Below are 56,600 nucleotides of genomic sequence, written 5' to 3' on the forward strand. Positions count from 1 at the left end.
GACCTGCAGCGCGGCCATCAGGAACGGCGCGGTGGCCGGGTCGACTTCGGCGAAGCGCAGCGCGAGGACCGCGTCGGCCTGCGCGTCGAGGTCGGCGGGCGGCATCAGGCGCAGCCGGTCGAGCAGCTTCGCCAGCGACGGGTTGACGAGCCCGGCGCTTTCGACGCGATCGAGCAGTTCATACAGCACGGCGCGCCACTGCGGGTCGCGCTGGCCGTCGAGCGCCGGCACGAGCGGCATCGAATGCTGCTGCGCGCGCGCGATCGCGTCGGCCGACGGCATCGGCAGGTTCAGCGCCTGCAGCGTCGCGTGCTGCGCGTCGGCGACGGTCGCCATCAGCCGCAGGTAGCCGCTGATCGGGTTCAGGTCGGCAAGCTTGCGCAACCGGGCGGCACGCGCGGCGAACGCGGTGCCGCGCTCCGGCAGGCGAAAGCGCGGAATGGCCGAATGATCGAGCGCCGAGATCTCGGTCGGCTCCAGAATGCGTTGTGTCACAAGAAATGTCTTCCAAAAAAACAAGCGCCGACGGATCGGCGCTTTTCAGGCGATTCCGGCGGTTGACGGAGCGGTACGCAGCAATCGGCGTACCGCTCCGCTCCGGTGCGTTACTTCACGCTTTCACGGAACCACTTCGGGTGATGCTTGCGGGCCCAGCCCAGCGTGACGGTGCCGCGCACCATCGCCCCGATCGAACCCTTCACCCACAACGCCGCGTAAATGTGCACGATGATGCTCGCGATCAGCACGAAAGCCGCCACGGCATGCACGACGGCCGCCGCGCGGATCACCCCGATCGGGAAGTAGAACGAGAAGTAGCGCCGCCAGATCACGATTCCCGACAGCAGGAGCAGCAGCAGGCACGCCACCAGCGTGAAGAATAGCAGCTTCTGTCCGGCGTTATAGCGCCCGACCGGCGGGAGCCTGTCTTCCTGGTTGGTCAGCACGTCGCCGATCTGCTTCAGCCATTGACGGTCGTCGGCGTCGAGCGCGTTGTGGTGCCAGAAGCGCACCACGAGGATCGCGAACGACACGAACATCACGAGACCGACGAACGGATGCAGGATCCGCGTCCACTGGCCACCGCCGAACAGCGCGGTGAGCCAGAACATCGACGGATGGAACAGCGCGAGCCCGGACAACGCGAGCAGCACGAACGTGATCGCGGTGATCCAGTGGTTCGTGCGCTCGTTCGGCGTGTAGCGGACGATCAGGTTGGGGTCGTCGTGCTTCATTTTCCGTTCTCCTTGATGCGTCGCGCCTCGTCGCGGGCGGCGGCTTCTTCCTCGTCGCTGACCTCGTTCGGACCGACCCGCGTGTAGTGGAAGAACCCGGCCAGCGCGGTCAGCGCGAGGCCCGCGACCGCGAGCGGTTTCGCGATGCCCTTCCACAGCTTCACCATCGGGCTGATCGACGGATTGTCGGGCAGCCCGTGGTACAGCGACGGTTGGTCGGCATGGTGCAGCACGTACATCACGTGCGTGCCGCCGACGCCCTGCGGATCGTACAACCCGGCGTTCTCGAAGCCGCGCTCCTTCAGGTCCTCGATCCGCTCGGCCGCGTGCTGCTTCATGTCCTCCTTGGTGCCGAACACGATCGCGCCCGTCGGGCAGGTCTTCACGCAGGCCGGTTCCTGGCCGACCGCGACGCGGTCGGAACAGAGCGTGCACTTGTACGCGCGATGATCCTTCTTCGAGATCCGCGGGACGTTGAACGGGCAGCCGGTCACGCAATAGCCGCAACCGATGCAGTTCTCCTCGTGGAAGTCGACGATCCCGTTGTTGTACTGCACGATCGCGCCGGGCGACGGGCACGCCTTCAGGCAGCCCGGATCCTCGCAGTGCATGCAGCCGTCCTTGCGGATCAGCCACTCGAGGTCGCCGGCCGGGTTCTCGTATTCGGAGAACCGCATCACCGTCCACGAGTGCTCGGTCAGGTCGGCCGGGTTGTCGTACACGCCGACGTTGGTGCCGACCTCGTCACGCAGGTCGTTCCACTCCATGCACGCCGTCTGGCATGCCTTGCAGCCGATGCACTTCGATACGTCGATCAGCTTCGCGACGCTCCCGGTCACCGGTTCGCGCGCCGTGGGCGGCGGCGTCGTGGTGGCCGAGACGCGCTTGATATCCAGCGATTGCAATGCCATCTCTTCCCCCTTACGCCTTTTCGACCTTCACCAGGAACGACTTGAATTCCGGTGTGTACGAGTTGCCGTCGCCAACGGACGGAGTCAGGGTATTGGCGAGATAGCCGGGCTTCGTCAGGCCCTTGAAGCCCCAGTGCAACGGGACGCCGACCGTCTGGACCTTCTTGCCCTCGATCGTCAGCGGCTTGATCCGCTTCGTGACGAGCGCGACCGCGACGATGTAACCGCGCTTGGACGACACCTTCACGCGATCGCCATGCGCGACGCCGACTTCCTTCGCGAGGTCTTCGCCGATCTCGACGAATTGCTCGGGCTGGATGATCGAGTTCAGCCGCGCATGCTTGGTCCAGTAGTGGAAATGCTCGGTCAGCCGGTACGTCGTCGCGACGTGCGGGAACTCCGACACCTTGCCGAACGACGCGCGGTCGTCCGGGAACACGCGGGCGGCCGGGTTGTTCAGCGCCTGCGGGTTGTCCGGGTGCAGCGGGTTCGCCGCAAGCGGCGTCTCGAACGGCTCGTAGTGCTCGGGGAACGGGCCTTCGTTCATCCCCGCGCGGGCGAAGAAGCGCGCGACGCCTTCCGGGTTCATGATGAACGGCCCCATCCCGTTCTCGGGCGGCTCGTCCACCTTGAAGTCCGGCACGTCGACGCCCTTCCACGCACTGCCGTTCCAGCCGACCAGCTTGCGGGTCGGGTCGAACGGCTTGCCGCTCACGTCGCACGATGCACGGTTGTACAGGATGCGCCGGTTGGCCGGCCACGCCCATGCCCAGTTCAGCGTCTGGCCGATGCCGGTCGGGTCGGAGTTGTCGCGCCGCCCCATCTGGTTGCCGGCCTGCGTCCATGCACCGCAGAAGATCCAGCAGCCGCTTGCGGTCGTGCCGTCGTCCTTCAGCTGTGCAAACGCGGCGAGCTGCTCGCCCTTCTTCACGAGCGTCTTCGTCGGATCCTTCGGGTCCGGCAGGTCGGCGAGCGCCTTCCCGTTGAACTCCATCGCGAGCTCTTCCGGCGTCGGGCTTTCCGGATTCGCATACGGCCAGGTCAGGTTCAGGATCGGGTCCGGATACTTGCCGCCGTCCGTCTGGTACATCTTGCGCATGCGCAGGAACAGCCCCGACATGATCTCGAGATCGCTCCTCGCCTCGCCCGGCGGCTCCGCGCCCTTCCAGTGCCATTGCAGCACGCGGCTCGAACTGACGAGCGAGCCGTTTTCCTCCGCGAAGCACGTGGTCGGCAGACGGAATACCTCGGTCTGGATCTTCGACGAATCGACGTCGTTGAAGTCGCCATGATGTTTCCAGAACTCGGACGTCTCGGTCGCGAGCGGATCCATGATCACGAGCCACTTCAGCTTCGCGAGGCCGGCTGCCGTCTTCACCTTCGACGGCGACGCCGCGAGCGGGTTGAAACCCTGGCAGATGTAGCCGTTCATCTTGCCGGCATTCATCAGCTCGATCACCTGCAGCAGGTCGTACTGCTTGTCCAGCTTCGGCAGGTAGTCGTAGCCCCAGTTGTTCTCGGCGGTGGCCGCATCGCCCCACCACGACTTCATGAAGCTGACGTGGAACGCCTTGTAGTTCTTCCAGTAGCTCAGCTGGTTCGGGCGCAGCGGCAGCTGCACGCGCTTCTTGATGTAGCCGTCGAAATCCTGCTCGGCCTGCATCGGCAGCGTCATGTAGCCCGGCAACAGGTTCGACATCAGCCCGAGGTCGGTCAACCCCTGGATGTTCGAGTGGCCGCGCAGCGCGTTCATCCCGCCGCCCGCGATGCCGATGTTGCCCAGCAGCAGCTGCACCATCGCGCCGGTGCGGATGATCTGCGCGCCGATCGAATGGTGGGTCCAGCCGAGCGCATACAGCACCGTGCCGGCGCGGCCGGGAACGGCCGTGGTCGCGAGCATCTCGCATACCTTCAGGAATTTCTCCTTCGGCGTGCCGCACGCCTGCTGGACCATGTCCGGCGTATAGCGCGCGTAGTGCTGCTTCAGCAGGTTGACCACGCAGCGCGGATGCTGCAGCGTCGGGTCGACCTTCACGAAGCCGTCGTCGCCGCGCTCGTAGTCCCAGCTCGATTTGTCCGGGTACGCGTGCTGCTCCGCGTCGTAGCCGGAATAGATGCCGTCGTTGAACGCGAAATCCTCGCGCACGATGAACGAGAAGTCCGTGTAGTGCTTCACGTACTCATGCTGGATCTTGTCGTTCGTCAGCAGATAGTTGATGACGCCGCCCAGGAAGACGATGTCGGTGCCGGTGCGGATTGGCGCGTAGTAGTCAGCCACCGAGGCCGTACGCGTGAAGCGCGGGTCGACGACGATCAGTCGCGCCTTGCGGTGCGCCTTCGCCTCCGTGACCCACTTGAAACCGCACGGATGGGCCTCGGCTGCATTGCCGCCCATCACGAGAATCACGTCCGCGTTCTTGATGTCGACCCAATGGTTCGTCATCGCTCCACGGCCAAACGTCGGGGCAAGACCTGCCACCGTCGGGCCATGTCAGACACGCGCCTGATTGTCGAATGCGAGCATCCCGAGGCTGCGGACCGCCTTGTGCGTCAGGTAGCCGACTTCGTTGCTGCCCGCCGACGCGGCCAGCATGCCGGTGGTCAGCCAGCGGTTGACCTTCGCGCCGTCTTCCGCCGTCTCGACGAAGTTCGCGTCGCGGTCGGCCTTCATCAGCTTCGCGATCCGGTCGAGCGCATCGCCCCACGAGATGCGCTCCCACTTGTCCGAGCCGGGCGCCCGGTATTCGGGATGCGTCAGGCGGCTCGGGCTGTGGATGAAGTCGATCAGGCTCGCGCCCTTCGGGCACAGCGTGCCGCGATTGACGGGATGGTCGGGATCGCCTTCGATATGGATGATGCTCGGCTGCGCGTTCTTCGCGCCGTCACCGAGGCTGTACATCAGGATGCCGCAACCCACTGAACAATATGGACAGGTGTTGCGCGTTTCGACTGTGCGCGCCAGCTTGTACTGTCGGACTTCGGCGAGCGCTTCCGTCGGAGAAAAGCCCATGAGGGCAAGACTCGATCCGGCAAGCGACGTGGCCGTCACCTTCAGGAACTGGCGCCGGGACATTTGTAGCATGATGGTCTCGGCGGTTTTGTGGGGTGGAGTGAAACTGTAAGGAATTATAGACAGTTCAAGCAACTATGATCGAATCGTCGGATCAATACTGATTTATCCGATCCACCGATGTCCTGCGGCGATGTCCCGCAGCCAGCGCACAACCGAACCGCCATGAAACGACAGATCACGTCCGAAGCCACGCGCCTCGCACAACAGCAAGCCAACTGGGCGCTCAACGCATTCAAGCGTTTCTCTTCCGACCGCTGCTCGGCGATGGCCGCGAGCATCGCGTTCTTCTCGGCGTTCTCGCTCGCGCCGACACTCGTGATGGTGATCGCCGTGGCCGGCTGGTTCTACGGCGACGACGCGGCGCGCGGCCAGGTGTTCGAGCAGGCACACCAGTTGATCGGCGACGATGCGGCGGCCAGCATCCAGACGATCGTGCAGAACGCGCATCGCGCGGGCGAGCGCGGCGGCATCGCGACGCTGATCTCGTTCGCGGCGCTCGCGCTCGGCGCATCGGCGACGTTCGCGTCGCTGAACACCGCGCTCAGCGTGATCTGGCCGAGCACGGAAAACCGCTGGTCGAGCATGCTCGGGCTCGTGCGCGTGCGGCTGGTTTCGTTCGGGCTCGTGCTCGGCGTCGCGTTCCTGCTGATCGTGTCGCTGGTGCTCGATACCGCGATCACGTTCGTCGGCACCTGGCTGCTCGGCAACTCGCCGTATGTGGTCGTCACCAACCTGCTGCAGTTCTTCGTCGGCATCGCGGTGCTCGCGGGCGCGTTCGCCGCGTTGATGAAGTTCCTGCCCGACGCGCGCGTCGCGTGGCACGACGCGATGATCGGCGGGATCGTGTCCGCGATCCTGTTTTCCGGCGGCAAGAAGCTGTTCGCGCTGTATCTCGCGCACGCCGGCACCGCAAGCGCGTTCGGCGCGGCCGGATCGTTCGCGGTCCTGCTGATGTGGCTGTACTTCTCGGCGGCCGTGCTGCTGCTCGGCGCGGAATTCGCGGCCGCNCCGCGCCGGAACGGTGCCGCCGTGCCGGCACCGACGGATCGCGCACGCAACCACTGAATTTCGTCGCGTTGCATCGCACGCGACCGCGCATTGCACGCGCCGCATCGTCGCCCTACGCGAGCGCGTTGCGTTTCGCAACCGCCCCGCCCGGCCCGCACCGCTCCGAAGTTTATGCGTTCTTTGCATCGTGTTCCGCCGCACCCTGCAACGCCAAACGTTTGCGCACCTCGATTCCCGTGCGTCAACCCGCGAAATCCGCGCCACTGTTGCCGGACACGCCAGCCATTGCAACAATCGCAGCGCAGCAATTGTCAACTATTTCAAAAAGAGGAACAGTCCTTGATGTGCTTGATATATATGGACTTTTTCATGCTGTTACCTTTTCGAGACACTTTATTTTTTAAGCTTTCTTGCATGGATGGCACTGAGCTATTCTCCAATCCGCAACAAATAACGAATGACGAATCATTTGCGTGGAGATAATCAACGATGAAGAAGCTCGCTCTCTCGACCCTTTCGCTCGCCCTGCTGGGCGCCGCCGGTGCTGCTCACGCTCAATCGAGCGTCACGCTGTACGGCGTGATCGATACGTCGATCGCGTTTGTCCATGGCAACCAAGGCAAGGCCATCAACTCGTGGCAAATGCTGTCGGGCAACCTGCAAGGCCCGCGCTGGGGCTTGAAGGGTACGGAAGACCTGGGTGGCGGCCTGAAGGCAATCTTCCAGTTGGAAAACGGTTTTGACGTCGGCACCGGCAAGCTGAACCAGGGCGGCCGCATGTTCGGTCGTCAGTCGTACGTCGGCCTCGACCACGCTCAGTACGGTACGCTGACGTTGGGTCGCCAGTACGATCCGTCCGTCGACATGGTCCAGGCCGTGACGGGCGACAACTACTTCGGCAGCATCATGGCCACGCCGGGTGACGTCGACAACAACGACAACAGCATCCGCGTCAACAACGCTGTCAAGTATGTGTCGCCGGTGTTCGCAGGCTTCCAGGTCGAAGGCATGTACGCGCTGGGCGGCGTGGCGGGCCATCCGGGCCAAGGCCAGACGTGGAGTGCCGGTGCGGCCTACAACAACGGCCCGATCGGCGTCGCAGCCAGCTTCCTGCGCGTGCAGAACGGCAACGATCGCACGATCGCATCGGACGGCACGGGCGGCTGGACGAGCCCGACGGCGACCGGCCTCGACGTGTCGAACAACCCGATCGTCGGCGCATACGCAACGGCGAAGGCAATCAACATCGCGCAAGTCGCTGGCCAGTACGCAATCGGCCCGGTGACGTTCGGCCTCGGCTACAGCAACGCGCAATACAAGGCGGACAGCCTGTCGGCATTCGGCGAAACCGAGAAGTTCAACACCGGCCGCGCATTCGTGAACTACCAGGCCACGCCGGCACTGCTGCTGGGCCTCGGCTATGCCTACACGAAGGCGAGCGGCGACACGGACGCGAAGTATCACCAGGTTTCGCTGGGCGCGGACTACTCGCTGTCGAAGCGCACGGACGTCTACCTGATCGGTGGCTACCAGCACGCAAGCGGCACGCAACGCGTCAACGGCACGACGACGCAAACGGCGGAAGCTTCGATCGGCTCGTACGGCTACGGCGGCACGAAGTCGCAAGAGCTGGTCGCTCTCGGCCTGCGCCACAAGTTCTAAGAAGTACGTTTCCGGTGTGCATGGCGTCTCTGACGCCATGTCGCCGAACTGCAAAACCAGTCATCGGTTTCGGCCATGGCTGGTTTTTTTTCGTCCGTTGCCGGCAACGCCCGGGTACGCAACCGGCCCGGGACGGTTCCCGAGCCCGCCTGGCGCGCGCAGGAAGCCGCTTGAAGGCATCCCGGACACCTGTCCCTGTCCCGCACTCCAACCTGCATCGGGCAGGCGCAGGAAGCCCTGGCTGGCGCCCTGCGGCTCCCGCCACACGCAACTCGAGCGCGCGCCGCGCAGGCCGCACATCGCCCGCGTCGCGACGGACACACGCCGTTCTCGTCGTCGATCCCGCGGCACCGGAGACCCCGACACCTCGACACACCTCGACACGCAGTATCCATGCTTCGACGTGTCGATTTCGACGCCCGTCATCCGTCGTCTATCGATAGCGGCATCCAGATTGCTCCCTCCCTCACCCCTGACCGACAGGAGACGCTCCATGACGATTCAGAAGATCACGCCGTTCCTCTGGTACGCGACGGAGGCCGAAGAAGCCGCGGCCTTCTATGCGGGCATTTTCCCGGACTCGCGGATCGTCCGCGTCACGGCGGTGGCCGGCACCGGCGGCACCCGGATGGTTGAATTCGAGCTGTTCGGGCAGCCGTTCATCGCGATGAGCCATCCGCGCACCGAGACGTTCAACCATGCGATCTCATTGATGATCCGTTGCGGCAACCAGGCGGAACTCGACCGCTACTGGCGCGCGCTGCTCGACAACGGCGGCACGGCCGATGGTTGCGGCTGGCTGCGGGACCGCTTCGGCGTCTCGTGGCAGATCGTGCCCGACGCGCTGATTCCGATGATGGCCGACCGCGACGAGGCCAAGGCCGCGCGAGTGGCCGCAGCCATGATGCAGATGACGAAGTTCGACGTCGCCACGCTGGAGGCCGCATACGCAGGCACGGCGGGCTGACGAGGCCGCGGACGGGCACATCCGTCACCGGGCATCGGCAGGTTCGTGGCACTCATGGGGCATGCGCGGCGCGCGCATGACGTGCATGGTCGCGATGCTCGGCAGCCCTCCTCGACGCGATTGTGTCGTGCCGCGACGCAATCGCGGACGGCGATGGTTCGCACGCCGCTACGCCGACATCATCGCGCCGACGATCCGTCGCGCGTAACGCACGAACGCGGCGCCCCCAAGTGAGTGCGCCCTGCCTGGCGCACCCAATAAAAATCCCCGCACGCTTTCGCGTACGGGGATCGTCGGACATCGCAACGGCCGCCGACATGCATTCGGCAGCTGTTGCGCGGCATTACGCAGCCGCGTCCTTCAGCTTCTTCAGCGCACGTGCCTTCACGCGCACGCTGGCCGGCTTTGCCGGGAACCAACGCTCTTCGCCCGTGAACGGATCCTTGCCGAAGCGCTTCTTCTTCGCCGGCACGACTTGCGCCGTGATCTTCAGCAGACCCGGCAGCGTGAACTCGCCTGCGCCCTTCTTGTGAACCGAGCCCAGCACGACGTTCTCGAGTGCGGCGAGCACTGCCTTGACTGCCTTCACTTCGACAGCTGCGCGCTCAGCGATGTGCGTTGCGAGCGATGCCTTCGTGAACTTGTCCTTCAGCGGCGTCGGAGCGGCCGGTGCTGCCTTCGCGACAGCCTTCTTGGCCACTACTTTCTTCGCGGGCGCAGCCTTTTTTGCAGCCACTTTCTTGGTGACCGGTGCGGCGGCCTTCTTGGCCACCTTTTTTGCGGAAGTCGCCATGTTTCTCCTACCAGGTGTGGTCGTTGGATACACGAAGCGTGCAACGCGCGCGCTTCAACGCCGGATTCTACAAGCGCCTCGGCGCTTCGTGCAGTACTTTTATGCGTTTTCGCGGGGTTTCCCGCAGGTTTTGTTGCGCGCGACCGACTTCGGCGACGCTCGAGCATCGAAAAACGCCTTTACGTATGCGTCCAAACGCGTCCGATCGCGAATTACGTTCGATATTTGCGCACCTATACTGACCTCGCTCAGTGCCCCGGATGCCTTCATGCGCGAAGTCAGATACGTCAAAGGACTCGACGGCCTGCGAGCCATCGCCGTCATCCTCGTTTTCCTGTCCCACAAGGGCCACGTCCTCGCTGTCGACGTGGGCAAGCTTGGTGTGTGGACGTTTTTCTTCATCAGCGGATTCCTGATCGTCGGCGAGCTGCATCGCAACCGTCAGGCGATCGAGCGCGGCACGATGACGCGCCGCCATGCGCTCGCGCTGTTCCTCGCGAAGCGCGCGCTGCGGATCTTTCCCGTCTACTACCTGCTGCTCGCCGCGCTCGCGATCGCACACGCGCTGTTCTACCAGCGCGGTGTCAATCTCGGGCTCGCGTGGCATGCCACGTTCCTGTCGAATTACTGGATCGGCGTCGTCAAGGACGGCTGGCCGGGCTCCACGTCGCACTTCTGGAGCCTCGCGGTCGAGCAGCAGTTCTATCTGATCGCGCCGCTCACGCTGCTCGCGGTGCCGGCCGCGCGCCACGTCGCGCTCGGCATCGCGGCCGTCGCGCTGTGCGCGCTCGCGCATCTCGCGCTCTATGCGGTCGATGCATCGCCGGTGCTGATCTACGCGTTTTCCCCGTGGAATTTCGCACTGATCGCGCTGGGCGGCGTCGGCGCGATGGCACTCGCCGATCGCGGCCCGGCCGTCGTCCGCCGCATTCCGCCTGGCTGGCTCGGCGCCGCCGGCGTGGTGTTCTTCCTCGTGCTGCCGGCGTTCACGAGGATGCCGGACCTCGTCTCGGGGCTCGTGGATCTCGGGCTGTCCGCATCGCTCGGCGCGCTGATGCTGTGGATCGTTACCGAGCCCGATCACCCGGCCGTGGCGCTGCTCGACTGGGCGCCGCTCGTCTATCTCGGCACGATCAGCTACGGCTTCTATCTGTTCCACAACCTGATTCCGGCACGTTTCGGCGAGGTGCCCGCGCTGTTCGCGCACGTGCCGATGCCCGGCTTCGTCCGGGAAGCGCTGCCCGAAGTGCTGCAGTTCGCGCTCGCCGTTCTGCTGGCGCACCTGTCGTGGCGCTACCTGGAAAAGCGCCTGCTCGACTTCAAGAAGCCGATCGCCGAGAGACTGGCCCGGTACTTCGTCGCGCGAACAAGCACTTCGCCGCGCTGAGCGCGGCACCACCACCGACGCGCCACGCAACCGGAAACGATCGGAAAGCAGGCGACGGTGCCGACGGCGCCCGACGCCAGGACCGTGCGGCCAGCGACCCGCGCGTCCATCTGGAACACGCGTGGCACCGCGGCGCGTCGCCGGCGTCCATTGCGGGCCGGCACGCCGACCCGGCATCGACGACTATCGCACTGCGCGGCCGTCGCCCGCACGCAAAAAAGCCCCGGCGCACGAAGCAGCCGGGGCCAACGGAACAACCACCACCTGAAACACCTGAAACACCTGAAACAACGGAGCAGCGTGGCTGCTTATGCGACAGCAGCCAGCGCGGGCAAGCAGGTACGCAGATACGCCTCGAATTCGCGGCTCACTTCCGGATGCTGGAGCGCGAGCTCGACGGTCGCCTTGAGGTAGCCGATCTTGCTGCCGCAATCGAAACGCGTGCCGAAGTAGCGATACGCCAGCACCTGTTCGTTCGCGAGCAGCGACTGGACGGCGTCGGTGAGCTGCAGTTCGCCGCCCGCGCCCGGCTTGAGCCGGCGCAGATGATCGAAGATCGTCGGCATGAACACGTAGCGGCCGACCACGCCGAGGTTCGACGGCGCGTCTTCCGGCGCCGGCTTCTCGATGATGCCCGACAGCTTGATGATGTCCTCTTCCCACTCGCGGCCTTCGACGACGCCGTACGAGCGGGTGTCCTCGCGCGGAATCGTCTCGACCCCGATCACCGAGCTGTGATAGTGGTCGAACACGTCGACGAGCTGCTTGAGCACCGGCTGTTCGCCGTGCAGCAGGTCGTCGGCGAGAATCACCGCGAACGGCTCGCCGTGCACGAGCTTTTCCGCGCACAGCACGGCGTGACCGAGGCCGAGCGCTTCCGGCTGGCGCACGTAGAAGCAGTTCACGTGGCTCGGCTTGATGCCGCGCACGAGCTCGAGCAGCTTTTCCTTGCCGCGCGCCTCGAGTTCGGCCTCGATCTCGTACGACTTGTCGAAGTGATCCTCGATCGCGCGCTTGCTGCGCCCGGTCACGAAGATCATCTCGGTGATACCGGCGTTGATCGCTTCCTCGACCGCGTACTGGATCAGTGGCTTGTCGACGACGGGCAGCATTTCCTTCGGGCTCGCCTTCGTTGCCGGGAGGAACCGCGTGCCGAGACCGGCGACGGGGAACACGGCCTTGGTGACTTTCAACATGTTCGCATCCTGATTGCGTTGACTGCGCCGCGTCGCCCTGCGACCCGGCGCGATTGTTTTCCGAACGGCATATCGAGAATCGACGGTACGGCCAATTCCACTCCGCTCATTATCGACATGGACCGATTGCCCATTTTTCCGGAAAAGAGATAATCCGCGGATCCGGTCGATATTGCCGAACCGATTGCCGAAGCAGAAACAAATTACCGATTTTCCGGATACAAATTCTTACGATTCGAATTCCTCGATATACGGGACGCCGCCCCGTTCGAGACCCGGGCGAATCGGCTCGTTCTTCAGCGCCTCGCGGTACGCCGACAGCACGGCCATGACCAGCAGTACTGCCGCGCTCGCGATCCAATGCATGTCCATCTTGCCGCTCCTTGCATCAATCAACTGGAGCTTCAAACTATCAGAAAAAAATCGGCAAATAATTGCAGCGCCCGCGGAACCGCTTTCAGACCGATATAAAACCACTATCTGAAATATCATTATTCCTCGGCGAGATTTTTTTATTCATTCGCTCGAATTCTTGCGCATTACGATTGGACCATCCCCTTCATCCGTCGCAAGGAATCGAATCGCATGCAAGCTTTCAGCGGATCGCCTTTGACCGCGCCGCCCGTCGCCGACCACAAGGAACACGTGATCGACGCGATGCGCGGGTTCGCGGCCCTGCTCGTCGCCTATTTCCACTGCCGCCAGGTCGTCTGGGTCGGCATGCAGAGCTTCCATCACGCTTACGGTCATACGCTGAGCCCGGGCGTGATCGCCGGCTACCTGACCTTCCCGTTCGCGTGGGGGTCCGCCGGCGTGCCGATCTTCTTCGTCATCAGCGGCTACTGCATCCACCGCAACGCGGCGCTCAAGCTCGCGGCCAACCCCGCGTACCGGCTCGACGCGCCGAACTTCTGGGCGCGCCGCTTCGCGCGCATCTATCCGGTGCTGCTCGCCGCGCTGCTGTTTACGCTCGCGATGGACGCGGTCAGCCTGCAGATCGCGCCGGTCAGCCACAAGATCCGCGATGTCGGCATCACCGCGTTCCTCGTGAACCTGTTCTCGCTGCAGGGTGTCGCCGGCTACACGTACGGATCGAATGGCGCGCTGTGGACGCTGTCGCTCGAAGTGCAGTTCTATGCGATCTATCCGCTGCTGTTCGCGCTGCGCCGGCGCATCGGGATGCCGGCGATCGTGGCGGCCGTCGCGCTCGTGAACGTCGCGTCGGCATGGCTGCTCGAACGGCACGACCTGCAGTTCTTCACGTCGTACTGGCTGTCCTGGGCGGTCGGCGCGTGGATCGCCGACGTGCGCGCGCAACCGGCGCGCGGTGCGGCCGCCGTGCCGTCGCGCGCGTGGTACCTCGCGGCGGCCGTGTTGCTCGCCGCGGGCTGCGGCGCGTTCCATTTCGGCCAGTACGGCGCGTTCCAGCTGTGGGCGGCCGGCTTCGCGTGCTTCCTGTACCGCGCGCTCGCGTGCCCGCCGCGCCCGACGCCGCTCCTGCGCGTGCTCGGCTGGTTCGGCGACTTCAGCTACTCGCTGTATCTCGTCCACCTGCCGCTGTTCGTCTGCCTCGGTTCGGTGCTGTTCCATTCCGAGCTGCAACTGTCGATCTGGCCGTCGCTTGCGTTCATGGCCGCCGCGATTCCGGTCGGCTACGTGTTCTACCGGCTGTTCGAACGCCCCGCGATGATGTGGTCGGCCAGCCTGAAGCCCGCGCGCACTGCCCGAATGGTCTCGTCGGCACCCGAACAGGCTGCCTGAGCCCGAACGCGAACGCGCGGCTCCGGCGCGTCCCCCCGGCCCCGTGCGAGTCAGGTTGCACGGGGCTTTTTTACGCGCGGGATGGCCGCACGGGTTTCGGGGCGGAGCGAACGCGGCGCTCCGATGCGTGTCCGCCGTGCGTAGCGGGTGCATGGGCGGCTGCGCTACCGTCACCGCGATCCAACCCTCGGGATGTCGCGAACGACCGCACCGTGCGCCTGCTGGCGTCCGCGTGGCGATCCCGAGCGGCGGGGCCGCGCCCGCCGCAACGAAAAAGGCCGCTCCGATCAACGTCGGAGCGGCCTTTGTTGCCTTGACCGAGTCTTGACTGAACGGCATTACCGCAAAAAGCCGGTTTCCCGCCGGATCACGAGGCCCGCTTCGCGGGCTGCCGCCTACCGCTTCTGCGCCTTCGCGGCCTTCGCCGTATCCGCGAGAATCTTCTCGACCCGTTCCACATAGGTTTCGGTGCCGAACCGGCGCACCGCGGTCGCGCGCCCGCTCGCGACGAGCCGCTCGCGCAGCGCACCGTCGTGCTGCAACCTGCCCAGCGCATCGGCCAGCGCGGCCGCGTTGCCCGGCTCGCACAGCAGCCCGTTTTCGCCGTCCTCGATAATCTCGACGACGCCGCCCGCGCGCGCCGCGACCACCGGCCGCCGCGCGAGCATGCCCTCGACGATCACGCGCCCGAACGGCTCGGGCGTGATCGACGTATGCGCGACCACGTCGACCGCCTTCATGCACGCGGCCACGTCGCGCTGGAACCCGAGGAAATGCACGCGGTCGCCCATCCCGTGACGGGCGACGGTCTCGTGCAGCTGCGCCGCGTATTCGTCCTCGCCGAACAGCGGTGCGCCGACCAGGACCACATGCATGCCGGGATGGCGTGCCGCGGCCTCCAGCAGCAGATGCTGGCCCTTCCAGTGCGCGAGGCGGCTGAACGAGCCGACCAGCCACGCGTGCTCGGGCAGCCCGAAGCGCGCGCGCAGCGCGGCCTGGCTGGCGTTCTCCAGCGCATCGAACGGCTCGGCCGAAATACCGTTGAACACGACGTCGACGTGCTGCGGCGTGAAGCCCGTCAGCGCGCGGAATGCCTGCGCGGACGCATCCGAGTTCGCGATCACGCGCGTGACGCCGAAGCGCGCGCAGTACTTGATCGCCATCAGTTGCTTGCTGCCGAAATGGTCGCCGCTGACGATGTCGCGCAGGTGCCAGACCACCGGCTTGCGCGCGAGCCGCCCGGCCAGCGCCGCGACCACCATCGCGCGCTGCGTGTTCGCGTAGATCACCTCGGCGCGGCGCGCGCGCCGTGCGACGTTCCGCACGAGCGCGACAAGCTGCTTCAACGCACCGGCCGACACGCCGCCCTGCTTGCGCACGCCAGCCAGCGCGCCCTGGTCGAGCACGTCGACGCGCGCGCCGATCTCGTCGAGCGCCGCGCGGAACGGGCCGTCGTCGAACAGCAGCACATCGGCGTTCGTCCGCATGTGCTTCATGATCTCCAGCAGCGACAGCTCCGCGCCGCCGAGCACGCCGCTCTGATCCAGCACGAGCGTCGCCGGGCCGCGCGCGGCCGGCATCGGCGCGACGGCCGTGCCGCGCTGCGCGGTCGCGCCGGGCAGCGCCGCTTCCACATAGTCGAGAAAACGCCGCCGGAACGTGTCGGCGGAGAAGCGCTCCGCATTCGCGCGGCACGCATGCGGCGTGAAGCGCTGCGGCGCGCGCTCGAAATCGTCGACCGCCGCGACGATGGCCTGCGGCGTCTGTTCGTCGAAGAACAGCCCGGTCGGATTCGCGTGCGAGCGCGGCTCGAGCACGGTTTCGAGCGCACCGCCCTTCCCGTATGCGATCACCGGCGTGCCGCACGCCTGCGCCTCGACCACCGAAATCCCGAAATCCTCCTCGGCCGCGAACACGAACGCCTTCGCGCGCCGCATCCGGTCGTGCAGCACCGCGAACGGCTGGTAGCCCATGACCTCGACGTTCGGGCCGGCCTTCGCGCGGATCTTCTGCATCTCGGGTCCGTCGCCGATCACGACGAGCTTGCGCGCGGGCGTGCGCGAGAACGCTTCGACGATCAGGTCGATCTTCTTGTACGGCACCATCCGCGACGCGGTCAGGTAGAAATCGTCCTTCACCTCGTTCAGCGAAAAGCCATCGACGTCGACCGGCGGGAAGATCACCGCCGCGTCGCGGTGATACACCTTGCGGATGCGCCGCGCGATGAACGCGGAGTTCGCGACGAAGCCGTCGACCGCATTCGCGGTGCGGGTGTCCCAGTTGCGGATGTAATGCAGGATCATCCGCGCGAGCAGCGATTTCGGCCCGTGCGTGAGGTTCGACTGTTCCAGATACTGGTGCTGCAGGTCCCACGCATAGCGGATCGGCGAATGCACGTAGCTGATGTGCATCTGGTCCGGCCCCGTCAGCACGCCCTTCGCAACCGCGTGGCTGCTGGAGATCACGAGGTCGTAGTCCGACACGTCGAGCTGCTCGATCGCGAGCGGCATCAGCGGCAGGTAGCTGCGGTACTTGGTGCGCGCGAACGGCAGTTTCTGGATGAAGGAGGTCGTCACCGGCTTGCCGCGCACGAACGCGCGATCGTCGAGGAAATCGACGAGGCTGAACAGGTCCGCGTCGGGAAAGCACGCGACGATCTGTTCGAGCACGCGCTCGGCACCCGCGTACGTGACGAGCCAGTCGTGGACGATCGCCACGCGCAGCGGGCGGGACGCATGGCGCGCGCCCGCCTGCCCGGCCGGTTCGGTGCGGCGCAGCGCGGCGGCGTCGCCGACGTCGGCCACGGCGGCATCGGCCGTGGCGAGGTTCAGGATGGCGTGTTCCGCCAGATCGCGATTCATGTCATTTTCCTCGCATTGAGACGGACGAACAGGTCGCGCACGAGCGCGCGCAGGCCCGGCGTCATCGTGAGCGACCACGCAAGGTTCAGCACCAGCACGATCGCGCAGATGCCGATCGACTCGCCGAGCCCCGACCACGCTTGCGCGAGAAACAGGCTCGCGAGCAGGAAGGCGAGATGCGCGAGCATGTCGAGCACGATCGCGCGCATCCGGATCGCCGACAGGTACAGCAGCACGCCGTAGTCGACCAGCGCGCGCGTCGCGACGACCACCGCCGCGCCGATCAGCCCGAAGTGATGAATGCCGAACCACAGGCCGCCGACGAAGAACGGCATCTCGATGAGCCCGGCGAATGCGGCGCGGGCCGGGTTGACCTGCGACTGGATCAGGATCCGCGTGACGCTCGCCTGGCCGACGAGCCACACGCTGATCACCAGCACGCGGCCGACCGGCGCCGAATGCGCGGCGAGATCGGGGCCGACCCACAGCGTGAGGAACGGCGCGAGCGCGAAGATCGCGACGATGCCGACCGGCGTGAACACGCCGTTCAGGAATTCGAGCGACTGGCGCGCGAGCGTGTCGGCGTGATCGCGGCCAACCGCCGACAGGCGCGGGAACAGCGTGCGCACCAGCGCGTTCGGCAGCATGTTCAGGCGCGTGACGAGGTTCTGCGGCACCGTGTAGTAAGTGACGAACTTCGCGCCCATGCCGGCGCCGAGCATCACGCGATCGAGCGTGTCGGCGACCATGCTGGCCGTGCTCGCGATCAGCATCCAGCCGCCGAAGTTGAACAGCCCCTTCGCGGTGCCCCACTGCGGCGGGTCGATGCGCCGGATCGCGAGCACCTTGATGCTCGCGTGACCGAGCATCACCGCCGCGATCAGCCGCGCGACGACCGCCGCGGCGAGCACCGTCTGCAGGTTCGGCGCGATCCACCACGCGGCGCCGAGCGGCAGCAACTGGAACAGGAACGTGCCGATCGTCTGGTTCGTGTTGAACACGCCGAACCGCTCGGCGCCGTTGATCGCGCCGGCGAACACCCACGACACGTTCGCGAGCGGAATCGCGAGCGCGAGCCATGGCAGCGCGAGATACACCTCGTGCTGCATCGCCGCCGACACCTTCGTGAAATACGCGGTGTAGACGAACGCGCCGAAATAGATCAGCAGGCCGCCGGCGATGCCGGTGCCCAGGTTCAGCCAGAACGCGCTCCAGAACACCCGCGCGCTTTCGTCCGCGTTGCCGCTCGCGAGCGCCTTCGAGATGTGGTTCTGCGCGGCCATGCTCATCCCGAGATCGAGGATCCCGAAATAGCCGATCAGCGTCCACACGAGACTGACGACGCCATAGCGTTCGACGCCGAGCGCGTGGATATAGGCGGGCACCGTCACCAGCGACACGAAGGTCGGCAGGATCAGCCCGATGAAGTTGATCGAAACGTTCTTGAGTATGCCTTTGTCCATGCTTTTGCCCATGGGCCTGTTACGGTTTCCAGCGGTACATCAGCACCTTGCCGCGCGCGTCTTCCTCGACGAACACCAGGTATTCGCCGTTCTCGCGCCGGAACGCACTGATGCCGAACGGCACGTCGACCCAGCCCGACGCCTTGCCGACCTCGGCGCCCGGGCTCATCACGCCGACTTCCTTGCCGGTTTCCTTGTCGTACACGTGGATCTTGCCGACCGGTTCCACCGTGAAGAGGTAGCGGCCTTCGACCGTGATGCCGATCAGGTCGAAAATCGGCTTCGCGTCGAGCTGCCACGGCAGCGCGACCGTGTAGCGCACCACCGGCGAGCCGCTCGACCACTTGTCGAAACGCACCAGCACGCGGCCGACTTCCTTGTTGATGCCCGACTGCGGCGGCGCGTCGGCCGTGTAGCCGGTCACGTACATCGTGTCCGTCTGCGGTTCGTAGATCGCGCGGCGCAGTTGCGTGAACGGCTGCGGCATCGGATAGGTCGTGACCTTGTCGTACGAGTAGATCGGGTTGCCGGCCTTGTCGACGCCGCCATAGCTGAAGCGATGGATCCCGCGCACGTCGCTCGTGCGCCAGATGTCGCCCTTCGTGTCGACCCACCAGCCCCAGCCGCCCGCCTTGGCCTTGCCAGTCGTGTTGATCGTGAATTCGTCCGCGTCGAGCCGCCCGTTGCCGTTCGTGTCGCGCCAGATCCAGTCGCCGCCCGGCGGCTTGTTCGGCACCTTGTCGACCGGCCGCGCGCGGCCCGCGATCAGGCCGGACGGAATCGCGACCTCGCCGTCGCGCTTCGCGTCGAAGCGATAGATCTTCAGGTGATCGGCGTACATGTCCGTCAGGTACAGGAACGTGCGGCCGTCGACGCGCCGCGCGAACGGCATGCCCGGATACTGGTCCGTGTGGAACACGGGATCGTCCGGATACTTGAAGCGGTTCGACAGGAAGCCGGCGTATTTCCAGTCCTGGCCAGGCGGCTTCGACAGGTCGAGCTCGAAGCGCTTGTTGCCGGTGTACACGCTGTTCGGCCGCGCGGGATCGAGCCACGCGCCGTCGACGAACAAGAGCCCCTGCACCTGCCAGCGCAGCTTGCCGTCCGGCGTGTAGCTCTCGAGCACCGCGCCGAGCCCGGCGCCGATCGTGTCGTGACGCGGCCCGATGCCGTTCATCGCTACGTACACGTTGCCCGCGCGATCGACCCCGACGCCCGTCAGCCCATTGAAGCGCTGCGGCCCCGGGCGGCCCGGCACCGGGCCCGCGAAGATGCCGCCGCGCTCGCCCAGCGTGCCGGACGGCGCATAGCCCTTGCCGCCTTTCGAGAAGATCAGCACCTGCTGGCGCGGGCCGTTGTCCGCGACCAGCACGCGCCCTTTCGCGTCGACCGCCACGTCCACTGCCTCGGTGCCGTCGGGCAGCGCGGGCGCGTCGTCGAGCTTGCGGCCGTCCGCGCGCACGTGCACGAGGTGCGCGAGCCCGCTGACGGTATCGGTGAGCAGCCACAGCGTGCCGTCGCCGGCGAGCGCGATGCGGCCCGGCTCGTGCGCGCTCCAGGTGGCCTTCTTCTGCATCGTCTCGGCGTCGTAGACGTCCACCGCGTCATGCGACGGGTTCGTCGCGAACAGCGTCTTGTCGTCGGCCGCGAGGCCGCCCACTTCCGCCTTCGCCTCGCCCACTTCCGAGCGCGCCGGAGCCGGCACCTCGTTGACCATCATGAAGCTCGCGGCCATCCGCGCGCGGCCCGCATCGGCACGCCCGCCGGGCGCGACCTGCGGCGCCGCGCGGAACGGCGCCGGCTGCTTCATGTCGCCGATCGTGCGTCGCGAGATGCCGAACCACTGCTTGCCCTTGTCCGGCCAGATGCCGGGCGACTGCAGATGGCCGCGCTCGTTGCCGACGCCGATCGCGACGTACGCATATTTGCTGTTCACGGCGACCGCGTTGCCGCCGAGGTTGCCCCAGCCGTGCGTGCCGCCGGCGAAGCCGAGCATCTTCCCGTCCTGGTAGACGCTCGCCTCGGCGCCGCTCTCGTCCCACGGCGCGTTCGTATACACCTTGCCGTCGGGCGTCACCGCAATCGCGCGGATGTCGATCTGCGTCCAGCTGCCGTCGCCATAGCCGAACGTGTTGCCGATCCACGACGTGGTCGCGGGCAACACGGTTTCAGCCGATGCGGCGCTCGCGGACAGCGCCGCGCATACCGTCATGCCAACCAGAATCAGACGTCGCAATGCGCTCTCCAGACTTGATGCGGAAGCGACCGGCGCCCGCGGCGTACTGCCTGCCGTGGATGACCTGTCACTAAATGGGTTTCAAACGTCGCGATGCAGGTTACAAGCAAAAATAATCACAAGAAATTTGGAAATATTTGGGGATGTTTCTGCCTGAAATATCGAACCGGAACAGCGGGATTCACGCCCCGTAAAGCGGCAATATCGACCGCCTTTCACGCGGCGATCCGTAGAAAATGCCGCTCCGGCCCGCCCGTCGGGGCCCCCGTCCTGCCAACCTTTCATTCCATGATTGAAATCACCGGCATTCGAATGTTTTCAACCGGATAAATGACACGCGTTTTTTTGCCGATTTCTTTTCCCTAGAATCGATTTCGATTCCATATTTCGTTTAAACGCATGCATTACGTTCACGCATCGGATGCGCGGCGCGCCACGGCATCGGCCGCGCGTCGCGAAGGAGCGGCGCGATGACGGGCATCTCGCGCACCGCCGACCTCGCCCCGCCGCAACACGGCCGCATCGTGCAGCTCGACGGGCTGCGCGCGATCGCGGTCGGCGCCGTGTTCCTGCAACACGCGCTGAAGGCACCGCTGTGGATGGGTGTCGACCTGTTCTTCGTGCTGAGCGGCCTGCTGATCACGGGCATCCTGCTCGATCGCAAGGCGCGCGGGCAGTCGTACTTCAGCCACTTCTACGCGCGCCGCGTACGCCGGATCCTGCCGCCGTACGTGCTGCTGCTGGTCGTATCGACGCTGCTGTTCGGCGCGAGCTGGCTGCCGCACTGGCCGTGGTTCGCGTTTTTCTCGACCAACATCGGGCTGTCGCTCGGCAGCATCGGGCACGACAGCCTGAACGTGCTGTGGTCGCTCGCCGTCGAGGAGCAGTTCTACATCTTCTGGCCGTTCGTCGTGCTGTGGTGTTCGGAGCGCGCGCTGCTGTGGATCGCCGCCGCGCTGATCGTCGCCGCCCCCGTGCTGCGCGCGATCGCGACACCGTGGTTCGATTCGTTCTGGCCGATCTACTACCTGACGCCGTTCCGGATGGACCTGCTCGCCGCGGGCGCACTGCTCGCGATCGTGCTGCGCCGCGACCGGCGCGCGCTCGAGCCGTTCTATCCGCTCGCGATCGTCGGCGCGCTGGTGTCGCTCGCGATCCTCGGCTGGCTGCACCTGTCGTTCCCGCGGTTCCGCGCGGCGAACACGCCGATCTCGAATGCCGCGCTCTACAGCATCTCGCTGCTGCTGTGCACGTCGATCGTCGTGATCGCGCTGCGCGGACGCGGCCTCGTGCAGCGCGTGCTGACGAATCCGCTGCTCGTGTACGTGGGCACCGTCAGCTACACCGTCTACCTGATCCACCTGAGCGTGCTGTATGCGCTCTGGCCGCTGCATCTGAACCGCTTCGTCACGGCCGCGCTCGCGCTGGCGATCACGCTCGCGTACGCGACCGTGAGCTGGTACGGCTTCGAGCGGCGCCTGACCCGCGGCCCCGCGCGCCGCCCGGTGCCCGCCGCCGCGCGCACGACCGCCTGACTTTCCCAATTCATCGTTTCGACCAGGACATTGCCATGAGCCAAACTCGCAAGAAGGCCATCATCACGGGGATCACGGGGCAAGACGGCGCCTACCTGACCAAGCTGCTGCTCGACAAGGGCTACGAGGTCACGGGCACCTACCGCCGCACCAGCTCGGTGAACTTCTGGCGCATCGCCGAACTCGGCGTCGACACGCACCCGAACCTGTCGCTCGTCGAGCACGACCTGACGGATGCCGGCTCCAGCCTGCGGCTGCTCGAACGCACGCAACCCGACGAACTGTACAACCTGGCCGCGCAGAGCTTCGTCGGCGTATCGTTCGACCAGCCGGCGACGACCGCCGAAGTCACGGGCATCGGTCCGCTCAACCTGCTCGAGGCGATCCGCGTGGTGAGCCCGAAGACCCGTTTCTACCAGGCGTCGACGTCCGAGATGTTCGGCAAGGTGCAGGCGATCCCGCAAACGGAAACCACCGCGTTCTATCCGCGCAGCCCTTACGGCGTCGCGAAGCTGTACGCGCACTGGATGACCGTGAACTACCGCGAGTCCTACGGCCTGTTCGGCTGCAGCGGCATCCTGTTCAACCACGAGTCGCCGCTGCGCGGCCGCGAGTTCGTCACGCGCAAGATCACCGACACCGTCGCGAAGATCAAGCTCGGCAAGGCGACCAGGCTCGAGCTCGGCAACCTCGACGCGAAGCGGGACTGGGGCTTCGCGCTCGAATATGTCGAAGGGATGTGGCGGATGCTGCAGGTCGACGAGCCCGACACTTACGTGCTCGCGACCAACCGCACCGAGACCGTGCGCGACTTCGTGCAGATGGCGTTCGCCGCCGCCGGCTACCAGATCGAATGGACCGGCAAGGGCGAGCAGGAACGCGGCCTCGACGCGTCGAACGGCAACGTGCTGGTCGAAGTGAATCCGAAGTTCTATCGCCCCGCCGAGGTCGACCTGCTGATCGGCTGCGCGGACAAGGCGAAATCCAAGCTCGGCTGGGCGCCCGAGACGACCCTCGAGCAGCTTTGCCAGATGATGGTCGAAGCGGATCTGACGCGGAATCGTCACCATGACACGTACTGACGCCGGACGCCCGGCGCGTCGTGCGTTCGTCACGGGCCTGACGGGCTTCACGGGCCGCTATATGGCGCAGCGGCTCGAAGCGGCCGGCTACGACGTGTGGGGCACCGTGGCGCCCGGCGCGGCACGGCCCGACGATCCGGCGTTCACGAACTGCACGCTGCTGCCGGTCGACCTGCTCGACGCGAACGCGATGCGTGCGGCCGTCGCCGATGCGCGGCCCGATGCGGTCGTGCATCTCGCCGCGCGCGCACACGTCGCGCAGGACGAGCCGTCACAGACCTACGCGGTCAACATCGTCGGTACGCGCAACCTGCTGGCCGCGCTCGCGGGCCTCGACCGCCGCCCGTCAGCGGTGCTGCTCGCGAGCAGCGCGAACGTCTACGGCAATTCGACGGCCGGCGTGCTCGACGAAACCGTCCTGCCCGCGCCCGCGAACGACTACGCGGTCAGCAAGCTCGCGATGGAATACGCGGCGAAGCTGTGGGCCGACCGGTTGCCGATCGTGATCGCGCGGCCCTTCAACTACACGGGCGTCGGCCAGGACGATGCGTATCTGCTGCCGAAGCTCGTCTCGCACTATGCGCGCAACGCGCCGCGCATCTCGCTCGGCAATCTCGACGTGAGCCGCGACTTCTCCGACGTGCGTGACGTGACGGCCGCGTATCTGAAGCTGCTCGAAGCCGCGCCGGCCGGCGAAACGTTCAACGTCTGCGCGGAGCGCGCGTATTCGCTGAAGGAAGTGCTGGCGATGCTGTCGCGGATCGCCGGTTACGTGATCGACGTGACGATCGATCCGCGCTTCGTCCGGCACAACGAAGTAAAGCGCCTGAGCGGGTCGCGCGACAAGCTGCGGCGCGCGGTGGGCGAGTTGCCGGCGACGCCGCTCGACGACACGCTGCGCTGGATGATGGAAGCGCGACGCGACGTGCAAGCCGGGCAGGCCGGCTGATTCCGGCGACACGCGCGCGTTCGTCGCCCACCAAAGGAAACGGGCCGCTCGATGTCGAGCGGCCCGTCGTCATGTCGGCCGTGAAACCTGCCGCCGCGTTCAGCCCGCGAGGCCGCGCGCGAGATCGTTGCGCAGGTCGCCCGCGTTTTCCAGGCCGACCGCGAGGCGAATCAGCCCTTCGGTGATCCCTGCAGCCTCACGCGCTTCCGGCGTGATGCGCGCATGCGTCGTCGTCGCCGGATGCGTGATCGTCGTGCGCGTGTCGCCGAGGTTGCCGGTGATCGAGATCAGCTTCGTGCTGTCGATCACGCGCCATGCGTTCGCGCGCTGCTGCTCGGGCGTGTCGCCCTTCAGCTCGAACGACACGATCGCGCCGCCCGCCTTCTGCTGGCGCTTCGCCAGCTCGTGCTGCGGATGCGATTCGAGGCCCGGATAGAACACGCGCTTGACCGCCGGATGCGAATCGAGCCAGCGCGCGATTTCCAGCGCGTTCGCCGACTGCTTCTCGACGCGCAGCGACAGCGTCTCCATCCCCTTCAGCAGCACCCACGCGTTGAACGCCGACAGCGTCGGGCCCGCGCTGCGTACGAACGGGAACACCTTGCCCATGATGAACGCCTTCGAGCCGACCAGCGCGCCGCCGAGCACGCGGCCCTGCCCGTCGAGGAACTTCGTCGCCGAGTGCATCACGACGTCCGCGCCGAGCTTCAGCGGCTGCTGCAGCACCGGGCTGCAGAAACAGTTGTCGACGACGAACAGCGCGTTCGCGGCCTTCGCGATCTTGCCGATCGCCTCGATGTCGGCGAGTTCGGTCAGCGGGTTCGACGGCGTTTCGAGGAAGAACATCTTCGTCTCGGGCCGCACCGCTTCCTGCCATGCGTTCAGGTCGGTCGGATCGACGAAGGTCGTCGTGATGCCGAACTTGCTGAAGATCTGCGAGAACATCCCGAGCGTCGAGCCGAACAGGCTGCGCGAGCTGACGAGGTGATCGCCCGCCTGCAGCGCGGACATCACGACCGACATGATCGCGGCCATGCCCGACGCCGTCGCGATGCACGCCTCGCCGCCTTCGAGCGCGGCGAGACGATCCTGGAACATGGTGACGGTCGGGTTCGTGAAGCGCGAATAGGTGAAGTAGTCTTCCGAATTCGCAAAGCGTTCGGCGGCCTCGGCCGCGCTCGTGAAGCAGAAGCTCGACGTGAGGAACAGCGCTTCCGAGTGCTCGTTGAAGTCGCTGCGCAGCGTGCCCGCGCGCACGGCGAGCGTGTCGAAGTTGAGGGAGTCGTCCATGTTCCGTTTTCCGTATTCGAGGGCCGCGCGACGATCATGCATCGGGCGCGAGCCCGGTCACAAAGTCAGGCCAAAACAAAAAGCCCGCTATGCGTCGGCATCAGCGGGCTTCGGTGCGGTACGACAGCGATCGACTCGGGCCGGCTGCCGCCGGCCTTCGCTTTAGCTGTTTTGGGAAATCGCCCCGCGTCCGCAAGCTGAATCAAATCGACGCAAGGCCACATCCTATCACGCTTCATTCGAAGCGTGCGCCGGCATCACTCGACCGACAGCTGCAGGTTCATCTGCGACACCGCGGTGTCGCCGGCCGCGTCGCGATCGGCCTGCGATGCCGGTGCGAGACGTGCACGCTCGATCGCATCGAGGTACTCGGGCGTCACGGCGCCGGTGATGTAGTTGCCGTCGAAGCACGACGCCTCGAAGCGCTCGAGCTTCGGGTTGATGTCGCGCACCGCGCGGCGCAGGTCGTCGACGTCCTGATAGATCAGGTAGTCGGCGCCGATGATCTTCGCGACTTCCTCGTCGGTGCGGCCGTGTGCGACCAGCTCGCCGCGCGTCGGCATGTCGATGCCGTACACGTTCGGGAACTTCACGGGCGGCGCCGCCGACGCGAAGATCACCGACTTCGCGCCCGCATCGCGCGCCATCTGCACGATCTCGTGCGAGGTCGTGCCGCGCACGATCGAGTCGTCGACGATCAGCACGTGCTTGTCCTTGAACTCGATGCTCATCGCATTGAGCTTCTGGCGCACCGACTTCTTGCGCACGGCCTGGCCCGGCATGATGAAGGTGCGGCCGACGTAGCGGTTCTTGAAGAAGCCTTCGCGATATTCGACGCCGAGCTTCGCGGCGACCTGCATCGCGGCCGGGCGCGACGAATCGGGAATCGGCATCACGACGTCGATCGGCACGTTCGGCAGCTCGCGCTTGATCTTCTCGGCGAGGTAGTCGCCCATGCGCAGGCGCACGTTGTAGACCGGCACGCCATCGAGGCACGAGTCCGGACGCGCGAGATACACGTATTCGAACATGCACGGATTCAGCGTCGGGTTTTCCGCGCACTGCTGGCTGTGGAAGTTGCCGGCCTTGTCGATGAAGACCGCTTCACCCGGCTGCAGGTCGCGCACGAATTCGAAACCGATGCCTTCGACCGCCACCGACTCCGACGCGACCATCCATTCGGTGCCGTGTTCGGTCTCGAGCTTGCCGATGCAGAGCGGGCGGATGCCGAACGGATCGCGGAACGCGAGCAGGCCGTAACCGGCGATCAGCGACACGATCGCGTACGAGCCCTGCAGGCGGCGATGCACGCCGGCGACGGCCTTGAACACCGCGGCCGGATCGAGCTCGAGGCCCGTCGTCGACAGCTGCAGCTCGTGCGCGAACACGTTGAGCAGCACTTCGCTGTCGGAGTTGGTATTGATGTGCCGGCGATCGATCCGGAACATCTCGTCCTTCAGCTGTTCCCAGTTCGTCAGGTTGCCGTTGTGCGCGAGGATGATCCCGAACGGCGCGTTCACGTAGAACGGCTGCGCCTCGGCTTCGCTCGACGCCGAGCCGGCCGTCGGATAGCGGACCTGGCCGATGCCGAAGGTGCCGGGCAGGCTGCGCATGTTGCGCGTGCGGAACACGTCGCGCACCATGCCGTTCGCCTTGTACATGTGGAAATTGCTGCCGTCCGCCGTCGCGATGCCCGCCGCGTCCTGACCGCGATGCTGCAGCAGCAGCAGGCTGTCATAGATCAGCTGATTGACCGGGGATTGGGAGATAACACCTACGATGCCGCACATGGCATGTCCTTCAAGATGACAAAATCGGTTCCGTCCTGCCCGGCCGCGTCGTCACACGCGTACGTACTGGGCCATGCCGTCGGGCAGGAGCTGCTTCAGCTCATGCACGCCCTGTTCGGCGAAAGGACGCAATAGCGCATTGCGCCAGAATTCCTGTTTGGGCAATTCGGTCAGCCCGGCCGCCGCGACCAGCAGCACCACCAGCACGCAGCCGCGGACCAGCCCGAACATCATGCCCAGCGAGCGATCGACTCCGCCGAGGCCCGTCGCTTGCGCGATCCGCGACAACAGCGCGTTCGCGACACCGGCGACGAACACCACGCCGATCACGATCAGCGCGAACGCGATCACCCACTGTGTCAGCGCGCCGCCCGGCCAGTTCGCCGGAATGTACGGCACCACGAGTCCGACATAGCGTGCCGCGATCACGATCGCCGCGATCCAGCCGATCAGCCCGAAAATCTCCGAGACGAAACCGCGCCATGCGCCACGCAGCGCAGACAACGCGATCACCGCCAATACAGCGTAGTCGAAAGCCGTCAGCATCGCACGTTACTGCGTGAGTCCGGCTTCGCGCACTTTCGCGATCGCGGCGGACGCCGCCGCGCGATCCGCAAACGGGCCGGCACGCAGCAGTGTCGCCGTGCTGCCGTCCGCCTGCTTGCGATGCTCGACATATGCGGGCACGCCCGCCGATTTCAACTGGGTGGCCCACGAACGCGCCGTTGCGTCGTCCTTGAACGAACCGAGCTGCACCGCGAAGCGCGCACCGGCCGGCGATGCCGGCGACGATGCGTCGCCGCTGTCGGCCGCGGCGTCGGCGTTCGCGACCGCCGCGGGCGCCGGCTTCGGCGCGACCGGCTTCGCCGCGGGCGCGGCCGGCTTCGCGGCAGCGGGCTTCGGCGGCGTCACGCTTGCCGTGGTCGTCGCGGTCGAGGTATCGGGTTTCGCGGCCGGCTTGGCCGCATCCTTCGCCGCAGGCGCGGGAACCGCCGCCACCGCGACATCGGAGGCCGGCGGCTCGTCGCGCGCGACGCCCGCCTGCACGTCGGACGCGTCGTCGTCGCGCGGCGCGACCGCCTGATGCGCAGGCCGGTTCGGGATGTCGATCGCGATGTCGTCCGTCACCGGCTTCGGGTGCGAATCGAGCACCATCGGCAGCACGATCACCGCGGCGACGACGAGCGCGATCGCGCCGACGAGACGCCGGCGGGCGCGTTGCTTTTCAGGAAGGGTCGGATCGAGGAGCAGCGCGTCCGATTCCGGACGCTCGGTGCGGCGCGTGCGTCGCTCGACGCGTTCCGTGCGCTCCGTGCGCACGTTCCGGGAGGCCCCGGTACGACCGCCGCGCCGGGTGGGCGCGTCGTCGTCTTTCTTGCCGAAGGAGAAAATTCCCATGAATGGCTGAGTCCGAAACTGCCCGTCAGTCAGTGTTGCTGCGATTTCCGGTAGGCCATCACACCTGCCACCGTATGGAAACTGCCGAAAACCACGATTCTATCATTCTCGGATGCTCTTTTTAGTGCATCGCGAAACGCTTCGGCGGGCGACGCGAAGCGCGTCACGCTCGAATCGGCCCCCTCCTCCACGCCGGCCTTGCGCAGCGCGGCTTCGAGCTGCTCCGCGCTCGCCGCGCGCGGCAGCGGCAGGTCGGTCACGCACCAGTGGTCGATCTCGCCCTTCAGATGCCGCAGCACGCCGTCGATGTCCTTGTCGTGCATCGCACCGAACACCGCGTACGTGTACGGGAAGAAGCCCATGTTGCCGAGATTCTGCTCGAGCACGGCCGCCGCATGCGGGTTGTGCGCGACGTCCAGCACGATCGCCGGCTTGCCGGGCAGCACCTGGAAGCGCCCCGGCAGCTCGACGTTCGCGAGCCCGAGCCGGATGTCCTGCGCGGACACCGGCAGCACCGGGCGCAGCGCCTCGAGCGCGGCCAGCGCGGCCGACGCATTGATCAGCTGATTCGCGCCGCGCAGCGCCGGATACGCGAGCGCCGGATAGCGTTTGTCGCGGCCGAGATAACTCCATTGCTGGCGCTCCGCGCCCGGCTGCGCTTCATAGCGGAAATCGCGCCCGACCAGCCACAAGTCTGCGCCGATCGCGGCGGCATGGTCGATCAGCGTGTTCGGCGCCGCGGGATCGCCGCAGATCGCCGGCTTGCCCGCACGGAAGATCCCGGCCTTCTCGAACGCGATCTTCTCGCGCGTGTCGCCGAGGTATTCGGTGTGATCGATGTCGATGCTCGTGACGATCGCGCAATCGGTGTCGATGATGTTGACCGCATCGAGCCGGCCGCCGAGGCCGACTTCGAGGATCACCGCGTCGAGCCCGCGCGACGCGAACAGGTGCAGGATCGCGAGCGTCGTGAATTCGAAGTACGTGAGCGACACCGGCTCCGGCAGCGACGTGCGCGCCGCTTCGACGGCTTCGAAGTGCGGCAGCAGCTCGGCGTCGCTGACCTGCTGCCCGTTCACGCGCGCGCGCTCGCTGAATTCGAGCAGGTGCGGCGACGTGTGGCAGCCGACCTTGTAGCCCGCGTGAACGAGGATCGTCTCGAGGAACGCGCAGGTCGAGCCCTTGCCGTTCGTGCCGCCGACCGTGATCACGGGGCACGCGAATTCGAGCGGCAGCGCCGCCTTGACCTGCCCGATGCGGGTCAGGCCCATGTCGATGCCGACCGGGTGCGCGCGTTCGAGATGCGAAAGCCACGCGTCGAGAGTGGGAAAAGTGCTCATCGGATCAAATCTGAATCGGTACCGCCACTACGCCAAAAAACGAAACGCGCCGCCCGGCGGTTCAGCCGGGCGACGCGCGCAGTTCACAACGTCGCGCCAATCAGGCCAGCGCGTCGGCCGGCTGTCGCTGCAGCAGCGCGAGCAGCTGCGCGATCTCGTCGCGCATCTTGCGGCGGTCGACGATCATGTCGATCGCACCCGTCTTCAGCAGGAATTCCGCGCGCTGAAAACCTTCCGGCAGCTTCTCGCGCACCGTCTGCTCGATCACGCGCGGGCCGGCGAAGCCGATCAGCGCCTTCGGCTCGGCGATCACGACGTCGCCGAGGAACGCGAAGCTCGCCGACACGCCGCCCATCGTCGGATCGGTCAGCACCGAGATGAACGGCAGCCTGGCTTCGGCCAGCTTCGTCAGCATCGCGGTGGTCTTGGCCATCTGCATCAGCGACAGCAGGCTTTCCTGCATCCGGGCACCGCCCGAAGCGGTAAAGCAGATGAACGGCACGTGCTGTTCCAGCGCGTTCTGCGCACCGCGTGCGAAGCGCTCGCCGACGACCGAACCCATCGAGCCGCCCATGAACGAGAATTCGAAGCAGGCCGCGACGACGGGCAGCGTGTGGATCGCACCGCCCATCACGACCATCGCGTCGGTCTCGCCCGTTTCGTCCATCGCTTCCTTCAGACGATCCGGATACTTGCGGCTGTCCTTGAACTTCAGCGTGTCGACCGGCACGATTTCCTGGCCGATTTCATAGCGGCCTTCCGGATCGAGCAGCCCGTCGAGACGCTCACGTGCGCCGATGCGCATGTGGTGGTCGCACTTCGGGCACACGTGCAGGTTCGCGTCCACGTCGTTGCGGTACAGCACGGCCTCGCAGGACGGGCACTTGACCCACAGGCCTTCCGGAATGCCCTTGCGGCTTTTCGGATCGGTCTGCTTGATCTTCGGCGGCAACAGTTTGTCGAGCCAGCTCATCGTGTATGGTTTCCTGTTCCGTGGCGGGGCGGGCCGGCCGGCCCGTTCCCGCTTCCTGTTGTGTTTATCGCGCCGTCTTGCCGGCACCGTCCAGGGCGGCGCGCAGCTCGGCGATGAATGTCTTCAGCGCGGCGGCGGCGCCTTCCGGCGCGGCGCTCTCGAGCAGCTGCACCAGGCGGCTGCCGATCACGACGGCGTCCGACACTTCGGCCACCGCGCGCGCCGTTTCGGCGTCGCGGATGCCGAAGCCGACGCCCACCGGAACCGGCACGCGCGACTTGATGGCCGGGATTTTACCCGCAATGCTCGAAACATCCAGATTTCCGGCGCCGGTCACGCCCTTGAGCGACACGTAATACACGTAGCCGCTCGCGATCTTGCCCACGTCGGCGATGCGTTCGTCGGTCGACGTCGGGGCGAGCAGGAAGATCGGATCGATCTGCGCGCCGCGCATTTTCTCGGCGAACACGCCCGCCTCTTCCGGCGGATAGTCGACGACGAGCACGCCGTCGACACCGGCCGCCTGCGCTTCGGTCGCGAACGTATCGACCCCCATGCGCTCGATCGGGTTCGCATAACCCATCAGCACGACAGGGGTTTTCTGGTCAGTCTCGCGAAAGCGCTTCACGTCGGCGAGCACGCTCTTGAGCGTGACGCCGCGCGCGAGCGCGCGTTCCGACGAGCGCTGGATCACCGGGCCGTCGGCCATCGGGTCCGAGAACGGCACGCCGAGCTCGATCACGTCGGCGCCGCCTTCGGCGAGCGCGTGCATGAATTCGACGGTCTTCGCGGGATCGGGGTCGCCGGCCGTGATGAACGGGATCAGGCCCTTGCGGCCCTGTTCGGCGAGTGCGGCGAAGGTCTGCTGGATACGATTCATGGCAATTTTCCTTTGTCGACCGGAGTTAGCGCTTTAGCGCTTACTCCGGTCCCATGCAAAGCAGCGATCGGCAATGCGGCGGCGCGACTCACGCGCACGCCGGCGTTGCGAGCGCGTTCACACGCTCGTGCGCGATCGCGCAATAACTTTCGTTGATCTCGTAGCCGACGAAGTCGCGCCCCTGCCGTGCGCAGGCCACCGCGGTCGTGCCGCTGCCCATGAACGGATCGAGCACGCGGCCGCCCGGCGGGCAGCTTGCGAGCACCATCCGCTCGATGATTTCCAGCGGCTTCTGGGTCGGATGATCGACGCGCTCCGCGTGCTGCCGATGCAGGCGCGAGACCGACCAGACGTCCTTCGGGTTGTAGCCCATCTCCAGCCACTTGCTGCCTTCGAACAGCTTGCGCGAGCGGGCCTTCTTCGTGTCGGCGTCGTACGGGATGCGGACCGGATCGAGATCGAAGTAATACGCCCTGGAAACCGCGAAAAAGCCGATGTTGTCATGCACCGACGTGAAACGGCGCGTCGTGCCGCCCATGCTCGGCACGCGCCGGTCCCAGATGATCTCGTTGACCATCGTGAGCTTCGTCTTCAGGAAGCTGAAGATTTCCGGTGCGTACTGCCACGTGCAGAAGATGTACATCGACCCGCTCGGCTTCAGCTTCGGAATCGCGAGCTCGAGCCACTCGCGCGTCCACGCGAGGAAATCGTCGCCCGAACGCTTGTCCGAGTCGTTGCCGTAGTCCTTGCCGAGCCCGTACGGCGGATCGGCGACGATCAGGTCGATCGACGCATCCGGCAGGCGCGCGGCTTCGGTCATGAAATCGCGGTTATGCAGTTCGATCCCGGACGGCAGCACGCACGGCACGGCGACGACGGGCTGCCCCGCCTCCGCTTCGCTCGCGGCGCCGCCGCCCGGTTGTTCGATCAGGTCACGCATCGGTCGGGGTCAGAGCGCGAGGCCCGATCGCTCGGCGACCGTATGCATGTCCTTGTCGCCGCGGCCCGACAGGTTGACGAGCAGGATCTTGTCCTTCGGCAACGTCGGCGCGAGCTTCACGCCATACGCGATCGCGTGACTCGACTCGAGCGCGGGGATGATCCCCTCGATCCGGCAACAGTCGTGGAACGCCTTCAGCGCTTCCTCGTCGGTGATCGGCACGTACTGCGCGCGGCCGCTGTCCTTCAGCCACGCGTGCTCGGGGCCGACGCCCGGATAGTCGAGGCCGGCCGATACCGAATGCGTCTCGATGATCTGGCCGTTGTCGTCCTGCAGCAGGTACGTGCGGTTGCCGTGCAGCACGCCGGGGCTGCCGGCGATCAGCGACGCCGCGTGACGGCCGGTGTCGAGGCCGTCGCCCGCTGCTTCGACGCCGATCAGCTGCACCGATTGATCGTCGATATACGGATAGAAGATGCCCATCGCGTTCGACCCGCCGCCGACGCAGGCAATCACCGCATCCGGCTGGCGGCCGGCGAGTTCGGGCATCTGCACCTTGCACTCGTCGCCGATCACGCGCTGGAAGTCGCGCACCATCGCCGGATACGGGTGCGGGCCCGCGACCGTGCCGATGATGTAGAACGTGCTTTCGATGTTGGTGACCCAGTCGCGCATCGCTTCGTTCAGCGCGTCCTTCAGCGTGCGCGAACCCGATTCGACCGGCACGACCGTCGCGCCGAGCAGCTTCATCCGGTAGACGTTCGCGGCCTGGCGGCGCACGTCCTCGGCGCCCATGTAGACGATGCACTCCATCCCGAAGCGCGCGCAGATCGTCGCCGTCGCGACGCCGTGCTGGCCGGCGCCCGTTTCGGCGATCACGCGCTTCTTGCCCATCCGCTTCGCGAGCAGCGCCTGGCCGATCACGTTGTTGATCTTGTGCGCGCCGGTGTGGTTCAGGTCCTCGCGCTTCAGGTAGATCTGCGCGCCGCCGAGCGTCTCGCTCCAGCGCTGCGCGTGATAGATCGGCGACGGACGGCCGACGAAATACTTCAGCTCGCGCTCGTATTCGGCGACGAAATCGGGGTCGTTCCGGAATTTTTCATACGCCGTGCGCAGTTCGTCGAGCGCGTGAATCAGCGTTTCGGCGACGAACACGCCGCCATACGGGCCGAAGTGGCCGTGATCATCAGGAAGGTTGTACATGGTGTCTCTCTCGATCGGTCGGTGCGCCCCGCTTTCGGGGCCGCACCGGCTTGCATCACCCGGCGTCCGCTTCGCGCACCGCGCGTACGAACGCCGCCATCCGGGCGTGATCCTTCACGCCCTTCGCGCCCTCCACTTCGATGCCACTCGAGACATCGACAGCAAACGGACGCAACTGGCGGATCGCATCACCGACGTTTTGCGCGCTCAAGCCACCACTCAAAACGGCCCGATGCGCGAGCTCTGCGGGAATAAGAGACCAATCGAAGACCTTGCCGCTACCGCCGTAGTCCGGCACCAGGGTGTCGTACAGGAGGCCGCGCGCTTTCGAATAATGAAGAGCCGATTCTACCAAATCGGCCGGCTGCGTCGAGGGGCCGACGCGCACCGCGCGCAACCACGGCAGTCGCGCCGCACGGCCGAGGGCATCGCACTGCTCGGGCGTCTCGTCGCCGTGGAATTGCAGCACCGTGAGCGGCACGTCGCGCACCACCGCCTCGAGCTCGGCTTCGGTCGCGTTCACGAACAGCCCGACCACCGATACGAACGGAGGCGCAAGGCTGGCGAGCTCGGCCGCCTGCGCGATCGACACCGCGCGCGGGCTCTTCGGATAGAACACGAGACCGATCGCGTCGGCACCGAGCGCGGCCGCGTGCAGCACGTCCTCGGGGCGCGACAGCCCGCACAGCTTGATGCGCGTGCGCGGCGCGAGGCCGGCCGCGGCGGAAGTCGAAGAAGACATGGCGTGATCCGTCATGATTGCGGGTCCAGATCGGCCCAGACGCTGCTCCACGGCACGCTGCCGAGCTGCGCGGGCGGGACGGCGAATTCCGCCGGGTAGCCGACATGGGCGAGGTACAGCCCGTCGGCCATGAACGTGGGGGCGGCCAACGTGCGGTCGCGCCCGGCCAGCACCTCGGCGAGCCATTCCGCCGGGTAGCGGCCGCGCCCGACGGCGACGAGGCAGCCCATCAGGTTGCGCACCATGTGATGCAGGAACGCATTCGCGCGGAAGCGGAAATGAATGAAGTGGCCCGCGCGCCGCACGTCGATCTGGTACAGGTGTTTGACCGGCGTCTTCGACTGGCATTCCGACGACCGGAACGACGAGAAATCGTGTTCGCCGATCAGGTGCGCAGCGGCGGCGCGCATCGCGTCGTCGTCGAGCGGCGTGTGGATCCAGCCCGCGCGGCCGGCCAGCATCGGCGAGCGCACCGGGTGCACGTACAGCGCGTAGTAATAGGTGCGTTCGAACGCCGAGAAACGCGCGTGGAACGTGTCCGGCATCGGCTTCGCCCACTGCACGGACACGGTCGACGGCAGGAACGCGTTGGTGCCGCGCACCCACGAGAACACCTCGCGCTCGAGGTCCGTATCGAAATGCACGACCTGACCGAGTCCGTGCACGCCGGTATCGGTCCGCCCCGCCACCGTCGTGTGCAGCGGCACCCGAGCGAACTCGGCCAGCGCATGTTCGAGCCGATCCTGCACGGTCTTGCCGTGCGGCTGCGCCTGCCAGCCACAGAACGCGGCGCCGTCGTACTGAATCCCCAGCGCGATCCGCATCACGCCTGTTCCGCGAGTTTGGCGAGCAAGGCGCGCGCATCGTCGCGCGTCGCGGCGTCGTTCGCGTCGACCACTTCCTGCAGCAGCGTGCGTGCGCCGGACAGGTCGCCCAGTTCGACGTACTCGGACGCGAGATCCAGCTTGTTGCGCGCGATCCGCGCGAGCTCTTCCGGCGTCAGCGCGGGCAATGCGGCGCCCGGCGCGGACGGCAGGTCGAGATCGAAATCCAGCTTCAGCGCACCGAATTGCGCGCCGCCGAGCGGCGGCAGCGACGACGGCGCGGATACCCCACCCGCGTGAGGTGCGGGCGTTGCCGCATCCGGATCCCAGTCGAATTCATCCTCCTGGTCGGCCGAGTGTTCCGGTGACAGATCGCCCAAGCCAATCGGCGGGCGCGGCTCGAATTGACCGTTAGTTGCAATTTGCTCGCTTTCGGCGCGCCCTTCCTGCTCGGCCGGCTCGTCGGCCGTACGCGGCGGCAACGGCATGTCGAGGCTATTGAGCGCGCTGATCGCGTTCTGCATCAGCGCCGCATGCTGAGCGTCGTTCGTCGCCGGCGCTGCGGGCGCTGCGAGCGGCTCGTCCACGGCCGCTTCCGCGACGGGCTTCACGTCGCGCGAGACCGGCGCTGCATCGCTGCCGGGCGCGGCGGGCTCGGACGGTGCGTCTGCCTGCTCGTCATGCGGCTTCATCGTTTCCGATGGCGACGCGACCTCGGGTTCATGTGTTCCGAGCGTCTCCACCGCTGCGGCGGCGGCCGTGACCAGATTCACATCGGTGGCCGCGTCGCGGGCCACCGGCGTCTCGGGAAGGATCGGCGGCACCGGTTCGACGGGCGCGACGGGCAACGGCGATGCGTCGGCATCGGCACCAGCCGATCCACCGGATTCCGGGGCGCGCGCATCGGCTGGCCGCGCCTTCCGGCGCTTGCGCCATGCGAACCCGGCTGCGAGCACAACCACGGCGGCACCCGCCGCCGCGGCCGGACGCCAGTCGATCTGCTCCGAACCGCGCGCGGGTGCCGCAGTCGCCACCGGTACGGCCGGCTGCACGGGTGCCGATGCCGGCTGCGCCGCACTCGCGGCCGCAGCAGACGCCGCTTCGCTCGCGGCCGGCGACGACGCGGCGGCGGAGGCCCCTGCGTCATTTACGGCGGGGCGCGGCGCAGCAGGCGTCGGTACCGGCGCGGGCGCAACGTTGCTCGTCGTGGCCGGCTTGCCGATTCCGTGCTTCTGCAGCTCCATCAGCACGCGGTTCTTCAACGCCAGCAGTTGCTGCAGGCTCGACGGCCGCGGTTGCGACGCAGCCGCGACAGCGGCTGCAGCGGACGGTTCATGCATGCCTTGAGCCATGCCGCCCGGCGCGGGCTGGCCAGCGGCCTCGCTCGCGGACGACGGCGCGGACTGGATTGCACCGCTCCACACGTGCGGCCCGCTCGCGCCGGCCTCCGGCGCGGACGACGGAACGGTTCCGACCGTCGATGCGCCATGCACGGCGGACGCGCCGAGCGAAGCCGCCGCCCCTGCGGCGACTGCGACGCTCGCGCCACTCACCGGCGCCGCGTGCGCGACCGATGCGGTCGGCGTGATCGGCACGGCCGAGCCCGGATGCGGCGCCGACGCGCCATGCTGCACGGCTGCAGCGGCGGCCGCGCTCGATGCGGCAGGCGCAGCAGGCGCAGCGGAAGTTGCCGATGCGCCGGACGCACCCGCTGCTGCGGACGCACCGGCACGCACGAGTGGCGAACCCGTTGCGTCGAGCGCCGGCACCGTCAGCGTCGCGCCGACCCGCAGGCGGCTCGGGTCGCGCTTCATGAACGCCTGCGGATTGGCATCGAACAGCGCGCGACCGGCGCGCGCGAGCACGCCCGGGTCATGCGACTGCGTGGCCGCCTTCGCGAGATCGTTCAACGACTGGCCCGGCTGGACCGTCACCGTGAGCGGCGCGGGGCCGCCAGCGGCGGACGCCGGCAGTTCGCCGACAGCGGCGCCGGCCGCCCAGGCCGACGCGGCCGCGCCGAGCGCCAGGATCGCGAGTGCGCCACGCACGGCGCGCGACAGACGGGACTGACGCGGAAACAAGGAAATTCGGGACATCGTAGGCTCTATCGCCGCGCGCGGGCGCGGCTCGGATTCGCGTAGTGAAGCGTCAATAAAGTCGCCGCAGAAATGCAAAAGCGTCGCGCAAAACGCGACGCTTTCGGCGGCTCTGCGCGTCGTAACCGCATAGTTTACTTCACACGATCAGGTTCCGGCCGAATTCATCGGCGGCGGATGCGACGGTCGGTGCCCGCGCCCGTGCAGCAGTGCGACAGGTGACAGCTGGCACACCGGCCCGCGCCCCACGCAGCCACCTTCCGCCTGCCGGCCAGCACCCGTCAACAAAAAACGCCTGCCGCCCCGGGAAGGGCTGGCAGGCGTTTCGCGTCGCGCACCGATGGCGCGCAGCGCGGCCCGATCCTTACTTGTCGAGCAGGATGCGCAGCATGCGGCGCAGCGGCTCGGCCGCGCCCCACAGCAACTGGTCGCCGACCGTGAATGCCGACAGGTATTCGCCGCCCATCGCGAGCTTGCGCAGGCGGCCGACCGGCACCGTCAGCGTGCCGGTGATCTTCGCCGGCGACAGATCGCGCATCGATGCTTCACGCTCGTTCGGCACGACCTTCACCCAGTCGTTCGCCGATGCGAGGATGCCGTTGATTTCGTCGAGCGGGACGTCCTTCTTCAGCTTGATCGTCAGCGCCTGCGAGTGGCAGCGCATCGCGCCGATCCGCACGCACAGGCCGTCGACCGGGATCGAACCCGGCTCGCCCATTGCCGGCTTGCCGAGGATCTTGTTGGTTTCCGCGCCGCCCTTCCACTCTTCCTTCGACATCCCGTTGCCGAGATCCTTGTCGATCCACGGAATCAGCGAACCGGCGAGCGGCACGCCGAAATGGCTCGTCGGCATCGCATCGCTGTTCATCGTCGCGAGCACGCGACGGTCGATGTCGAGAATCGCGGAAGCGGGATCGGCGAGTTGTTCCTGCACCGAACCGTGCAGCGCGCCCATCTGCGACAGCAGCTCACGCATGTTCTGCGCGCCCGCGCCCGATGCGGCCTGGTACGTCATGGCCGTCATCCAGTCGACCAGGTTCTCGCGGAACAGGCCGCCGAGCGCCATCAGCATCAGGCTGACCGTGCAGTTGCCGCCGACGAAGTTCTTCGTGCCCTTGACGAGCGCGTCCTTGATCACGTCGAGGTTGACCGGATCGAGGATGATGACCGCGTCGTCCTTCATCCGCAGCGACGACGCCGCGTCGATCCAGTAGCCGTTCCAGCCGGCCGCGCGCAGCTTCGGAAACACGTCGTTCGTGTAGTCGCCGCCCTGGCACGTGATGATCACGTCGCACTTCTTCAGCTCGTCGACGTTGGTCGCGTCCTTGAGCGTGGTCTCGTTTTTCGCGAACGACGGCGCCTTGCCGCCCGTGTTGCTGGTGCTGAAAAACACCGGCTCGATCAGGTCGAAATCACCTTCTTCCTGCATGCGCTGCATCAGCACGCTGCCGACCATGCCGCGCCAACCTACGAGACCTACGTTCATGACTAACCCTTTGAATGGAGCTTCCCCGCCATTTCCGCCCCCGGCGTGACCGCGCGGGGAAACAGGCGGGCACGACGGACGATCAGCGTTTAATGATCGTTTTCGTGGTAATGGTTTTCGTGATGACGATGGCGCGCGTACCCACACGGGCAATGTTGCCGTGGAGTTTCAAGACCGGGGAGATCAGGGAAATCAGCGCCATCATTCGAGTCTACACAAAGCCGGTTGCCCGCACAACGGCCAACCGTGTGCGAACGAGCCGCGAACCGGCCAATTCAGCGGCCCGTTCGCGCCCTTTTCATCATCAACTGCCGTACCGCCTTGCCATACGCTTACAGCGCCGCGACCACCGCGTCGCCCATCGCCGCCGTGCCGACTTGCTTGCAACCCGGCGTCGCGATGTCGCCGGTGCGATAGCCTTGTTCGAGCACCGTTTTCACCGCACGCTCGATGCGATCGGCCTGCTCCGCGCGGTTCAGCGAATAGCGCAGCAGCATCGCGGCCGACAGGATCGTCGCCAGCGGGTTCGCGATGCCCTTGCCCGCGATGTCCGGCGCCGAACCGTGCGACGGCTCGTACAGGCCCTTGTTGTTCTTGTCGAGCGACGCCGACGGCAGCATGCCGATCGAGCCCGTCAGCATCGACGCTTCATCCGACAGAATGTCGCCGAACATGTTGCCCGTCACGATCACGTCGAACTGCTTCGGCGCCTTCGCGAGCTGCATCGCCGCGTTGTCGACGTACATGTGCGACAGCTCGACGTCCGCGTATTCCTTCGACACGTCGATCATGATGTCGCGCCAGAACTGCGACGTCTCCAGCACGTTCGACTTGTCGACCGACAGCAGCTTCTTCGCGCGCTTTTGCGCGGCCTGGAACGCGACGTGCGCGATGCGGCGCACTTCCGGTTCCGAATAGCGCATCGTGTCGAAGCCTTCGCGCGCGCCGGCGAACGGGCCGTCCGGTGCCGCACGCACGCCGCGCGGCTGGCCGAAGTAAATGTCGCCGTTCAACTCGCGCACGATCAGGATGTCGAGACCCGCGACCAGTTCGGCTTTAAGCGGCGACGCGTCGACGAGTTGCGGATAGCAGATCGCCGGGCGGAAGTTCGCGAACAACTCGAGATGCTTGCGCAGCCCGAGGATCGCCTGCTCGGGGCGCAGCGCGCGCTCGAGCGAGTCGTACTTCCAGTCGCCGACCGCGCCGAACAGGATCGCGTCTGCTTCCTTCGCGAGCGCAAGCGTCGCGTCCGGCAGTGGATGACCGCTGGCCTCGTAGCCCGCGCCGCCAACCGGCGCCTGCTCGAGTTCGAATTTTTCGCCAAGTGCGTTCAGCACCTTGACCGCTTCGTTGACGATTTCCGGACCGATGCCGTCGCCGGGCAGCACTGCAATCTTCATGCGTTATTCCTGACTGGGTAGAAGGTGGTGGCAGATCGGCGAGCGCGCGTCATGCGCGCCCGCCCGGAGGCAATCTCAGCCGACCAGCTTGTTGTTGAGCCACGGCTGCTTCGCGAGCCGTTCGGCTTCGAACTGGCGGATCTTGTCCGCGTGGCGCAGCGTGAGGCCGATGTCGTCGAAGCCGTTCAGCAGGCAGTACTTGCGGAACGCGGTGATCTCGAACGGATACTCGCGGCCGTCGCCCGTGCGCACGACCTGCGCGTCGAGGTCGACCGTCACCTCGAAGCCGTTGAACGCGACCGTCTCGTTGAACAGGTGATCGACCTGCTGCTCGGTCAGCACGATCGGCAACAGCCCGTTCTTGTAGCAGTTGTTGAAGAAGATGTCGGCGAAGCTCGGCGCGATGATCGCGCGGAAGCCGTACTGCTGCAGCGCCCACGGCGCGTGCTCGCGCGAGCTGCCGCAGCCGAAGTTCTTGCGGGCGAGCAGCACCGATGCGCCCTGGTAGCGCGGCTGGTTCAGCACGAAGTCTGGGTTCAGCGGGCGCTTCGAGTTGTCCTGGCCCGGCTCGCCGTGGTCGAGGTAACGCCATTCGTCGAACGCGTTCGGGCCGAAGCCCGTGCGCTTGATCGACTTCAGGAACTGCTTCGGGATGATCGCGTCGGTGTCGACGTTCTCGCGATCGAGCGGCGCCACGACGCCGGTATGCACATTGAATTTTTCCATGATCCGTCTATCCGGTTGAAGGGCCGGCAGTCAGCCGGCGCACATCGACAAATTCTCGACAGGCATCAATCCGCGGCGCGCTGGAGCGCGTTGCCGGCGGCGTTGACGTCCTCGCCGAAGCCTCGGACGGTATTGCAGCCCGCAAGGCCGAAGCCCAGCCCTGCGAGCGCCAGCGCGGCAACCAGCCGCGCGATGAGCTTCGATGCCGTCACGCGTTACCCCAGCTTGCGAATGTCGACGAAATGGCCTTCGATCGCCGCCGCCGCCGCCATCGCGGGGCTCACCAGGTGCGTGCGGCCGCCCGCGCCCTGCCGGCCTTCGAAGTTGCGGTTCGACGTCGAGGCGCAGCGCTCGCCCGGATCGAGCCGGTCGGCGTTCATCGCGAGGCACATCGAGCAGCCCGGTTCGCGCCATTCGAAGCCCGCATCCGTGAACACCTTGTCGAGCCCTTCGCGCTCGGCCTGCGCCTTCACGAGGCCCGAGCCCGGCACGACCATCGCGAGCCGCACGTTCGATGCGACGCGACGGTTCAGCTTCTTCACGACGTACGCGGCCGCGCGGATGTCCTCGATGCGTGCGTTCGTGCACGAACCGATGAAGATCTTGTCGACCTTGATCGACTCGATCGGCGTGTTCGGCTCGAGCGCCATGTAGGCCAGCGCGCGTTCCATCGCGTCGCGCTTGACCGGATCCTTCTCGCGCTCGGGATCCGGCACGCGACCGTCGATCGACGTGACCATTTCCGGCGACGTGCCCCACGTGACCTGCGGGACGATCTCGGCCGCGTTCAGCTCGACGACGCGGTCGAACTGCGCGCCTTCGTCGGACTTGAATTCGCGCCAGTACTCGATGGCCTGGTTCCACTCCGCGCCGGTCGGCACGAACGGGCGGCCCTGCAGGTAGTCGATCGTCGTGTCGTCGACGGCGACCATGCCCGCGCGCGCGCCGGCTTCGATCGCCATGTTGCAGACGGTCATCCGGCCTTCCATCGTCAGCGCGCGGATCGTCGAGCCGCCGAATTCGATCGCGTAGCCCGTGCCGCCTGCCGTGCCGATCTTGCCGATGATCGCGAGCACGATGTCCTTCGCGGTACAGCCGCGCGGCAGCGTGCCCTCGACCTTCACCAGCATGTTCTTGCTCTTTTTCTGCAGCAAGGTTTGCGTCGCGAGCACGTGCTCGACTTCCGACGTGCCGATGCCGTGCGCGAGCGCGCCGAACGCGCCATGCGTCGACGTGTGCGAATCGCCGCACACGATCGTCATGCCCGGCAGCGTCGCGCCCTGCTCCGGCCCGATGATGTGCACGATGCCCTGGCGCACGTCGTTCATCTTGAACTGCGTGATGCCGAACGCGTCGCAGTTCGCGTCGAGCGTGTCGACCTGCAGTTTCGAGACAGGATCGGCGATGCCGTGGCTGCGATCCGTGGTCGGGACGTTGTGGTCCGACACGGCCAGGTTCGCGCTGATGCGCCACACCGGGCGGTGCGCGACGTTCAGCCCTTCGAACGCCTGCGGGCTCGTGACTTCGTGCAGCAGCTGACGGTCGATGTAGAGCAATGCCGTGCCGTCGTCCTCGGTGTGGACGACGTGGGTATTCCACAGTTTGTCGTAGAGAGTCTGTGCCATGGGTATGCGGGGTCGTTGTGACTACAAGCCTTACTGGTGCGATCGATTATGCCACGCAGAATGCGCCGCGGCGCAGGCCCGACGAGAAAAAACCCATTAAAAACAGTGGTTTGGCTGGTAGTGCCAATACCTGTATCGGCATTACCAGCCAAATGGGACGCGCACCGGGCGCGCGCGCGCGGCGATCGCGACGTTCGCCCCGAGCCCGAATCCGGCATACGATGAAACGACGCACGTCCCCACGATCCGGACCTGGAGCCCACGACGATGAAGCTCGGCATCAACGAATCGCTCGCCCGCCTCGACGATGAAGGCACGCTGTTCACGACGCTGTTTCGCCACGGCACGCTCGACATCGAGCTGTACCGGCCGCGTGGCGAGGACCTGCAGGCGCCGCATACGCGTGACGAGGTCTACGTGATCGCGGCCGGCACGTCGCGGTTCGTCGTCGACGGGCGCGAATGCGGCATCGCGGCCGGCGACGTGCTGTTCGTCCCCGCATTCGCGGCGCACCGCTTCGTAGGCTTCTCCGACGACTTCTCGACCTGGGTGTTCTTCTACGGCCCCGAGGGCGGCGAGCGCGGCGAACCCGGCGCATGACGCGGCAAGCCCGGCACGTCCCGCACGATTTCCTAGACTGTCTATTCGCAACGGGCGGCACACGGCCGCCCTCCCCGCCATCACGATGCGGGCATTGCCTGACGCATCGACCGGACAGGAGCACTGCATGCGATACGAACTCCATTACTGGCCCGAGATCCAGGGCCGCGGCGAATACGTGCGGCTCGCGCTCGAGGCGGCCGAGGCCGACTATGTCGACGTCGCGCGCGAATCGGGGCGCGGCATGGGCGTGGCGGCGATGATGCGCCTGATGGACAGCACGAAGGCCGAATGCGTGCCGTTCGCGCCGCCGTTCCTGAAGGCCGGCGACGTGGTCGTCGGGCAGACCGCGAACATCCTGCTGTTTCTCGGCGCGCGGCTCGGGCTCGCGCCCGACGACGAAGCCGGACGGTTGTGGGTGCATCAACTCCAGCTGACCGTCGCCGATTTCGTCACCGAGATCCACGACACGCATCACCCGATCGGCAGCGGCCTTTACTACGAGGACCAGAAGGCCGAGGCCGCCGAGCGCGCAGCCGATTTCCTCGCGCATCGGCTGCCGAAGTTCCTCGGCTACTTCGATCGCGTGCTCGGGCAGAATCCGCACAAGAGCGGCTATATCGCCGGCAGCGCGCTCAGCTACGCAGACCTGTCGATGTTCCAGCTGATCGAAGGACTGCGTTATGCGTTCCCGAAGGCAATGAAGCGCGCCGAGCGCAAGGTCGCCGGGCTCGTCGGCCTGCACGACCGCGTCGCGGCGCATCCGCCCGTCGCGCGCTATCTCGCGTCGGCGCGCCGCATCCCGTTCAACGACATGGGGATCTTCCGGCACTACCCGGAGCTGGACAAGTAGCGGCGGCCCGGCATGCTGCCCGCCCGCGTCTCGTCATGCTCGCCGCGCCGGAGCCGGCTGCCTTGCGCAAGCCGGCCCCTTCCTGGGTATTTGCCGTCCGACGTTCAGCGCGGCGGCCCGTGCTGCGTGACGGCCGCATCGACGGCCTCGACCGAGCGCGTGAGCCACGGCCCGATATCCATCTCCTCATACCGCACGAGCCGGCTCTTGCGCACGCGGCGATACGCCCACCAGATCGCGACGAACAGCGGAATCCACACATAGATCGACAGCACTTCCATCCAGTCGATGCGGGCCGCGAAGAACGCCTGGTAGTCCTGCCCGAGCGAGATCACGATGCAGATCGCGATCGCGAACAGCGGCCCGAACGGGAACCACTTCGCGCGGTACGGCAACTGATCGAGCCGGTAGCCCTGCTTCAGGAAGCCCTTGCGGAACCGGTAATGGCAGACCGCGATACCGAGCCACGCGATGAAGCCGGTGATGCCGACCGTATTGAGCAGCCACAGATAGATGCGCTGGTTGTTGGTCAGCGACGTGAGGAAACACAGCCCGCCCACCGCCATCGTCGCGTACAGCGCGTTGCGCGGCACGCCGCCCGCCGACAGCGTCGCGAACATCGCGGGCGCACGGCCTTCCGCCGCGAGGTTGTACAGCATCCGCGTGGCCGCATACGTGCCGGAATTGCCGGCCGACAGCACGGCCGTCAGGATCACGAGATTCATCGCACCCGCCGCCAGCGGAAAACCCGCATGGCTGAATACGAGCGTGAACGGGCTGACGCCGATGTCGGTCACGTCGCTCTTCAGCAGGTTGGGATCGGTGTACGGCACCAGCAGGCCGATCACGAAGATCGCGAGTACGTAAAACAGCATGATCCGCCAGAAGATCTGCTTCACCGCGCGCGGGATCGTCTTGCGCGGATTTTCCGATTCGCCGGCCGTGATCCCGACCAGCTCGGTACCGAGAAACGAGAAACCCGCGATCAGCGCGACGCTCATCATCGCGTGCACGCCGCCGACGAACGGCGCGTCGCCCATCCGGAAGTTGCGCCAGCCGACCGGATGCCCGCTGCCGAGCAGGCCGGCCGCGATCAGCAGCCCCGCCGCGATGAACGCGATCACGGTGACGACCTTGATCAGCGAGAACCAGTATTCCGATTCGCCGAAGCCTCGCACGGACAACGTGTTCAGCAGAAAGATCAGCACGAGGAACCCGGCGCCCCACCACACGCCCGCCACGGCCGGAAACCAGTAGCGCATCACGATCTGCCCGGCGACCAGCTCGATCGCGATCGTCACGGCCCAGCTGTACCAGTAGGTCCAGCCGAGGGCGACGCCGAAGCCTTCGTCGACGTACTTCTCGCCGTAGATCGCGAACGAGCCCGACACCGGCATCAGCGCGGCCATCTCGCCGAGCCCGGTGACGACGAAATAGACCATCAGCCCGATCGCGACATACGCGGCGATCGCGCCGCCCGGCCCCGCCTGCGCGACCGACGCGCCCGACGCGACGAACAGCCCCGTGCCGATCGAGCCGCCGATCGCGATCATCGCGATGTGGCGGCTCTGCAGCCGGCGCTTGAGCGCCGTCCCGGACGGCGCAGCCGTTTCCGCTGCCGCTTGCAAAGCATCCATAGTGTTCACCCTGATTGGATTGGGGCCACTCGAATTGATTCGGAATACCAATCGATAGACCCGGTTATTCGCGTCGAAAACCAGTCCTGCCCGCCAGGCCACGCGTCCGCCGCCACCGGCCCGGACGCGCACGGCCGCGTCAGACGACGCCGCGCTTGATCGCCTGCAGCTCGGCCGTCGTCACGATCTTCTCGATCCGGAATCGCGGGCTTTCCAGCCACACGTTCGCGATCCGCCGGTACTCGTCGAGATCCTCGCACGCGAGCCGCACGAGAAAATCGAACGTGCCGCTGACGAGCCAGCAATCGAGCACCGCCGGGTTGTTCCGCATCTCGTCCTCGAACGGCGCCTGCGACCGCCCGTGATCGGCCAGCACGATCTGCGCGATCACGACGATCGGCTTGGTCGCGCGCGGCGCCTTGATCACCGCGCGATAGCCTTCGATCACGCCGAGCGCTTCGAGGCGCTCCACGCGCGCCTGGCACGGACGCGGCGTGAGGTTCACGCGCTCCGACAGCTTCCGGTACGAAATCCGGCCGTCGGTGCGCAGGATGTCGAGGATCCGGAGATCGATCTTGTCGAGCTGCATCTTCTTGTCGGTCATCCGCGTTCGCTCCGGTCGGGTCGTGGCTCGTGCGCGGCGTGTCTCCTCCGGTGCCGCGCGGGGCCACATTATCCGGCCGAAGCGGCCGCGCGCCAATCGGCTAGAACCGCAGCGACAGGCAGGTCAGGCCGCCGTCCATCTTGCGGAACTCGCTCGTGTCGATCACGTGCAGCGGCAGCCCGAGCGACTGAATCGCATCGTGCACGCGCGGATAGCCTGCCGGCGTGATCAGCGTGCCGTTCACGCGCAGCGTGTTGCCCGCGTATTCGTCGGCGGCCGAGATCGCGATCCGGCGATAGTCGGCGAACGCCGGATGCGCGGCCAGCGCGTCGGTCACGAGCAGCGTGTCGTCGTCCAGCGCGTTGACGACCGACTTCAGGTGCAGGCCAGCGCCGACCGGCACGGCGACGACAGAATAGCCATAGCGCGACACCAGCGATTCGAACGCGGCAATGCCTGCGGCGTCGGTACGGCCCGTCAGGCCGATGTAGAAATGCTTGCCGACCAGCATCACGTCGCCGCCGTCGAGACGGCCGTCCTGCATCGGCAGCAGGTCGCGATGCGCGCCGAGCGCCGCTTCGATGTGCACCGTCTCGCCCCGCCGCGCGGGAGCGCCCGGTCGCGTGATGACCGCGAATTCGGGCGTGACGACGGCGACGTCCTCGACGAAATGCGAATCGGGAAACGCGTCCAGCGGCGGCAACTCGGTCAGCGCGACGCCGAGCCCGCGCAGCGCATCGCAGTATGCGTGGAATTGCGTGAGCGTCTTGTCGTAGTCGGGCACGCCGAGCGTGGCGGTGGTGAGACCCGCGCCACAGGACGGCGCGGGACGGCGAACGATCGCTTGCGTGAATTGCATCGACTTCTCCATGGTCACGCTGCCCCCGTGCGGCGCACGGGGCAGCTGCGTTGTGTCCGGACCATTATCGGAAGCCAAATTGCGCAATTCGCGTCGATTTCGGGTACGCCCGCAGCCGATTGCGTCGAATTGCGGACCGGATGCAGCGGAATCGGCAGACAGGCGGCAGCGGCGGCACGAACAGCTTTACGGGGCCGGCACGGCCGCACCAATGAAAACACCCCGGCGGGATAACCCACCGGGGTGTCGAGGCGTTGCGCTTGCCGGACGCGAGCGGCCTCGCGGCCGTTCGCGCCACGCACGACTTAACGTGCGTTGAGCGGCTTCGCTTCGCGCGGCGTGTTGCCGATGAACAGCTGACGCGGACGGCCGATCTTCTGCTCCGGATCCGCAATCATTTCGTTCCACTGTGCGATCCAGCCGACCGTACGTGCCATCGCGAAGATACACGTGAACATCGACGTCGGGATGCCCAGCGCGCGCTGAACGATGCCCGAGTAGAAGTCGACGTTCGGGTACAGCTTGCGCGACACGAAGTATTCATCTTCCAGCGCGATCTTCTCGAGCTGCATCGCGAGCTTGAACAGCGGGTCGTCGTGCAGGCCCAGCTCGTTCAGCACTTCGTAGCACGTTTCGCGCATCAGCTTCGCACGCGGGTCGTAGTTCTTGTACACGCGGTGACCGAAGCCCATCAGCTTCACGCCCGAATTCTTGTCCTTCACCTGCTTGATGAATTCGGGGATGTTGTCCGGCGAACCGATCTGCTCGAGCATGTTCAGCGCGGCTTCGTTCGCACCACCGTGCGCCGGGCCCCACAGACACGCGATACCGGCTGCGATACACGCGAACGGGTTCGCGCCCGACGAGCCGGCCAGGCGGACGGTCGACGTCGATGCGTTCTGCTCGTGATCGGCGTGCAGGATCAGGATGCGGTCGAGCGCGCGGACGAGCACGTCGTTGACCTTGTACTCTTCGCACGGGTTCGAGAACATCATGTGCATGAAGTTCGCGCTGTACGACAGTTCGTTCTTCGGATAGACGAACGGCTGGCCGATGCTGAACTTGTACGCCATCGCGACGAGCGTCGGCAGCTTTGCGATCATGCGGATCGCCGACACTTCGCGGTGACGCGGGTCGTTGATGTCGAGCGAGTCATGATAGAACGCCGACAGCGCGCCGACTGCAGCGACCAGCACCGCCATCGGGTGCGCGTCGCGGCGGAAGCCACGGAAGAAGAAGTGCATCTGCTCGTGCACCATCGTGTGCTTCGTGACGGTGTCGACGAATTCCTTCTTTTGCGCGGCGTTCGGCAGTTCGCCCTTCAGCAGCAGGTAGCAGGACTCGAGGAAGTCGGCGTTCTGCGCGAGGTTGTCGATCGGGTAGCCGCGGTACAGCAGTTCGCCCTTGTCGCCGTCGATGTACGTGATCGCCGAATTACAAGCTGCCGTCGACATGAAGCCCGGGTCGTAAGTGAACTTGCCGGTTTGGCCGTACAGCTTGCGGATGTCGATCACGTCCGGGCCCATCGTGCCCTTGTAGATCGGCATTTCGACGCTCGGCGAGTTGTCGCTGAACGATAGCGTGGCTTTAACATCAGACGGAGTCATGGCACATCCTCAATCGAAAATAGAAACGGGATTCGATAACGGGCGCAGCGCGTTACACCTTGGCGTTACACGTTGCGCAGCATCTCCAACAGCCGGTGAATGTCCGGGCTGTCTAGGTCGCCCTCTGGTTCCTTGCGCGCGAGGAGCAAGTCCATCAGGTCGTTGTCGCTCAGATCGAGCAGGCGCGACAACGCGCCTACGTCTGCATCGGTGAGGTCATGCTCGTATCTGCTGAAGAAACGCTCGAATACGATGTCGTTTTCCAGCAGACCCCGCCGCGCNGGCGGTGCGGGTCGGATTGATGCGAATCGTCGCTCATCGCAAAGACACCCGCAGGGCCGCCCCAAGGGTGTCGACGCCCCCTCGGGGGGCAGCGAACAAAGTGAGCTTGGGGGTCATCATGTTAAACCGCGCGGCGAACCATCAGTTCCTTGATCTTGCCGATCGCCTTCGTCGGGTTCAGGCCCTTCGGGCAAACGTCGACGCAGTTCATGATCGTGTGGCAACGGAACAGACGGTACGGGTCTTCCAGGTTGTCGAGACGCTCGCCGGTGGCGGTGTCGCGGCTATCCGCGATGAAGCGGTAAGCCTGCAGCAGGCCGGCCGGGCCGACGAACTTGTCCGGGTTCCACCAGAAGCTCGGGCACGACGTCGAGCAGCTCGCGCACAGAATGCACTCGTACACGCCGTCGAGCTCGTCGCGTTCTTCCGGCGACTGGAGGCGTTCCTTCTCCGGCGGCGGCGCGTCGTTGATCAGGTACGGCTTGATCGAGTGATACTGGTTGAAGAAGTGCGTCATGTCGACAATCATGTCGCGCACGACGGGCAGGCCCGGCAGCGGGCGCAGCACGATCTTCTGCGGCAGGTCGTTCAGGTTCGTCAGGCACGCGAGACCGTTCTTGCCGTTGATGTTCATCGCGTCCGAACCGCACACGCCTTCACGGCACGAGCGGCGGAACGACAGCGTCTCGTCCATTGCCTTCAGCTTGACCAGTGCGTCGAGCAGCATGCGCTCATGCTGGATCTCGAGCTCGTACGTCTGCATGCGCGGCGCCGCGTCCTTGTCCGGATCGTAGCGGTAGACTTCAAAAATGCGTTTTGCCATTTCGGATTCCTTTGACTCGGCTTAGAACGTGCGCGGCTTCGGCGGCACGGATTCGACCGTCAGCGGCTTCATTTGAACCGGCTTGTAGTCGAGGCGATCGCCTTCGCTGTACCACAGCGTGTGGCGCAGCCAGTTGTCGTCGTCGCGGTGCTCGTAGTCGCTGTGAGCGTGCGCGCCACGGCTTTCCTTGCGCGCTTCCGCCGAGACCATCGTCGCGCGGGCGACTTCGATCAGGTTCTCCAGCTCGAGCGCTTCGACGCGCGCGGTGTTGAACACCTTCGACTTGTCCTTCAGGTGGATGTTCTCCACGCGGGCCTTCAGGCCAGCCATCTCGTCGACGCCTTCCTTCAGCAGTTTCGACGTGCGGAACACGCCTGCATGCTTCTGCATCGTCGAGCGGATGTCGTTCGCGACGTCCTGCGTGTACTCGCCCGAGCTCGACTTCTCGAGCTTCGCCAGGCGCGCCAGCGAGAATTCGCCTGCATCGGCCGGCAGCGGCTTGTGTTCCTTCTGGTTCTTCACGTGCTCGACGATGTGGTTGCCGGCCGCACGGCCGAACACCACGAGGTCCAGCAGCGAGTTCGTGCCGAGGCGGTTCGCGCCGTGCACGGACACGCACGAGCATTCGCCCACTGCGTAGAAGCCGTTGACCGGATCCTTGTGGCCGCGCGACGTGCCGACGACCTGACCATGGATGTTGGTCGGAATGCCGCCCATCTGGTAATGGATCGTCGGGACGACCGGGATCGGTTCCTTGATCGCGTCGACGTTCGCGAACTTCAGCGCGATTTCGCGGATCGACGGCAGACGCTTCATGATCGTCTCGGCGCCGATGTGCGACAGGTCGAGCAGCACGTGATCCTTGTTCGGACCGACGCCGCGACCTTCCTTGATTTCCTGGTCCATCGAACGCGACACGAAGTCACGCGGCGCCAGATCCTTCAGCGTCGGCGCGTAGCGCTCCATGAAACGCTCGCCGTTCGCGTTGCGCAGGATACCGCCTTCGCCGCGCACGCCTTCGGTGATCAGCACGCCCGCGCCGGCCACGCCGGTCGGGTGGAACTGCCAGAACTCCATGTCCTGCAGCGCGATGCCCGAGCGGGCAGCCATGCCGAGGCCGTCGCCGGTGTTGATGAACGCGTTCGTCGATGCCGCGAAGATCCGGCCCGCGCCGCCCGTCGCGAACAGCGTCGTCTTGCCTTCCATGATGTAGACGTCGCCCGTCTCCATCTCGAGGGCGGTCACGCCGAGCACGTCGCCATCGGCGTCGCGGATCAGGTCGAGCGCCATCCATTCGACGAAGAACTGCGTCTTCGCTTCGACGTTCTGCTGGTACAGCGTGTGCAGCAGCGCGTGACCGGTACGGTCGGCGGCCGCGCAAGCGCGCTGGACCGGCTTCTCGCCGTAGTTCGCGGTGTGGCCGCCGAACGGACGCTGGTAGATCGTGCCGTCCGCGTTACGGTCGAACGGCATGCCGAAGTGTTCCAGCTCGTACACGACGTTCGGTGCTTCGCGGCACATGAACTCGATCGCGTCCTGGTCGCCGAGCCAGTCGGAACCCTTGATCGTGTCGTAGAAGTGGAAGTGCCAGTTGTCTTCGCTCATGTTGCCGAGCGACGCACCGATGCCGCCCTGTGCGGCCACCGTATGCGAACGGGTCGGGAACACCTTCGACAGCACGCCGACCGACAGGCCCGCGCGCGACAGTTGCAGCGCTGCGCGCAAGCCCGAGCCGCCCGCGCCGACGATCACCACGTCGAACTTGCGGCGCGGCAGGGAAGTTTTGATTGCAGCCATTCTTTACACTCTCCAGAGAATCTGCGCGGCGTAGCCCGCACATGCGAGCAGCCAGACGATGGTCAGCGATTGCAGCAGCAGGCGCACACCGACGGGCTTCACGTAGTCCATCCAGATGTCGCGCACGCCGACCCATGCGTGGTAGAAGAGGGAAAGCAGCGTCACGAAGGTCGCGAGCTTCATCCATTGCGCGGAGAAGATCGACGCCCAGCCTTCGTACGAGAAGTCATGCGCGCCGAAGAACAGGACGAGCAGAATGACCGTGTAGACCGCCATGATCGTGGCGGTGACGCGCTGCGCGAGCCAGTCGCGCAGGCCGTAGTGAGCGCCGACGACGAGGCGCTTCGAGCCGATTCGGTTGTTGGCTGCCATTTTCTTAGAATGCTCCGAACAGTTTGAGTGCCATGGCGATCGTCAGCGCGATCGAGACGACAAAGACGACGACTGCCGTCCGCTTGCCGCCTTCCTTCGTGACGGCGTCATGGTTGACGTCCATCAGCAGGTGGCGAATGCCGGCGCAGAAATGGTGGAAGAAGGCCCAGGACAGCGCGAGGACGATCAGCTTGACGACGATGTTGGAAAGGAAAGCCTTGAAGACTTCGAAGCTGAGCTCGGAGGTGAGGCTCTGGTCGAAGAGGAACAGCAGGAACGGCAGGAACAGGAACAGCAGCGCACCGCTGACTCGATGGAGGATCGACAATATCGCCGCCAAGGGCATGCGATATTTCATCGTGATATCGCCGAATCCGATGTTCCGGTATTCCGGCCTCGGCTTTCTTACTGCGTCAGTCATGCTAGACCCCTACTATGTTGTCACACTAATCCGCAATTTTAGCGCCTTTTTATATCGCGCTGCAGCGAAAGTCTGCTTTGGATCGTTACGCGAACGAGAATAAAGGCGGCCCGAAACGTGCTGCGCGAACACGGGAAACGCGCACGCACGCTGCTTGTGCCGATACGTGGTCAGCTCAAGTCATTCTGATAGTAGTACCCGGTTGTGACATACCATCCCCGCCGCACTTCCACCGGCCGGTCTCCATAGGTATAGGACACGCGCTCGACCGACAGCAATGGAAAACCCGCCGGCACGTGCAGCAGGTCGGCAACCGCCGGCTCCGCCGCCACGGCGCGAATCTTCTCCGTCGCGCGGATCATCCGCGTGCCGAACTCCGTCTCGAACATCGCGTAGAGCGGTCCCTTGTACTCGCTCAGCCGCTCGAACGTGAGCCCGCGGAACATCGCACCCGGCAGCCAGATCTCGTCGAGCACCGTCACTTCGTTCTCGAACTCCAGCAGGCGACGCACCTGCACGACCGGGTCGGCCGGCTTCAGGTCGAGCTGGCGCGCGATCTCGGCCGGCGCGCGCAGGCGCCGGCATTCGAGCAGGCGGCTCACGTGCGGGTGCTCGGCACCGTCGTCGGCCAGCAGACGCAGAAAGCGGAACTGCGCGCGATCCTCGTTGTGCGTCGCAACAAACGTGCCCTTGCCCTGGCGGCGCACCACGAGGTTTTCGGCGGCCAGTTCGTCGATTGCCTTGCGAACGGTGCCCTGGCTGACCTTGTAGCGGGCCGCGAGCTCCACTTCGCTCGGGATGATCTCGCCCGGCTTCCATTCACCGGTTTCGAGACTTTGCGTGATCAATGACTTGATCTGCTGGTATAACGGACTGAAAGTCGGCGACGGCGAAGCAGCAGGTGCCGGCACGGAATCGCCCGCGCCCGGCTGCCCTGGGCCGCCTGCGCCGGTTGGATTCGCGTTATTCGCCTGGTTCGATGTCATGGCGCGCATTTCATCACAAACCGCGCTTTTCCGTCCACTCAAATTCCGCAAAACATCTGTCTTATATAAGACATATGATACCGTTTGACTTTGGGCCCGTCGGCTCCTACACTCCGGGGCGAGCAAGGGTTCGCGGGTGCAAAACGCGTCCCCGGCTACGTGCCACGGCCGTCTCCAGGTTCACCGCGTCTGCCTTTCGCGAGTCCTCCGCCCTGCTTCAATGCAACGCTACGCGTAACGCGCATAGAATGGCGTTTTGCCTAGCGTCCACCGCTTCACCCGTCCTGGAGATTTTCAATGGCTAAGCCCGCAAAGCGCGTTGCCGTCACCGGCGCCGCAGGTCAAATCGCTTACTCCCTGCTGTTCCGCATCGCGAACGGCGACCTGCTCGGCAAGGACCAGCCGGTCATCCTTCAACTGCTCGACCTCCCGCAAGCCCAAGGCGCCGTCAAAGGCGTCGTGATGGAACTCGACGATTGCGCGTTCCCGCTGCTCGCGGGCGTCGTGATCACCGACGATCCGAAGGTTGCATTCAAGGATGCAGACGTCGCGCTGCTGGTCGGTGCACGTCCGCGCTCGAAGGGCATGGAGCGCAAGGACCTGCTGTCGGCGAACGCCGAGATCTTCACGGTCCAGGGCGCCGCGCTGAACGAAGTCGCAAGCCGCGACGTGAAGGTGCTGGTCGTCGGCAACCCGGCGAACACCAACGCGTACATCGCGATGAAGTCGGCACCGGACCTGCCGAAGAAGAACTTCACGGCGATGCTGCGCCTCGACCACAACCGCGCGCTGTCGCAACTGGCAGCGAAGGCAGGCAAGCCGGTCGCATCGATCGAGAAGCTCGCCGTGTGGGGCAACCACTCGCCGACGATGTACCCCGACTTCCGCTTCGCGACCGTCGAAGGCGAGTCGCTGCTGAAGCTGATCAACGACGACGTGTGGAACCGCGACACGTTCATCCCGACCGTCGGCAAGCGCGGCGCGGCGATCATCGAAGCGCGCGGCCTGTCGTCGGCAGCGTCGGCAGCCAATGCGGCAATCGACCACGTGCGTGACTGGGTCCTCGGCACGAACGGCAAGTGGGTCACGATGGGCATCCCGTCGGACGGCTCGTACGGCATCCCCGAAGACATCATCTACGGTGTGCCGGTCGTCTGCGAAAACGGCGAGTACAAGCGCATCGAAGGCCTGGAAATCGACGCGTTCTCGCGCGAGAAGATGGACGGCACGCTGGCCGAGCTGCTCGAAGAGCGCGACGGCGTCGCCCACCTGCTGAAGAACTAAGCAGGCTGCAGGGCCGGGCCGCCTCCGGGCGGGCCGGTCACGGCACGGGCGGCGGGCCGGCAGCCGGCCCCGCCGCCCGATCCGATCCGCGCACGTTTTGCCGCCACCCGCGCCCCGCGCGCCGGCCCAGAACGTGCGCGAATCCGATTTTCTCCATCCACGTTGCCCGCTTCCTTGACGTAGAAGAGATGTCCGCGCTCACTCCTGCACAAGTGCTGTACGACGGGGCGTCCCCGCCCGCGATCCTGCCCTGCTGCGATCACTACGCGGGCAGCGAGAAGCTGATCCGCAAGTCGCTCGCGCTCCAGGCCGAACTCGGTCCCGTGTTCGACATCACGCTCGACTGCGAGGACGGCGCGGCCGTCGGCCAGGAAGCCGCGCACGCGCAGCTCGTCGCCGAGTGCCTCGGCAGCGCCGACAACCGCTTCGGGCGGGTCGGCGTACGCATCCACGACTTTTCCCATCCCCATTGGCGCGACGACGTGCGCATCGTGCTGCGCGCCGCGCGCGCACCGGCCTACGTCACGCTGCCGAAAATCGCGAGCGCCGCCGACGCGACCGAGATGGTCGCGTTCATCGAAGGCACGCGCCGCGAGCTGGGCCTCGCGCAGCCGATCCCGGTCGACGTGCTGGTCGAGACGCATGGCGCGCTCGCGCAGGCGGCCGCGCTCGCCGCGCTGCCGCTGGTCGGCACGCTGAGCTTCGGGCTGATGGACTTCGTGTCGGCCCACCACGGCGCGATTCCCGATACGGCGATGCGCTCGCCCGGCCAGTTCGACCACCCGCTCGTGCGCCGCGCGAAGCTGGAAATCGCCGCGGCCTGCCACGCGCACGGCAAGACGCCGTCGCACAACGTGACTACCGAAGTGCGCGACATGGCCATCGTCGCCGGCGATGCCCGCCGCGCGCGCGACGAGTTCGCGTTCACGCGGATGTGGAGCATCCATCCCGCGCAGATCCGCCCGATCGTCGACGCATTCGCGCCGCGCACCGATGAAGTCGCCCTGGCCGCGGAAATCCTGCTGGCCGCTCAGGCCGCCGACTGGGGCCCGACGCGCCACGGCGATACGCTGCACGACCGCGCGAGCTACCGCTATTACTGGTCGGTGCTGCGCCGTGCGAAGGCGACCGGCCAGCCGGTGCCGGCCGAGGCCGCGCCGCTGTTCGGCCCGGCCGCCGCGGGAGACGCGCCGTGAGCGCGCCGACACACGCATTTCATCGAATCCCCGGAGCGTGAACCCGAGACAGGTTTGCGAAACGACAAAAAACGTAACGGAGCCTGAAAACCTGAAATATGCGCGGCCAAATAGGTGAAAATAGCGGCCGCTGCGCGCTTCCGGAGCGCGTGCAGTTTCAAACCGGCCGGCGGTTCTGGCTGCCGGCCCTTGTCAACTGATAATCGAAAGGTTCTGACTCCATGAAGAAACTCCTGATCGCTACCGCCATCGGCGCGTTGTCCGCCACGATGCTGGTGTCGGCTCCGAGCGCGTTCGCCCAGGGCACGGCAACGACCGCGAAGAAGACGGCCAAGCGCCCGGCTCCGGCCAAGCGCATCATCCCGCGCAGCAAGAAGGCCCAGGCACGTGCCGCGGCCAAGGTCGATCCGGTGCCGGACGGCGCGGTCAAGTGGGCGTGCAAGGACGGTC

Annotated in this window: 50 protein-coding genes and 1 pseudogene (2 of these 51 cut by a window edge); 13 read left to right on the forward strand and 38 right to left on the reverse strand. The window is 66.1% G+C overall.

Going from position 1 to position 56,600, the window contains the following annotated elements; all coding sequences use genetic code 11:
- The 4 genes from fdhE to fdnG all read right to left on the reverse strand — a co-directional run.
- A protein-coding gene (fdhE, locus tag ACTJKF_RS00480; RefSeq protein WP_440621580.1) for a formate dehydrogenase accessory protein FdhE crosses the window boundary here: on the reverse strand, window positions 1-495 show its 5' portion. 447 nt of this gene lie to the left of the window's left edge; the window shows 495 of its 942 coding nt (coding positions 1-495); the start codon lies at window positions 493-495; the stop codon falls past the left edge of the window.
- A gap of 110 nt (window positions 496-605) precedes the next feature.
- Window positions 606-1,232 carry a formate dehydrogenase subunit gamma gene (locus tag ACTJKF_RS00485; protein ID WP_440621581.1) on the reverse strand — a complete coding sequence of 209 codons (627 nt, stop codon included), beginning with the start codon at window positions 1,230-1,232 and terminating at the stop codon, window positions 606-608.
- Window positions 1,229-2,143, reverse strand: a complete 915-nt coding sequence (gene fdxH / locus ACTJKF_RS00490; protein ID WP_440621582.1) for a formate dehydrogenase subunit beta — start codon at window positions 2,141-2,143, stop codon at window positions 1,229-1,231. Before fdxH ends, ACTJKF_RS00485 begins: the two co-directional genes overlap by 4 nt.
- 10 nt (window positions 2,144-2,153) lie before the next feature.
- The gene (fdnG, locus tag ACTJKF_RS00495) at window positions 2,154-5,225 is read right to left on the reverse strand and encodes a formate dehydrogenase-N subunit alpha (RefSeq protein WP_440621583.1); all 3,072 of its coding nucleotides are present in this window, start codon (window positions 5,223-5,225) and stop codon (window positions 2,154-2,156) included.
- Between the two features lie 153 nt (window positions 5,226-5,378).
- Between fdnG and ACTJKF_RS00500 the strand changes: the two genes are divergently transcribed.
- The 3 genes from ACTJKF_RS00500 to ACTJKF_RS00510 all read left to right on the forward strand — a co-directional run bounded on the left by ACTJKF_RS00500 (window position 5,379) and on the right by ACTJKF_RS00510 (window position 8,853).
- On the forward strand, window positions 5,379-6,281 hold the full coding sequence (locus tag ACTJKF_RS00500; protein WP_440621584.1) for a YihY/virulence factor BrkB family protein: 903 nt from the start codon (window positions 5,379-5,381) through the stop codon (window positions 6,279-6,281).
- 432 nt (window positions 6,282-6,713) lie between these two features.
- Complete coding sequence (locus ACTJKF_RS00505; protein WP_440621585.1) at window positions 6,714-7,886, forward strand: porin; 1,173 nt, start codon at window positions 6,714-6,716, stop codon at window positions 7,884-7,886.
- Between the two features lie 493 nt (window positions 7,887-8,379).
- On the forward strand, window positions 8,380-8,853 hold the full coding sequence (locus ACTJKF_RS00510; protein ID WP_440621821.1) for a VOC family protein: 474 nt from the start codon (window positions 8,380-8,382) through the stop codon (window positions 8,851-8,853).
- Between the two features lie 343 nt (window positions 8,854-9,196).
- On the opposite strand, the gene ACTJKF_RS00515 is transcribed toward ACTJKF_RS00510, so the two are convergent.
- The gene (locus ACTJKF_RS00515) at window positions 9,197-9,646 is read right to left on the reverse strand and encodes an HU family DNA-binding protein (RefSeq protein ID WP_440621586.1); all 450 of its coding nucleotides are present in this window, start codon (window positions 9,644-9,646) and stop codon (window positions 9,197-9,199) included.
- Between the two features lie 268 nt (window positions 9,647-9,914).
- Between ACTJKF_RS00515 and ACTJKF_RS00520 the strand changes: the two genes are divergently transcribed.
- Window positions 9,915-11,033 carry an acyltransferase family protein gene (locus ACTJKF_RS00520; protein WP_440621587.1) on the forward strand — a complete coding sequence of 373 codons (1,119 nt, stop codon included), beginning with the start codon at window positions 9,915-9,917 and terminating at the stop codon, window positions 11,031-11,033.
- Window positions 11,034-11,341: 308 nt separating this feature from the next.
- Here the strand turns inward: ACTJKF_RS00520 and galU are convergent, their stop codons facing one another.
- Window positions 11,342-12,229, reverse strand: coding sequence for a UTP--glucose-1-phosphate uridylyltransferase GalU (gene galU / locus ACTJKF_RS00525; protein WP_440621589.1), 888 nt, complete (start codon window positions 12,227-12,229; stop codon window positions 11,342-11,344).
- Window positions 12,230-12,457: 228 nt separating this feature from the next.
- Entirely contained in the window at window positions 12,458-12,601 is a 144-nt protein-coding gene (locus ACTJKF_RS00530; protein WP_006479318.1) for a hypothetical protein, read from the reverse strand.
- Window positions 12,602-12,814: 213 nt separating this feature from the next.
- On the opposite strand from ACTJKF_RS00530, the gene ACTJKF_RS00535 reads away from it, so the two are divergent.
- Window positions 12,815-13,990, forward strand: coding sequence for an acyltransferase family protein (locus ACTJKF_RS00535; protein ID WP_440621590.1), 1,176 nt, complete (start codon window positions 12,815-12,817; stop codon window positions 13,988-13,990).
- 395 nt (window positions 13,991-14,385) lie between these two features.
- On the opposite strand, the gene ACTJKF_RS00540 is transcribed toward ACTJKF_RS00535, so the two are convergent.
- Genes ACTJKF_RS00540 through ACTJKF_RS00550 form a run of 3 tightly spaced genes read right to left on the reverse strand, consistent with a single transcriptional unit; the run spans window position 14,386 to window position 20,526 of the window.
- A complete protein-coding gene (locus ACTJKF_RS00540; protein WP_440621591.1) occupies window positions 14,386-16,851 on the reverse strand; it encodes a glycosyltransferase family 4 protein in 2,466 nt (821 codons plus the stop codon).
- The gene (locus ACTJKF_RS00545; protein ID WP_440621592.1) at window positions 16,848-18,314 is read right to left on the reverse strand and encodes a flippase; all 1,467 of its coding nucleotides are present in this window, start codon (window positions 18,312-18,314) and stop codon (window positions 16,848-16,850) included. The genes ACTJKF_RS00540 and ACTJKF_RS00545 overlap by 4 nt, the downstream gene beginning before the upstream one ends.
- Window positions 18,315-18,333: 19 nt before the next feature.
- A complete protein-coding gene (locus tag ACTJKF_RS00550; protein ID WP_440621822.1) occupies window positions 18,334-20,526 on the reverse strand; it encodes a hypothetical protein in 2,193 nt (730 codons plus the stop codon).
- A 494-nt stretch (window positions 20,527-21,020) separates the two neighbouring features.
- Between ACTJKF_RS00550 and ACTJKF_RS00555 the strand changes: the two genes are divergently transcribed.
- Genes ACTJKF_RS00555 through ACTJKF_RS00565 form a run of 3 tightly spaced genes read left to right on the forward strand, consistent with a single transcriptional unit; the run spans window position 21,021 to window position 24,116 of the window.
- Complete coding sequence (locus ACTJKF_RS00555; protein ID WP_440621593.1) at window positions 21,021-22,085, forward strand: acyltransferase family protein; 1,065 nt, start codon at window positions 21,021-21,023, stop codon at window positions 22,083-22,085.
- A gap of 35 nt (window positions 22,086-22,120) precedes the next feature.
- Complete coding sequence (gene gmd, locus ACTJKF_RS00560) at window positions 22,121-23,167, forward strand: GDP-mannose 4,6-dehydratase (protein ID WP_440621594.1); 1,047 nt, start codon at window positions 22,121-22,123, stop codon at window positions 23,165-23,167.
- Window positions 23,154-24,116 carry an NAD-dependent epimerase/dehydratase family protein gene (locus ACTJKF_RS00565; RefSeq protein WP_440621595.1) on the forward strand — a complete coding sequence of 321 codons (963 nt, stop codon included), beginning with the start codon at window positions 23,154-23,156 and terminating at the stop codon, window positions 24,114-24,116. The genes gmd and ACTJKF_RS00565 overlap by 14 nt, the downstream gene beginning before the upstream one ends.
- Before the next feature lie 99 nt (window positions 24,117-24,215).
- On the opposite strand, the gene ACTJKF_RS00570 is transcribed toward ACTJKF_RS00565, so the two are convergent.
- From ACTJKF_RS00570 to leuC, 18 genes are all read right to left on the reverse strand, one after another.
- Window positions 24,216-25,406: an O-succinylhomoserine sulfhydrylase gene (locus ACTJKF_RS00570; RefSeq protein ID WP_440621597.1), complete on the reverse strand. Its 1,191-nt coding sequence runs from the start codon at window positions 25,404-25,406 to the stop codon at window positions 24,216-24,218.
- 257 nt (window positions 25,407-25,663) lie between these two features.
- A complete protein-coding gene (purF, locus tag ACTJKF_RS00575) occupies window positions 25,664-27,196 on the reverse strand; it encodes an amidophosphoribosyltransferase (protein ID WP_440621598.1) in 1,533 nt (510 codons plus the stop codon).
- A 51-nt stretch (window positions 27,197-27,247) separates the two neighbouring features.
- Entirely contained in the window at window positions 27,248-27,742 is a 495-nt protein-coding gene (locus ACTJKF_RS00580; protein ID WP_440621599.1) for a CvpA family protein, read from the reverse strand.
- Window positions 27,743-27,748: 6 nt separating this feature from the next.
- Window positions 27,749-28,594 (reverse strand): SPOR domain-containing protein, encoded by an 846-nt coding sequence (locus ACTJKF_RS00585; protein WP_440621600.1) that lies wholly within the window; start codon window positions 28,592-28,594, stop codon window positions 27,749-27,751.
- A 29-nt stretch (window positions 28,595-28,623) separates the two neighbouring features.
- Window positions 28,624-29,934 (reverse strand): bifunctional tetrahydrofolate synthase/dihydrofolate synthase, encoded by a 1,311-nt coding sequence (folC, locus tag ACTJKF_RS00590; protein ID WP_440621601.1) that lies wholly within the window; start codon window positions 29,932-29,934, stop codon window positions 28,624-28,626.
- A gap of 100 nt (window positions 29,935-30,034) precedes the next feature.
- Window positions 30,035-30,907: an acetyl-CoA carboxylase, carboxyltransferase subunit beta gene (gene accD / locus ACTJKF_RS00595; protein ID WP_440621602.1), complete on the reverse strand. Its 873-nt coding sequence runs from the start codon at window positions 30,905-30,907 to the stop codon at window positions 30,035-30,037.
- Window positions 30,908-30,971: 64 nt separating this feature from the next.
- Window positions 30,972-31,787, reverse strand: coding sequence for a tryptophan synthase subunit alpha (gene trpA, locus ACTJKF_RS00600; RefSeq protein WP_440621603.1), 816 nt, complete (start codon window positions 31,785-31,787; stop codon window positions 30,972-30,974).
- 88 nt (window positions 31,788-31,875) lie between these two features.
- The gene (locus ACTJKF_RS00605) at window positions 31,876-32,727 is read right to left on the reverse strand and encodes a DNA-methyltransferase (protein WP_440621604.1); all 852 of its coding nucleotides are present in this window, start codon (window positions 32,725-32,727) and stop codon (window positions 31,876-31,878) included.
- Between the two features lie 9 nt (window positions 32,728-32,736).
- Window positions 32,737-33,930, reverse strand: coding sequence for a tryptophan synthase subunit beta (gene trpB, locus ACTJKF_RS00610; protein WP_440621605.1), 1,194 nt, complete (start codon window positions 33,928-33,930; stop codon window positions 32,737-32,739).
- Window positions 33,931-33,985: 55 nt separating this feature from the next.
- Window positions 33,986-34,687: a phosphoribosylanthranilate isomerase gene (locus tag ACTJKF_RS00615; RefSeq protein ID WP_440621823.1), complete on the reverse strand. Its 702-nt coding sequence runs from the start codon at window positions 34,685-34,687 to the stop codon at window positions 33,986-33,988.
- Window positions 34,684-35,496 (reverse strand): tRNA pseudouridine(38-40) synthase TruA, encoded by an 813-nt coding sequence (gene truA, locus ACTJKF_RS00620; protein ID WP_440621606.1) that lies wholly within the window; start codon window positions 35,494-35,496, stop codon window positions 34,684-34,686. Before truA ends, ACTJKF_RS00615 begins: the two co-directional genes overlap by 4 nt.
- Window positions 35,496-37,592, reverse strand: a complete 2,097-nt coding sequence (locus ACTJKF_RS00625) for a FimV/HubP family polar landmark protein (protein ID WP_440621607.1) — start codon at window positions 37,590-37,592, stop codon at window positions 35,496-35,498. Before ACTJKF_RS00625 ends, truA begins: the two co-directional genes overlap by 1 nt.
- A 364-nt stretch (window positions 37,593-37,956) precedes the next feature.
- Complete coding sequence (gene asd, locus ACTJKF_RS00630) at window positions 37,957-39,078, reverse strand: aspartate-semialdehyde dehydrogenase (RefSeq protein WP_440621608.1); 1,122 nt, start codon at window positions 39,076-39,078, stop codon at window positions 37,957-37,959.
- 82 nt (window positions 39,079-39,160) lie between these two features.
- Window positions 39,161-39,280: a 3-isopropylmalate dehydrogenase gene (locus tag ACTJKF_RS00635; protein ID WP_082089636.1), complete on the reverse strand. Its 120-nt coding sequence runs from the start codon at window positions 39,278-39,280 to the stop codon at window positions 39,161-39,163.
- A gap of 130 nt (window positions 39,281-39,410) precedes the next feature.
- Entirely contained in the window at window positions 39,411-40,478 is a 1,068-nt protein-coding gene (gene leuB, locus ACTJKF_RS00640; RefSeq protein ID WP_440621609.1) for a 3-isopropylmalate dehydrogenase, read from the reverse strand.
- A gap of 75 nt (window positions 40,479-40,553) precedes the next feature.
- Entirely contained in the window at window positions 40,554-41,204 is a 651-nt protein-coding gene (gene leuD, locus ACTJKF_RS00645; RefSeq protein ID WP_440621610.1) for a 3-isopropylmalate dehydratase small subunit, read from the reverse strand.
- A 65-nt stretch (window positions 41,205-41,269) separates the two neighbouring features.
- Window positions 41,270-41,416: an entericidin A/B family lipoprotein gene (locus ACTJKF_RS00650; protein WP_039319030.1), complete on the reverse strand. Its 147-nt coding sequence runs from the start codon at window positions 41,414-41,416 to the stop codon at window positions 41,270-41,272.
- Between the two features lie 3 nt (window positions 41,417-41,419).
- Window positions 41,420-42,829, reverse strand: coding sequence for a 3-isopropylmalate dehydratase large subunit (gene leuC / locus ACTJKF_RS00655; protein ID WP_440621612.1), 1,410 nt, complete (start codon window positions 42,827-42,829; stop codon window positions 41,420-41,422).
- Between the two features lie 267 nt (window positions 42,830-43,096).
- Between leuC and ACTJKF_RS00660 the strand changes: the two genes are divergently transcribed.
- Window positions 43,097-43,429, forward strand: coding sequence for a cupin domain-containing protein (locus ACTJKF_RS00660; RefSeq protein ID WP_440621613.1), 333 nt, complete (start codon window positions 43,097-43,099; stop codon window positions 43,427-43,429).
- 127 nt (window positions 43,430-43,556) lie between these two features.
- Window positions 43,557-44,282 carry a glutathione S-transferase gene (locus ACTJKF_RS00665; protein WP_440621614.1) on the forward strand — a complete coding sequence of 242 codons (726 nt, stop codon included), beginning with the start codon at window positions 43,557-43,559 and terminating at the stop codon, window positions 44,280-44,282.
- A 104-nt stretch (window positions 44,283-44,386) separates the two neighbouring features.
- On the opposite strand, the gene ACTJKF_RS00670 is transcribed toward ACTJKF_RS00665, so the two are convergent.
- The 10 genes and pseudogenes from ACTJKF_RS00670 to ACTJKF_RS00715 all read right to left on the reverse strand — a co-directional run bounded on the left by ACTJKF_RS00670 (window position 44,387) and on the right by ACTJKF_RS00715 (window position 53,679).
- On the reverse strand, window positions 44,387-45,919 hold the full coding sequence (locus tag ACTJKF_RS00670; RefSeq protein ID WP_440621615.1) for an amino acid permease: 1,533 nt from the start codon (window positions 45,917-45,919) through the stop codon (window positions 44,387-44,389).
- Between the two features lie 139 nt (window positions 45,920-46,058).
- Window positions 46,059-46,523: an Lrp/AsnC family transcriptional regulator gene (locus tag ACTJKF_RS00675; RefSeq protein ID WP_440621616.1), complete on the reverse strand. Its 465-nt coding sequence runs from the start codon at window positions 46,521-46,523 to the stop codon at window positions 46,059-46,061.
- A 100-nt stretch (window positions 46,524-46,623) separates the two neighbouring features.
- Entirely contained in the window at window positions 46,624-47,382 is a 759-nt protein-coding gene (locus ACTJKF_RS00680; protein ID WP_440621617.1) for a dimethylarginine dimethylaminohydrolase family protein, read from the reverse strand.
- 305 nt (window positions 47,383-47,687) lie between these two features.
- On the reverse strand, window positions 47,688-48,989 hold the full coding sequence (gltA, locus tag ACTJKF_RS00685) for a citrate synthase (RefSeq protein ID WP_440621618.1): 1,302 nt from the start codon (window positions 48,987-48,989) through the stop codon (window positions 47,688-47,690).
- A 65-nt stretch (window positions 48,990-49,054) separates the two neighbouring features.
- Window positions 49,055-49,308, reverse strand: a pseudogene (locus tag ACTJKF_RS00690) (succinate dehydrogenase assembly factor 2).
- 84 nt (window positions 49,309-49,392) lie between these two features.
- Complete coding sequence (locus ACTJKF_RS00695) at window positions 49,393-50,094, reverse strand: succinate dehydrogenase iron-sulfur subunit (RefSeq protein ID WP_440621619.1); 702 nt, start codon at window positions 50,092-50,094, stop codon at window positions 49,393-49,395.
- A gap of 21 nt (window positions 50,095-50,115) precedes the next feature.
- Window positions 50,116-51,891, reverse strand: coding sequence for a succinate dehydrogenase flavoprotein subunit (sdhA, locus tag ACTJKF_RS00700; protein WP_440621620.1), 1,776 nt, complete (start codon window positions 51,889-51,891; stop codon window positions 50,116-50,118).
- Between the two features lie 3 nt (window positions 51,892-51,894).
- A complete protein-coding gene (gene sdhD / locus ACTJKF_RS00705; RefSeq protein WP_006399546.1) occupies window positions 51,895-52,263 on the reverse strand; it encodes a succinate dehydrogenase, hydrophobic membrane anchor protein in 369 nt (122 codons plus the stop codon).
- 4 nt (window positions 52,264-52,267) lie between these two features.
- Entirely contained in the window at window positions 52,268-52,684 is a 417-nt protein-coding gene (gene sdhC, locus ACTJKF_RS00710) for a succinate dehydrogenase, cytochrome b556 subunit (RefSeq protein ID WP_012493208.1), read from the reverse strand.
- 170 nt (window positions 52,685-52,854) lie between these two features.
- Complete coding sequence (locus ACTJKF_RS00715; protein WP_440621621.1) at window positions 52,855-53,679, reverse strand: GntR family transcriptional regulator; 825 nt, start codon at window positions 53,677-53,679, stop codon at window positions 52,855-52,857.
- Window positions 53,680-53,967: 288 nt separating this feature from the next.
- On the opposite strand from ACTJKF_RS00715, the gene ACTJKF_RS00720 reads away from it, so the two are divergent.
- The 3 genes from ACTJKF_RS00720 to ACTJKF_RS00730 form a co-directional block, all read left to right on the forward strand.
- Complete coding sequence (locus tag ACTJKF_RS00720) at window positions 53,968-54,954, forward strand: malate dehydrogenase (RefSeq protein WP_440621622.1); 987 nt, start codon at window positions 53,968-53,970, stop codon at window positions 54,952-54,954.
- A 188-nt stretch (window positions 54,955-55,142) separates the two neighbouring features.
- Window positions 55,143-56,150: an HpcH/HpaI aldolase/citrate lyase family protein gene (locus ACTJKF_RS00725; RefSeq protein ID WP_440621623.1), complete on the forward strand. Its 1,008-nt coding sequence runs from the start codon at window positions 55,143-55,145 to the stop codon at window positions 56,148-56,150.
- A gap of 221 nt (window positions 56,151-56,371) precedes the next feature.
- Window positions 56,372-56,600, forward strand: the 5' end (the start) of a protein-coding gene (locus tag ACTJKF_RS00730) for a hypothetical protein (RefSeq protein ID WP_440621624.1). The gene runs 281 nt beyond the window's last position; the window shows 229 of its 510 coding nt (coding positions 1-229); the start codon lies at window positions 56,372-56,374; the stop codon falls past the right edge of the window.

Origin of the sequence: Burkholderia sp. 22313, from assembly GCF_052045245.1 — a bacterium.
In the GTDB taxonomy this organism is placed as follows: domain Bacteria; phylum Pseudomonadota; class Gammaproteobacteria; order Burkholderiales; family Burkholderiaceae; genus Burkholderia.

Excerpts from the sequence above, each read along its gene's own strand:
- fdxH (WP_440621582.1), bottom strand. The coding sequence starts at position 2,143 with ATGGCATTGCAATCGCTGGATATCAAGCGCGTCTCGGCCACCACGACG.
- ACTJKF_RS00725 (WP_440621623.1), top strand. The coding sequence starts at position 55,143 with ATGTCCGCGCTCACTCCTGCACAAGTGCTGTACGACGGGGCGTCCCCG.
- truA (WP_440621606.1), bottom strand. The coding sequence starts at position 35,496 with ATGCGGATCGCGCTGGGGATTCAGTACGACGGCGCCGCGTTCTGTGGC.
- sdhD (WP_006399546.1), bottom strand. The coding sequence starts at position 52,263 with ATGGCAGCCAACAACCGAATCGGCTCGAAGCGCCTCGTCGTCGGCGCT.
- sdhC (WP_012493208.1), bottom strand. The coding sequence starts at position 52,684 with ATGACTGACGCAGTAAGAAAGCCGAGGCCGGAATACCGGAACATCGGA.
- ACTJKF_RS00675 (WP_440621616.1), bottom strand. The coding sequence starts at position 46,523 with ATGACCGACAAGAAGATGCAGCTCGACAAGATCGATCTCCGGATCCTC.
- accD (WP_440621602.1), bottom strand. The coding sequence starts at position 30,907 with ATGAGCTGGCTCGACAAACTGTTGCCGCCGAAGATCAAGCAGACCGAT.
- ACTJKF_RS00540 (WP_440621591.1), bottom strand. The coding sequence starts at position 16,851 with ATGAATCGCGATCTGGCGGAACACGCCATCCTGAACCTCGCCACGGCC.
- ACTJKF_RS00505 (WP_440621585.1), top strand. The coding sequence starts at position 6,714 with ATGAAGAAGCTCGCTCTCTCGACCCTTTCGCTCGCCCTGCTGGGCGCC.
- ACTJKF_RS00580 (WP_440621599.1), bottom strand. The coding sequence starts at position 27,742 with ATGCTGACGGCTTTCGACTACGCTGTATTGGCGGTGATCGCGTTGTCT.
- ACTJKF_RS00535 (WP_440621590.1), top strand. The coding sequence starts at position 12,815 with ATGCAAGCTTTCAGCGGATCGCCTTTGACCGCGCCGCCCGTCGCCGAC.
- ACTJKF_RS00605 (WP_440621604.1), bottom strand. The coding sequence starts at position 32,727 with ATGCGTGACCTGATCGAACAACCGGGCGGCGGCGCCGCGAGCGAAGCG.
- ACTJKF_RS00510 (WP_440621821.1), top strand. The coding sequence starts at position 8,380 with ATGACGATTCAGAAGATCACGCCGTTCCTCTGGTACGCGACGGAGGCC.
- leuC (WP_440621612.1), bottom strand. The coding sequence starts at position 42,829 with ATGGCACAGACTCTCTACGACAAACTGTGGAATACCCACGTCGTCCAC.
- gmd (WP_440621594.1), top strand. The coding sequence starts at position 22,121 with ATGAGCCAAACTCGCAAGAAGGCCATCATCACGGGGATCACGGGGCAA.
- gltA (WP_440621618.1), bottom strand. The coding sequence starts at position 48,989 with ATGACTCCGTCTGATGTTAAAGCCACGCTATCGTTCAGCGACAACTCG.
- ACTJKF_RS00515 (WP_440621586.1), bottom strand. The coding sequence starts at position 9,646 with ATGGCGACTTCCGCAAAAAAGGTGGCCAAGAAGGCCGCCGCACCGGTC.
- ACTJKF_RS00585 (WP_440621600.1), bottom strand. The coding sequence starts at position 28,594 with ATGGGAATTTTCTCCTTCGGCAAGAAAGACGACGACGCGCCCACCCGG.
- ACTJKF_RS00545 (WP_440621592.1), bottom strand. The coding sequence starts at position 18,314 with ATGGACAAAGGCATACTCAAGAACGTTTCGATCAACTTCATCGGGCTG.
- leuB (WP_440621609.1), bottom strand. The coding sequence starts at position 40,478 with ATGAAGATTGCAGTGCTGCCCGGCGACGGCATCGGTCCGGAAATCGTC.
- ACTJKF_RS00680 (WP_440621617.1), bottom strand. The coding sequence starts at position 47,382 with ATGCAATTCACGCAAGCGATCGTTCGCCGTCCCGCGCCGTCCTGTGGC.
- galU (WP_440621589.1), bottom strand. The coding sequence starts at position 12,229 with ATGTTGAAAGTCACCAAGGCCGTGTTCCCCGTCGCCGGTCTCGGCACG.
- ACTJKF_RS00485 (WP_440621581.1), bottom strand. The coding sequence starts at position 1,232 with ATGAAGCACGACGACCCCAACCTGATCGTCCGCTACACGCCGAACGAG.
- ACTJKF_RS00550 (WP_440621822.1), bottom strand. The coding sequence starts at position 20,526 with ATGACGGTATGCGCGGCGCTGTCCGCGAGCGCCGCATCGGCTGAAACC.
- ACTJKF_RS00660 (WP_440621613.1), top strand. The coding sequence starts at position 43,097 with ATGAAGCTCGGCATCAACGAATCGCTCGCCCGCCTCGACGATGAAGGC.
- ACTJKF_RS00635 (WP_082089636.1), bottom strand. The coding sequence starts at position 39,280 with ATGGCGCTGATTTCCCTGATCTCCCCGGTCTTGAAACTCCACGGCAAC.
- ACTJKF_RS00570 (WP_440621597.1), bottom strand. The coding sequence starts at position 25,406 with ATGGACGACTCCCTCAACTTCGACACGCTCGCCGTGCGCGCGGGCACG.
- folC (WP_440621601.1), bottom strand. The coding sequence starts at position 29,934 with ATGAGCACTTTTCCCACTCTCGACGCGTGGCTTTCGCATCTCGAACGC.
- ACTJKF_RS00520 (WP_440621587.1), top strand. The coding sequence starts at position 9,915 with ATGCGCGAAGTCAGATACGTCAAAGGACTCGACGGCCTGCGAGCCATC.
- ACTJKF_RS00615 (WP_440621823.1), bottom strand. The coding sequence starts at position 34,687 with ATGACGGATCACGCCATGTCTTCTTCGACTTCCGCCGCGGCCGGCCTC.
- ACTJKF_RS00565 (WP_440621595.1), top strand. The coding sequence starts at position 23,154 with ATGACACGTACTGACGCCGGACGCCCGGCGCGTCGTGCGTTCGTCACG.
- ACTJKF_RS00530 (WP_006479318.1), bottom strand. The coding sequence starts at position 12,601 with ATGGACATGCATTGGATCGCGAGCGCGGCAGTACTGCTGGTCATGGCC.
- ACTJKF_RS00715 (WP_440621621.1), bottom strand. The coding sequence starts at position 53,679 with ATGCGCGCCATGACATCGAACCAGGCGAATAACGCGAATCCAACCGGC.
- leuD (WP_440621610.1), bottom strand. The coding sequence starts at position 41,204 with ATGGAAAAATTCAATGTGCATACCGGCGTCGTGGCGCCGCTCGATCGC.
- ACTJKF_RS00665 (WP_440621614.1), top strand. The coding sequence starts at position 43,557 with ATGCGATACGAACTCCATTACTGGCCCGAGATCCAGGGCCGCGGCGAA.
- sdhA (WP_440621620.1), bottom strand. The coding sequence starts at position 51,891 with ATGGCTGCAATCAAAACTTCCCTGCCGCGCCGCAAGTTCGACGTGGTG.
- ACTJKF_RS00670 (WP_440621615.1), bottom strand. The coding sequence starts at position 45,919 with ATGGATGCTTTGCAAGCGGCAGCGGAAACGGCTGCGCCGTCCGGGACG.
- trpB (WP_440621605.1), bottom strand. The coding sequence starts at position 33,930 with ATGTACAACCTTCCTGATGATCACGGCCACTTCGGCCCGTATGGCGGC.
- ACTJKF_RS00695 (WP_440621619.1), bottom strand. The coding sequence starts at position 50,094 with ATGGCAAAACGCATTTTTGAAGTCTACCGCTACGATCCGGACAAGGAC.
- ACTJKF_RS00555 (WP_440621593.1), top strand. The coding sequence starts at position 21,021 with ATGACGGGCATCTCGCGCACCGCCGACCTCGCCCCGCCGCAACACGGC.
- ACTJKF_RS00625 (WP_440621607.1), bottom strand. The coding sequence starts at position 37,592 with ATGTCCCGAATTTCCTTGTTTCCGCGTCAGTCCCGTCTGTCGCGCGCC.
- trpA (WP_440621603.1), bottom strand. The coding sequence starts at position 31,787 with ATGAATCGTATCCAGCAGACCTTCGCCGCACTCGCCGAACAGGGCCGC.
- purF (WP_440621598.1), bottom strand. The coding sequence starts at position 27,196 with ATGTGCGGCATCGTAGGTGTTATCTCCCAATCCCCGGTCAATCAGCTG.
- asd (WP_440621608.1), bottom strand. The coding sequence starts at position 39,078 with ATGAACGTAGGTCTCGTAGGTTGGCGCGGCATGGTCGGCAGCGTGCTG.
- ACTJKF_RS00720 (WP_440621622.1), top strand. The coding sequence starts at position 53,968 with ATGGCTAAGCCCGCAAAGCGCGTTGCCGTCACCGGCGCCGCAGGTCAA.